This is a genomic window from Sphingomonas sp. PP-CC-3A-396 (assembly GCF_004343105.1).
GTDB lineage: Bacteria > Pseudomonadota > Alphaproteobacteria > Sphingomonadales > Sphingomonadaceae > Sphingomonas.
The window spans coordinates 54,857-112,029 of the sequence record NZ_SLYF01000003.1; the positions used below are offsets into that span (position 1 = coordinate 54,857).

53 protein-coding genes (2 of these 53 running past the window's edge) are annotated in these 57,173 nt (G+C 66.1%); 36 read left to right on the plus strand and 17 right to left on the minus strand.

Going from position 1 to position 57,173, the window contains the following annotated elements:
- The 4 genes from C8J40_RS06585 to C8J40_RS06600 form a co-directional block, all read left to right on the plus strand.
- A protein-coding gene (locus C8J40_RS06585) for a leucyl aminopeptidase (protein ID WP_132896329.1) crosses the window boundary here: on the plus strand, positions 1–1,141 show its 3' portion. The gene continues 335 nt to the left of window position 1, outside the view; only the last 1,141 of its 1,476 coding nucleotides appear in the window; its start codon lies beyond the left edge, outside the window; it ends in the stop codon at positions 1,139–1,141.
- A 139-nt stretch (positions 1,142–1,280) separates the two neighbouring features.
- Complete coding sequence (locus C8J40_RS06590) at positions 1,281–1,727, plus strand: DNA polymerase III subunit chi (protein ID WP_132896330.1); 447 nt, start codon at positions 1,281–1,283, stop codon at positions 1,725–1,727.
- 72 nt (positions 1,728–1,799) lie between these two features.
- On the plus strand, positions 1,800–2,222 hold the full coding sequence (gene ndk / locus C8J40_RS06595) for a nucleoside-diphosphate kinase (RefSeq protein WP_031393391.1): 423 nt from the start codon (positions 1,800–1,802) through the stop codon (positions 2,220–2,222).
- On the plus strand, positions 2,222–2,740 hold the full coding sequence (locus C8J40_RS06600; RefSeq protein ID WP_132896331.1) for a GNAT family N-acetyltransferase: 519 nt from the start codon (positions 2,222–2,224) through the stop codon (positions 2,738–2,740). The genes ndk and C8J40_RS06600 overlap by 1 nt, the downstream gene beginning before the upstream one ends.
- 96 nt (positions 2,741–2,836) lie before the next feature.
- Here the strand turns inward: C8J40_RS06600 and C8J40_RS06605 are convergent, their stop codons facing one another.
- The 4 genes from C8J40_RS06605 to purM are packed head-to-tail and all read right to left on the minus strand — an operon-like array spanning position 2,837 to position 5,484.
- Positions 2,837–3,445: a hypothetical protein gene (locus C8J40_RS06605; protein ID WP_121885098.1), complete on the minus strand. Its 609-nt coding sequence runs from the start codon at positions 3,443–3,445 to the stop codon at positions 2,837–2,839.
- Positions 3,442–3,807, minus strand: coding sequence for an MmcQ/YjbR family DNA-binding protein (locus C8J40_RS06610; protein WP_132896332.1), 366 nt, complete (start codon positions 3,805–3,807; stop codon positions 3,442–3,444). The genes C8J40_RS06605 and C8J40_RS06610 overlap by 4 nt, the downstream gene beginning before the upstream one ends.
- Entirely contained in the window at positions 3,804–4,376 is a 573-nt protein-coding gene (purN, locus tag C8J40_RS06615) for a phosphoribosylglycinamide formyltransferase (RefSeq protein WP_132896333.1), read from the minus strand. The genes C8J40_RS06610 and purN overlap by 4 nt, the downstream gene beginning before the upstream one ends.
- Positions 4,369–5,484: a phosphoribosylformylglycinamidine cyclo-ligase gene (purM, locus tag C8J40_RS06620; protein ID WP_132896334.1), complete on the minus strand. Its 1,116-nt coding sequence runs from the start codon at positions 5,482–5,484 to the stop codon at positions 4,369–4,371. The genes purN and purM overlap by 8 nt, the downstream gene beginning before the upstream one ends.
- Before the next feature lie 64 nt (positions 5,485–5,548).
- Between purM and C8J40_RS06625 the strand changes: the two genes are divergently transcribed.
- The 4 genes from C8J40_RS06625 to C8J40_RS06640 are packed head-to-tail and all read left to right on the plus strand — an operon-like array spanning position 5,549 to position 11,139.
- Positions 5,549–6,793, plus strand: a complete 1,245-nt coding sequence (locus C8J40_RS06625) for a heavy-metal-associated domain-containing protein (protein WP_132896335.1) — start codon at positions 5,549–5,551, stop codon at positions 6,791–6,793.
- 11 nt (positions 6,794–6,804) lie between these two features.
- Positions 6,805–7,449, plus strand: a complete 645-nt coding sequence (locus C8J40_RS06630) for a DnaA/Hda family protein (protein WP_132896336.1) — start codon at positions 6,805–6,807, stop codon at positions 7,447–7,449.
- 16 nt (positions 7,450–7,465) lie between these two features.
- Positions 7,466–9,631 (plus strand): RNA degradosome polyphosphate kinase, encoded by a 2,166-nt coding sequence (locus C8J40_RS06635; RefSeq protein ID WP_056481892.1) that lies wholly within the window; start codon positions 7,466–7,468, stop codon positions 9,629–9,631.
- On the plus strand, positions 9,628–11,139 hold the full coding sequence (locus tag C8J40_RS06640) for a Ppx/GppA family phosphatase (RefSeq protein WP_132896337.1): 1,512 nt from the start codon (positions 9,628–9,630) through the stop codon (positions 11,137–11,139). Before C8J40_RS06635 ends, C8J40_RS06640 begins: the two co-directional genes overlap by 4 nt.
- 32 nt (positions 11,140–11,171) lie before the next feature.
- On the opposite strand, the gene C8J40_RS06645 is transcribed toward C8J40_RS06640, so the two are convergent.
- Complete coding sequence (locus C8J40_RS06645) at positions 11,172–11,468, minus strand: I78 family peptidase inhibitor (RefSeq protein ID WP_132896338.1); 297 nt, start codon at positions 11,466–11,468, stop codon at positions 11,172–11,174.
- A complete protein-coding gene (gene rnd / locus C8J40_RS06650; protein ID WP_132896339.1) occupies positions 11,465–12,640 on the minus strand; it encodes a ribonuclease D in 1,176 nt (391 codons plus the stop codon). The genes C8J40_RS06645 and rnd overlap by 4 nt, the downstream gene beginning before the upstream one ends.
- A gap of 177 nt (positions 12,641–12,817) precedes the next feature.
- Here rnd and aspS point away from each other — a divergent pair, with 177 nt between their 5' ends.
- The 3 genes from aspS (at position 12,818) to C8J40_RS06665 (ending at position 17,027) form a co-directional block, all read left to right on the plus strand.
- Positions 12,818–14,641, plus strand: a complete 1,824-nt coding sequence (aspS, locus tag C8J40_RS06655; protein ID WP_132896340.1) for an aspartate--tRNA ligase — start codon at positions 12,818–12,820, stop codon at positions 14,639–14,641.
- A 212-nt stretch (positions 14,642–14,853) separates the two neighbouring features.
- Positions 14,854–16,254, plus strand: a complete 1,401-nt coding sequence (locus tag C8J40_RS06660; RefSeq protein ID WP_243693237.1) for an APC family permease — start codon at positions 14,854–14,856, stop codon at positions 16,252–16,254.
- Positions 16,251–17,027 (plus strand): polyphosphate kinase, encoded by a 777-nt coding sequence (locus C8J40_RS06665; RefSeq protein WP_132896341.1) that lies wholly within the window; start codon positions 16,251–16,253, stop codon positions 17,025–17,027. Before C8J40_RS06660 ends, C8J40_RS06665 begins: the two co-directional genes overlap by 4 nt.
- Here C8J40_RS06665 and C8J40_RS06670 read toward each other — a convergent pair.
- The gene (locus C8J40_RS06670; protein ID WP_132735238.1) at positions 17,013–17,654 is read right to left on the minus strand and encodes a carbonic anhydrase; all 642 of its coding nucleotides are present in this window, start codon (positions 17,652–17,654) and stop codon (positions 17,013–17,015) included. The genes C8J40_RS06665 and C8J40_RS06670 overlap by 15 nt on opposite strands.
- A 174-nt stretch (positions 17,655–17,828) precedes the next feature.
- Between C8J40_RS06670 and lipA the strand changes: the two genes are divergently transcribed.
- Together lipA and C8J40_RS06680 are read left to right on the plus strand one after the other, a co-directional pair.
- On the plus strand, positions 17,829–18,755 hold the full coding sequence (gene lipA / locus C8J40_RS06675) for a lipoyl synthase (protein ID WP_132896342.1): 927 nt from the start codon (positions 17,829–17,831) through the stop codon (positions 18,753–18,755).
- The gene (locus tag C8J40_RS06680; protein WP_132896343.1) at positions 18,755–19,228 is read left to right on the plus strand and encodes a type II toxin-antitoxin system RatA family toxin; all 474 of its coding nucleotides are present in this window, start codon (positions 18,755–18,757) and stop codon (positions 19,226–19,228) included. The genes lipA and C8J40_RS06680 overlap by 1 nt, the downstream gene beginning before the upstream one ends.
- Here C8J40_RS06680 and C8J40_RS06685 read toward each other — a convergent pair.
- The 3 genes from C8J40_RS06685 to C8J40_RS06695 are packed head-to-tail and all read right to left on the minus strand — an operon-like array spanning position 19,174 to position 21,361.
- Positions 19,174–19,689, minus strand: coding sequence for a CinA family protein (locus C8J40_RS06685; protein WP_132896344.1), 516 nt, complete (start codon positions 19,687–19,689; stop codon positions 19,174–19,176). The two genes, C8J40_RS06680 and C8J40_RS06685, sit on opposite strands and share 55 nt — an antisense overlap.
- Positions 19,689–20,213 carry a hypothetical protein gene (locus C8J40_RS06690; protein WP_132896345.1) on the minus strand — a complete coding sequence of 175 codons (525 nt, stop codon included), beginning with the start codon at positions 20,211–20,213 and terminating at the stop codon, positions 19,689–19,691. Before C8J40_RS06690 ends, C8J40_RS06685 begins: the two co-directional genes overlap by 1 nt.
- The gene (locus C8J40_RS06695; RefSeq protein WP_132896346.1) at positions 20,210–21,361 is read right to left on the minus strand and encodes a bifunctional 2-C-methyl-D-erythritol 4-phosphate cytidylyltransferase/2-C-methyl-D-erythritol 2,4-cyclodiphosphate synthase; all 1,152 of its coding nucleotides are present in this window, start codon (positions 21,359–21,361) and stop codon (positions 20,210–20,212) included. Before C8J40_RS06695 ends, C8J40_RS06690 begins: the two co-directional genes overlap by 4 nt.
- Positions 21,362–21,452: 91 nt before the next feature.
- Here C8J40_RS06695 and dusB point away from each other — a divergent pair, with 91 nt between their 5' ends.
- The 7 genes from dusB (at position 21,453) to hflX (ending at position 30,598) form a co-directional block, all read left to right on the plus strand.
- The gene (gene dusB / locus C8J40_RS06700) at positions 21,453–22,451 is read left to right on the plus strand and encodes a tRNA dihydrouridine synthase DusB (RefSeq protein WP_132896347.1); all 999 of its coding nucleotides are present in this window, start codon (positions 21,453–21,455) and stop codon (positions 22,449–22,451) included.
- Positions 22,432–23,502, plus strand: coding sequence for an ATP-binding protein (locus C8J40_RS06705; RefSeq protein WP_132896348.1), 1,071 nt, complete (start codon positions 22,432–22,434; stop codon positions 23,500–23,502). Before dusB ends, C8J40_RS06705 begins: the two co-directional genes overlap by 20 nt.
- The gene (gene ntrC / locus C8J40_RS06710; protein ID WP_132896349.1) at positions 23,499–24,950 is read left to right on the plus strand and encodes a nitrogen regulation protein NR(I); all 1,452 of its coding nucleotides are present in this window, start codon (positions 23,499–23,501) and stop codon (positions 24,948–24,950) included. Before C8J40_RS06705 ends, ntrC begins: the two co-directional genes overlap by 4 nt.
- Before the next feature lie 52 nt (positions 24,951–25,002).
- Positions 25,003–27,273, plus strand: coding sequence for an ATP-binding protein (locus C8J40_RS06715; protein ID WP_132896350.1), 2,271 nt, complete (start codon positions 25,003–25,005; stop codon positions 27,271–27,273).
- A gap of 4 nt (positions 27,274–27,277) precedes the next feature.
- On the plus strand, positions 27,278–28,654 hold the full coding sequence (locus C8J40_RS06720; RefSeq protein ID WP_132734059.1) for a sigma-54 dependent transcriptional regulator: 1,377 nt from the start codon (positions 27,278–27,280) through the stop codon (positions 28,652–28,654).
- 103 nt (positions 28,655–28,757) lie between these two features.
- Positions 28,758–29,309 carry an RNA chaperone Hfq gene (gene hfq, locus C8J40_RS06725; protein ID WP_132896351.1) on the plus strand — a complete coding sequence of 184 codons (552 nt, stop codon included), beginning with the start codon at positions 28,758–28,760 and terminating at the stop codon, positions 29,307–29,309.
- Positions 29,306–30,598, plus strand: coding sequence for a GTPase HflX (gene hflX / locus C8J40_RS06730; RefSeq protein WP_132896352.1), 1,293 nt, complete (start codon positions 29,306–29,308; stop codon positions 30,596–30,598). Before hfq ends, hflX begins: the two co-directional genes overlap by 4 nt.
- On the opposite strand, the gene mazG is transcribed toward hflX, so the two are convergent.
- On the minus strand, positions 30,579–31,313 hold the full coding sequence (gene mazG, locus C8J40_RS06735; RefSeq protein ID WP_132896628.1) for a nucleoside triphosphate pyrophosphohydrolase: 735 nt from the start codon (positions 31,311–31,313) through the stop codon (positions 30,579–30,581). The two genes, hflX and mazG, sit on opposite strands and share 20 nt — an antisense overlap.
- Positions 31,314–31,603: 290 nt before the next feature.
- On the opposite strand from mazG, the gene C8J40_RS06740 reads away from it, so the two are divergent.
- The 3 genes from C8J40_RS06740 to C8J40_RS06750 are packed head-to-tail and all read left to right on the plus strand — an operon-like array spanning position 31,604 to position 35,858.
- On the plus strand, positions 31,604–32,281 hold the full coding sequence (locus tag C8J40_RS06740; protein ID WP_132896353.1) for an ABC transporter ATP-binding protein: 678 nt from the start codon (positions 31,604–31,606) through the stop codon (positions 32,279–32,281).
- Positions 32,278–34,785, plus strand: a complete 2,508-nt coding sequence (locus C8J40_RS06745) for an FtsX-like permease family protein (protein ID WP_132896354.1) — start codon at positions 32,278–32,280, stop codon at positions 34,783–34,785. The genes C8J40_RS06740 and C8J40_RS06745 overlap by 4 nt, the downstream gene beginning before the upstream one ends.
- Positions 34,785–35,858 carry a carotenoid 1,2-hydratase gene (locus C8J40_RS06750; protein WP_132896355.1) on the plus strand — a complete coding sequence of 358 codons (1,074 nt, stop codon included), beginning with the start codon at positions 34,785–34,787 and terminating at the stop codon, positions 35,856–35,858. Before C8J40_RS06745 ends, C8J40_RS06750 begins: the two co-directional genes overlap by 1 nt.
- Here the strand turns inward: C8J40_RS06750 and C8J40_RS06755 are convergent.
- Positions 35,816–37,051, minus strand: coding sequence for an MFS transporter (locus C8J40_RS06755; RefSeq protein WP_132896356.1), 1,236 nt, complete (start codon positions 37,049–37,051; stop codon positions 35,816–35,818). The genes C8J40_RS06750 and C8J40_RS06755 overlap by 43 nt on opposite strands.
- 83 nt (positions 37,052–37,134) lie before the next feature.
- Here C8J40_RS06755 and C8J40_RS06760 point away from each other — a divergent pair, with 83 nt between their 5' ends.
- Positions 37,135–38,805, plus strand: coding sequence for a formate--tetrahydrofolate ligase (locus C8J40_RS06760; protein ID WP_132896357.1), 1,671 nt, complete (start codon positions 37,135–37,137; stop codon positions 38,803–38,805).
- A 118-nt stretch (positions 38,806–38,923) separates the two neighbouring features.
- Here the strand turns inward: C8J40_RS06760 and C8J40_RS06765 are convergent, their stop codons facing one another.
- The 3 genes from C8J40_RS06765 to thiS form a co-directional block, all read right to left on the minus strand.
- A complete protein-coding gene (locus C8J40_RS06765) occupies positions 38,924–39,577 on the minus strand; it encodes an HAD-IA family hydrolase (protein ID WP_132896358.1) in 654 nt (217 codons plus the stop codon).
- A 295-nt stretch (positions 39,578–39,872) separates the two neighbouring features.
- Entirely contained in the window at positions 39,873–40,055 is a 183-nt protein-coding gene (locus tag C8J40_RS06770; protein WP_056050734.1) for a CsbD family protein, read from the minus strand.
- Positions 40,056–40,179: 124 nt separating this feature from the next.
- Positions 40,180–41,172: a sulfur carrier protein ThiS gene (gene thiS / locus C8J40_RS06775; protein WP_132896359.1), complete on the minus strand. Its 993-nt coding sequence runs from the start codon at positions 41,170–41,172 to the stop codon at positions 40,180–40,182.
- Positions 41,173–41,313: 141 nt separating this feature from the next.
- Here thiS and aroQ point away from each other — a divergent pair, with 141 nt between their 5' ends.
- The 12 genes from aroQ (at position 41,314) to C8J40_RS06835 (ending at position 53,860) form a co-directional block, all read left to right on the plus strand.
- The gene (gene aroQ / locus C8J40_RS06780; RefSeq protein WP_207893365.1) at positions 41,314–41,766 is read left to right on the plus strand and encodes a type II 3-dehydroquinate dehydratase; all 453 of its coding nucleotides are present in this window, start codon (positions 41,314–41,316) and stop codon (positions 41,764–41,766) included.
- Between the two features lie 14 nt (positions 41,767–41,780).
- The gene (gene accB / locus C8J40_RS06785) at positions 41,781–42,281 is read left to right on the plus strand and encodes an acetyl-CoA carboxylase biotin carboxyl carrier protein (RefSeq protein WP_132896361.1); all 501 of its coding nucleotides are present in this window, start codon (positions 41,781–41,783) and stop codon (positions 42,279–42,281) included.
- Positions 42,281–43,633: an acetyl-CoA carboxylase biotin carboxylase subunit gene (gene accC / locus C8J40_RS06790; protein ID WP_132896362.1), complete on the plus strand. Its 1,353-nt coding sequence runs from the start codon at positions 42,281–42,283 to the stop codon at positions 43,631–43,633. Before accB ends, accC begins: the two co-directional genes overlap by 1 nt.
- Positions 43,634–43,781: 148 nt before the next feature.
- Entirely contained in the window at positions 43,782–44,117 is a 336-nt protein-coding gene (locus C8J40_RS06795; RefSeq protein ID WP_132896629.1) for an arsenate reductase family protein, read from the plus strand.
- 202 nt (positions 44,118–44,319) lie between these two features.
- Complete coding sequence (locus C8J40_RS06800; protein ID WP_055875939.1) at positions 44,320–44,658, plus strand: P-II family nitrogen regulator; 339 nt, start codon at positions 44,320–44,322, stop codon at positions 44,656–44,658.
- A gap of 143 nt (positions 44,659–44,801) precedes the next feature.
- Complete coding sequence (gene glnA, locus C8J40_RS06805; RefSeq protein ID WP_056062965.1) at positions 44,802–46,214, plus strand: type I glutamate--ammonia ligase; 1,413 nt, start codon at positions 44,802–44,804, stop codon at positions 46,212–46,214.
- Between the two features lie 296 nt (positions 46,215–46,510).
- Entirely contained in the window at positions 46,511–48,106 is a 1,596-nt protein-coding gene (locus C8J40_RS06810; protein ID WP_132896363.1) for an isocitrate lyase, read from the plus strand.
- A 184-nt stretch (positions 48,107–48,290) separates the two neighbouring features.
- On the plus strand, positions 48,291–49,259 hold the full coding sequence (locus C8J40_RS06815; RefSeq protein ID WP_132896630.1) for a cytochrome c oxidase subunit II: 969 nt from the start codon (positions 48,291–48,293) through the stop codon (positions 49,257–49,259).
- Entirely contained in the window at positions 49,256–51,802 is a 2,547-nt protein-coding gene (gene ctaD, locus C8J40_RS06820; RefSeq protein WP_132896364.1) for a cytochrome c oxidase subunit I, read from the plus strand. Before C8J40_RS06815 ends, ctaD begins: the two co-directional genes overlap by 4 nt.
- The gene (locus C8J40_RS06825) at positions 51,799–52,218 is read left to right on the plus strand and encodes a hypothetical protein (RefSeq protein ID WP_132896365.1); all 420 of its coding nucleotides are present in this window, start codon (positions 51,799–51,801) and stop codon (positions 52,216–52,218) included. The genes ctaD and C8J40_RS06825 overlap by 4 nt, the downstream gene beginning before the upstream one ends.
- Entirely contained in the window at positions 52,215–52,835 is a 621-nt protein-coding gene (locus tag C8J40_RS06830; protein WP_132896366.1) for a cytochrome c oxidase assembly protein, read from the plus strand. Before C8J40_RS06825 ends, C8J40_RS06830 begins: the two co-directional genes overlap by 4 nt.
- Entirely contained in the window at positions 52,832–53,860 is a 1,029-nt protein-coding gene (locus C8J40_RS06835; protein WP_132896367.1) for a c-type cytochrome, read from the plus strand. Before C8J40_RS06830 ends, C8J40_RS06835 begins: the two co-directional genes overlap by 4 nt.
- A gap of 4 nt (positions 53,861–53,864) precedes the next feature.
- Here the strand turns inward: C8J40_RS06835 and treY are convergent, their stop codons facing one another.
- Together treY and malQ are read right to left on the minus strand one after the other, a co-directional pair.
- Complete coding sequence (gene treY / locus C8J40_RS06840) at positions 53,865–56,291, minus strand: malto-oligosyltrehalose synthase (RefSeq protein ID WP_132896368.1); 2,427 nt, start codon at positions 56,289–56,291, stop codon at positions 53,865–53,867.
- Positions 56,288–57,173, minus strand: the final stretch of a protein-coding gene (gene malQ / locus C8J40_RS06845) for a 4-alpha-glucanotransferase (protein WP_132896369.1). 1,091 nt of this gene lie beyond the right edge of the window; 886 of the gene's 1,977 nt are visible here — the last part of the coding sequence; its start codon lies off the right edge, out of view; the stop codon is at positions 56,288–56,290. The genes treY and malQ overlap by 4 nt, the downstream gene beginning before the upstream one ends.

The window sequence follows — 57,173 nt, forward strand, 5'->3', positions numbered from 1 at the left end:
ACCGACGCCGAAGACCGCCGCACACTTCGCGGCTGCCGCCGCTCAGCGGGCATGGCGCTACGACACGTACCGTACCAAGCTCGCCGAGAAGTCTAAGCCGACGCTGACCGAGATCACTATCGTCGGTGCCCCCGAGGGCACCGACGCCGCCTGGGCCGAAGCGGCCGCAGTTACCGGCGGGCTCGACCTGACGCGCTGGCTGGTCACGTCGCCACCGAACGTCGTTTACCCCGAGAGCTTCGTCGAAAAGGTGACGAAGGACGTCGAGGGCCTCGGGCTCGAGATCACCGTGCTCGACGAAGCGCAGATGACCGAACTCGGCATGGGCTCGCTGCTCGGCGTCAGCCAGGGCTCGCGCCGTGAGGCACGCATCCTCGCGCTGAAGTGGAACGGGGCAGGGGCCGACGCGCCCACTCTCGCGTTCGTCGGCAAGGGCGTGACGTTCGATTCGGGCGGCATCTCGATCAAGCCCGGCGCGGGCATGGAAGACATGAAGTGGGACATGGGCGGCGCGGGTGCGGTCGCCGGGGCGATGAAGGCGCTGGCCAGCCGCAAGGCCAAGGCGAACGTCGTCGGCGTGATGGGCCTGGTCGAGAACATGCCCGACGGCGCGGCGCTGCGTCCGAGCGACGTCATCACCTCGATGTCGGGCCAGACGATCGAAGTGCTCAACACCGATGCCGAGGGTCGCCTTGTGCTGTGCGATTGCGTGACCTGGGTGCAGCAGGCGCACAAGCCGACCACGATCGTCGATCTCGCGACGCTCACGGGTGCAATGATCGTCGCACTGGGTACCGAGAATGGCGGCATCTTCGCCAACGACGACGCGCTGGCCGACCAGCTGATCGCGGCGGGCAAGACCACCGGCGACACGCTCTGGCGCTTCCCCCTGTCGCCCGCCTACGACAAGCTGATCGATTCGCCGATCGCCGACATGAAGAACGTCGGCCCCCGCGGCGCCGGCTCGATCACCGCGGCGCAGTTCATCAAGCGCTTCGTCGACGAAGGCGTGAAGTGGGCGCATCTCGACATCGCCGGCATGGTCTGGTCCGACAAGCCGGGGACCAACCACGACAAGGGCGCAACCGGCTACGGCGTCCGCCTGCTCGACCAGTTCGTAGCGGACAACTTCGAGGGCTAATTACGGATAGGGGGGGACTCGCACTCCCCCGTCATCCTGACGAAAGTCAGGACCCAGGATACCACGCGATGCGCTCAATAACTCTGGATCCTGACTTTCGTCAGGATGACGGCGCGGGTCGGGCAGGGGGATGGAAACTATGCAGGTTGATTTCTACCACCTAACCAGCCCCCTCGACCGCGTCCTCCCGCGGATCGCCGAGCGCGTCGTCCAAACCGGCGGCCGCCTCCTCATCGTAGCCGAACCTGAAGAACAACGCGTCGCGCTCGACCGCCTGCTCTGGTCCTTCGCTCCCGAAAGCTTCCTCCCCCACGCCCAGGCCGGCAGCAACGACGACACCGCCCAACCCATTCTAATCGCTCAAGATATCCAGGAAACCGCCCCCGCCAACGCTGCCCGCAACGTCGCGGTGGTAGACGGCCGTTGGCGTGACCTTATCCTAACCTTTGACCGCGCCTTCCACATCTTCGACGACGAAGCGATCCGCGAAGCGCGCCTCGCCTGGAAGGGACTCGCCGACCGCGACGACGTCGAACGCCGCTACTGGAAACAGAACGACTCCGGCCGCTGGGAACAAGCCGCATAGGTTGCTTTAGCCGCGTCCCCCGCCTAAGCGCCGCGCATCCGATTACCGTCAACACAGGAGCCCGTGACCATCATGGCCGCGAACCGTACCTTTTCGATCATCAAGCCCGACGCAACCCGCCGCAACCTGACCGGTGCGGTCACCAAGATGCTCGAGGAAGCCGGCCTGCGCGTCGTCGCTTCGAAGCGCATCCAGATGACCCGCGAGCAGGCCGAAGGCTTCTACGCGGTCCACAAGGAGCGTCCGTTCTTCGGCGAGCTCGTCTCGTTCATGATCTCCGGCCCGGTCGTCGTCCAGGTTCTCGAAGGCGAGAACGCGATGCAGCGCAACCGCGACATCATGGGCGCCACCAACCCCGCCAACGCAGAGCCCGGCACGATCCGCAAGGAACTCGCCGAGTCGATCGAAGCGAACTCGGTACACGGTTCGGATTCGGACGAGAACGCCGAGATCGAGATCGCCTATTTCTTCAAGCCCGAAGAAATCGTCGGCTGATGACCTGGCGGCTGCGACGGGCTGAGCCGGGCGATGCGCCCGCGCTATCGCTCGTCGCATCCGCCACGTTCCTCGACACCTATGCGACCGTGCTAACGGGGGCCGACATTGTCGCCCACTGCACGGCCAAGAACAGCATCGCCGCGTTCGAGACGTGGCTGAGCGATCCCGCCACGATCGTGACGCTCGCCGAATACGAGCCCGGCCACGCGCCGATTGGTTACACCGTGCTCACGGCGGCCGATTTCCCGACCGAACCCGGGCCCGCGGATATAGAACTCCGCCGCATCTATCTGCTGAAACAGGCGCAAGGCACGGGCCTGGGCGCCGCCCTGATGGCCCGCGCCCTGGAAGACGCCACCGCGGCCGGCCGGACCCGAGTCCTGCTAGGCGTCTGGGACCAGAACACCCGCGCCCGAGCCTTCTACGAACGCCAGGGTTTCAAGGTAATCGGCGCCCGCCAGTTCACGGTCGGCACCACCCTTCACGACGACCCGGTCTACGCACGAGCGTTGTGAGTCGGGCAAACGCACTCCCGCCTCCATGTTCTCCCGCGAAGGCGGGAGCCCAGTCTGGATCCCCGCCTTCGCGGGGAAACATGCGGTAGGGTGCTACTAAGCCGCCGGCTTCTCTTTCGCCCAGATCGCATCAAGCTTCGCCTGATCACCGCCGCGCTGGCGAACGCGCAAGCCCTCGAGCTTCAGTGACCGACCCATCAAGGGCAAGCCGGCTTCGGTCTTCCAGATCACTTCATAAATGCCGCTCGCCGAACGGGTCGTGTCGCCATCGAAATATTGGACGCTAACCAAAACTGGCAATCGGCCTGCTCGGTTGTCCGCGCCGCCATCGGTCAACTTCAGAAGCGGCTTAGAGAACCACGATTTGTCGATGACCGGCTCCGCCGGCGGCCGCTGCGGCGAGACGCCCAGCGCACGCGGGAAGGTGATCGTCACGTCCTGAAGGTCATGCCGCGCATCCTTCAGCAACAGCGTGTTGCCGCCATCCTGCACGATCGCCGACAGATCGATCTTCGTTCGCTCGCGCGCCGCACTCGACTGCGCCGCGAGCTTGTCCGCCTCGTTCGCACGATGATCCGACCAGTTGGTCCACAGCGTCAGCGCCGCGATCAGCACACCCGCAACCGCGACGACTTCGGCCAGCGTCACCCAACGCCGCCGCGTCGCCGCAGCCTCGCGCCGTTCGGTCGGAGTCTCGGTGCTCATCGCCCTCCAGCCTCCAGCAAACGGGCAGGGGCGGCGAGTTCCCAACTCCGCGCGATCCGGTCCTCGACCAGCGCCCAGTCCGGATCGCCGGCGACATTCATTCCGACCCAGCCGGTCGCACCGAGATAGGCCGGTCGCGAATACATTGCCGGGTCCGCCTCGATCAGCGTCGCCTGTTCATCGGTGCCGCTCGTCTTCACGCACACCATGGTCAGCCCATCGCCGTGATGATCCGCCCGGAACTGCACGAACTGCCTGTCGGCCACGAAAAAGGTCGGCTGGCCGTGCGACACCTTCTCCTCGGTCTCGGGCAAGGCAAGCGCCGCCGCACGAACGCGGTCGAGGGGGGACAGATCGGTCATCGCGTCACGAACTCCGCCAAAGTCTTCGGATACAAAGCATGTTCCGCCGCCAGCACGCGATCCGCAAGCGCGTCCGCATCGTCGCCGGCAAGGATCGGCACCTCGGCCTGCCCCAGCACCGCGCCGCCATCGAGTTCCTCGGTCACGACATGCACCGAACACCCGCCAACCACATCCCCCGCCGCGATCGCCCGCGCATGCGTGTCGAGCCCCTTGTACCTGGGCAGCAGCGACGGGTGGATGTTGACGATCCGGTCGCGCCACGCCGCGACGAACCCGTCCGACAGCAACCGCATATAGCCGGCGAGCGCAACGACCTCGACACCAGCCTCGCGCAACGCCGCATCGATCGCTGCCTCGTATGCCGGCTTGCCCAAACCCTTAGGCGAGAGCGCGAACGTTGCCACACCCTCGACCTGAGCCCAGTCGAGCCCGGCCGCGTCCGGCTTGTCGGAAGCGACCAGCGCGATCTCATACGGACACTCCGCCGCGCGCGACGCGCCGACCAGCGCCATCATGTTCGATCCGCGCCCGGAGATCAGCACGCCGACTCGCGTCTTGTCAGCCATGCGTCGCGGTCCAGTCCTCGCGTGCGCTCCACGTGCCGGCAGACCCACGGACCGTGCAGCCATGCGCCCCGGTCTCGATCCGCCCGATCGTGAACACCGTTTCGTCCGCCGCCTGAAGCGCCGCTGTCACCGCCTCGGCCTCATCCGCGCTCACGATCACGACCATGCCGATCCCGCAGTTGAACGTCCGCGCCATCTCCTCCGGCTCGATCGCGCCCTGAGCCTGCAGGAACGCCATCAACCGCGACTGCTCCCACGCATCCGCATCGACCACGGCATGCACGCCGTCGGGCAGCACGCGCGGGATGTTCTCGAGCAGGCCACCACCGGTGATATGCGCCAGCCCCTTGATCCGCCGCTCGCGCAGCAACGGCAGCAGGCTGGCGACGTAGATGCGAGTCGGCGCCATCAGATGATCGATCAGCAACTTGTCCTGATCGAACAACGCAGGGCGATCGAGCTTCCACCCGCGATCGGTGGCAAGCCGCCGGACCAGCGAAAACCCGTTCGAATGCACGCCCGAAGACGCCAGCCCGAGCATCACGTCGCCCGCCGCGATCTCTCGCCCGGTCAGCACGTTGGTCCGCTCGACCGCCCCAACGCAGAAGCCCGCCAGGTCGTAATCGCCGTCCGCATACATGCCCGGCATCTCGGCCGTCTCGCCCCCGATCAGGGCGCAGCCGGCGGTCTTGCACCCTTCCGCGATCGAGGCGACGACGCGCTCTGCAACGGCGGCATCAAGCTTCCCGCTCGCATAATAATCGAGGAAAAACAGCGGCTCGGCACCCTGCACGATCAAGTCGTTGACGCACATCGCTACGAGGTCGACGCCGACGCCCTCATGCCGGTCCCACTCGATCGCCAGCTTCAACTTGGTGCCGACGCCGTCGTTCGCCGCGACCAGCAACGGATCGACGAAACCCGCCGCCTTGAGGTCGAACATCCCGCCGAACCCGCCGAGATCGGCATCCGCCCCCGGCCTACGCGTCGAGCGCGCGAGCGGGGCGATCGCCCGCACCAGCGCGTTGCCCGCGGCGATCGAAACGCCCGCCTGAGCGTAGGTGTAAGGGCCCGAAGCGGGAGCGGCGGAGTCTGGCGTATCGGTCATGATCGGTGCTGCTAGCCACATCGCGCTTGGATTTCCACGTCTGCTTCGCCAAAAGGCCCGCTTGATGCGTATCCGTACCCTTCCCACCGCGCTTGCTGGCGCCGCTCTCCTGCTGAGCGGTGGAGCCGTGCTCGCGCAGATCGAAGGCGGCAGCCGAGGCGCAGCCCCGGTCGACAGCGGCAGCGCGTACGAGGTGAGTGGCGTCACGGTCGACGTCGCCGGCAAGACCGCCGACGCCGCGCGCTACGGCGGCTGGCGGCTCGCCCAGCGTAAGGCTTGGGTTCAATTGTCGAACCGGCTCGGTGGCGGTGGCGGTCTCGTCTCCGATGCCACGCTCGATTCGCTCGTCTCCGGCATCGTCGTCGAGAACGAACAGATCGGCCCGCAGCGCTACATCGCCAAGCTCGGCGTGCTGTTCGATCGCGGTCGCGCCGGCTCGATCCTCGGCATCTCGACCTACGCCGATCGCTCTCAACCGATGCTGACGATCCCGATCCAATATTCGGGCGGCGTCGGCCAGGCGTTCGAGCAGAGCACGCAGTGGCAGCAGGCCTGGGCGCGCTATCGCACTGGCAACAGCAGCATCGACTATGTCCGCCCGTCCGGCTCCGGCCCCGACGCGCTTCTGCTCAACGTCGGCCAGACGCAGCGCCCCGGGCGCGGCTGGTGGCGGACGATCCTCGACCAATATGGCGCGAGCGACGTGCTCACCCCGGTCGTGAAGCTTTATCGCCAATGGCCCGGCGGCCCGGTGATCGGCGTGTTCGAAGCGCGCCACGGTCCAGACAACGACCTGATCGGCAGCTTCACGCTGCGAGTCGGGACGCCCGACGGCATCGCGCAATTGCTCGACACCGGCGTGAAGCGGATCGACGACCTGTACCAGCAGGCCCGCCGCAACGGTTCGCTCCGCGTCGACTACAGCCTCTCGCCCCCACCGCCGCCCGAAGCCGCAACGATAGACGACCTGCCGACCGACGAGACTGCGGACGCCAATACCGCCGCGCTGACCGGCGGCGAGGGCATATCGGTCATCGTCCAGTTCGATACGCCTGCAGCCACGGCGGTATCCTCGACCGAAGCCGCACTCCGCGCGATCCCCGGCGTCCGCTCGGCGGCTACCACCAGCCTTGCGCTCGGCGGCGTCTCACTGATGCGCGTCGCGTACGACGGCGACCCCGCGGCGCTGAAGACCGCGCTCGAAGCCCGAGGCTATCAGGTATTCGGCTCCGGCCAGACGATCCGCATCCGCCGGGTCGCCCAACTTCTTCCGCCGGACTTGCCCGCGGACAATGCGACGACAGGGTGAGCGCGACCAAGATGACTCAAATTGCGCTGCCACTCGGGTGGCCGGCGGACCCTCGCGACGACGCCTTCCTGGTTACCCCCTCCAACTCGCGAGCCGTCCACACGCTGGAGCATACGGCCACCTGGCCCGTCATGACTGCCATTCTCACCGGCCCGCGCAAATCGGGCCGCAGCCTGCTCGCGCGGATTTTCGCGGCGAAGAGCGGCGGGACGATCATCGACGACGCCGAACGCGTGCCCGAAGCACAGCTGTTCCACGCCTGGAACCGCGCGCAGGAGGAGCACAGGCCGTTGCTGATGGTTGCCGACGCGGCGCCGCCCGAATGGAAGGTGAAGCTTCCCGACCTGCGTTCGCGCCTCGCCGTCAGCCCGATCGCGGCGATCGGCGCGCCCGACGACGAGCTCATGCGGCTGTTGCTGGCGCATTTGTTCGAGCGCCGCAGCCTCGATGCACGGCCCGATCTGATCGACTGGCTCGCGACCAGAATCGAGCGCAGTCATATTACCGTAACGCGAACCGTCGATGCGCTCGATCAGGAGGCGATGGAACGTCGCAAGCGCTTGTCGATTAATCTTGCACGAACCACACTCACCGAGGCCGGGCTGATCCTCCGGCCGCAACTCGCTCTCGACCTCCCGCTCTTCACGCCACCATAAGCCCCCAAGAGGCCCGATGAACCGTCCAGCCCATATCGTCCGCCAATCGGAAGACGACGACGATCCCATCGGCGCAGAGCCGAACGACCGGTTTTTCAACCGCGAGCTCTCCTGGCTGGCGTTTAACCGGCGCGTGCTGGAGGAGGCGTGCAACCCTGCGCATCCGTTGCTGGAGCGACTCCGCTTCCTGTCGATCTCGGGCTCGAATCTCGACGAGTTCTTCATGGTCCGCGTCGCCGGCTTGAAGGGGCAGCAGACGCAGGACGTCGATCGGCGCTCCGCAGACGGGCTGACCGCCGGCCAGCAGCTGACCGCGATCGTCCGCGAGGCCGACGAACTGATGGCGAGCCAACAGGCAGTATGGGGCGACCTGCGCGTGCTGCTCGACGAAGCCGGGCTGTTCGTCCTGCGCCGGGAAGCCGTTGAGGGCGAGGCCGACGAGTGGCTCGAAACGCATTTCCGCGATCAGATCTTCCCGATCCTGACCCCGCAGGCGCTTGACCCCGCGCACCCGTTCCCGTTCATCCCGAACCGCGGCCTGTCGGTGATCTTCGACCTTGTCCGCCGTTCGGACAACGAACCGGTCCGCGAACTGGTCATGCTTCCGCACACGATGACGCGCTTCGTCCGCCTACCCGGCGAGCCCGCGCGCTACATCTCGATCGAATCGATCCTGAAGCGGTTCGCGCCGGTCTTGTTCCCCGGCTACGAAGTCCTCGCCGCCGCCAGCTTCCGCGTCCTGCGCGACAGCGACATGGAGATCGAGGAGGAGGCCGAGGATCTCGTCCGCTACTTCGCCAACGCGATCAAGCGTCGCCGCCGCGGCCGCGTGATCCGTCTCGAACTCGAAACCGGTATCCCCGACGTCCTCGCCGCGGTCCTCAAGGACGAACTCGGCGGCGCCGACGCGATCATCACCGAGAGCGGCAATCTGCTCGGGATCGTCGACCTCGACGGGCTGGTCGATGAGGATCGTCCCGACTTGAAGTTCCCGCCGTTCACGCCGCGTTTCCCCGAGCGAATTCGCGAATTCGGCGGCGACTGCTTTGCGGCGATCAAGGCCAAGGACATCGTGGTCCACCACCCGTACGAGACGTTCGAAGTGGTGCTCGCCTTCCTGAAGCAGGCGGCGAACGACCCCGATGTCGTCGCGATCAAGCAGACGCTCTACCGCGCCGGCAAGCAGCCTGCGGTCATCAACGCACTGATCACCGCGGCCGAGGCGGGCAAGTCCGTCACCGCGGTCGTCGAACTGAAGGCACGATTCGACGAAGAGCAGAACATGGTCTGGGCCTCCGCGCTGGAGCGCGCGGGCGTGCAGGTCGTCTACGGCTTCATCGACTGGAAGACGCACGCCAAGGTCTCGCTCGTGGTCCGCCGCGAAGGCCAGGCGTTCCGCACCTACTGCCATTTCGGCACGGGCAATTATCACCCGGTCACCGCCAAGATCTACACCGACCTCAGCTTCTTCACCGCCGACGCCGCGGTCGGGCGCGATGCGGCGCAGATGTTCAACTACATCACCGGGTATGTCGAACCGACCGACATGGCGCGTGTCAGCCTAAGCCCGCGTGACCTCCGCCAGAACCTGATGAACCTGATCGACGTCGAGATCGCCAACGCGCGCGCCGGCAAGCCCGCGGGCGTCTGGGCGAAGATGAACTCGCTGGTCGACCCCGCGGTGATCGAGAAGCTGTACGAGGCGAGCGGGGCAGGGGTGGAGATCGACCTCATCATCCGCGGCATCTGCTGCCTGCGCCCCGGCGTGCCTGGGTTGTCCGAAACGATCCGCGTGAAGTCGGTGATCGGCCGGTTCCTCGAGCACAGCCGCATCTGGGCGTTCGGCAACGGCAAGGCGCTCCCCAACGATGGTGCCAAGCTGTTCATCTCGTCGGCCGACTGGATGCCGCGCAACTTCGATCGCCGCGTCGAATATATGCTGCCGATCCTCAACCCGACCGTCCACGACCAGATCCTCGATCAGGTCATGGTCGCGAACCTGATCGACAACGAACAGAGTTGGGAGCTAGGCCCCGACGGCGAATATAGCCGCGTCGATCCCGGCGACCGCCCGTTCAACCTGCATCGGTATTTCATGACGAATCCTTCGCTCTCCGGCCGCGGCGCCTCGCTCGCAACCAGCAATGCCGTGCCAACGCTGTCGCTCCGCCGAAAACGATGAGCGTTACCAGCGTCCTGTTTGGCAATTCGCCCCCCAAGGCGGAGACCGACGATCACCCGCGTACCGGAATCATCGATATCGGCTCGAACTCGATCCGTCTGGTGGTCTACCAGGGGCCGCCGCGGCTCCCCGCGATCCGTTTCAATGAGAAGGTGTTGGCGGGGCTCGGGCGTGGGCTCGCCGCTACCGGCGCGATCGAGAAGTCCGCGTTGAAGACCGCACGCGTCGCGCTGGCGCGGTTCGCGGCGGTGGCGAAGGAAATGGAATGCTCGACGCTCCGCACGGTCGCGACCGCTGCGGTACGCGATGCGAAGAACGGCGGCGAACTCATTGCCGCGGCTGAACAACTTGGCTTGACCGTCGAGACACTGTCGGGCGAGCAGGAAGCCAGCGCGGCCGGCTACGGTGTGCTGTCCGCTATCCCCGAAGCGGACGGCATCGTCGGCGATCTAGGCGGCGGCAGTCTCGAACTCGTCCGCGTCCGCCGCGGCAAGATCGAGGACCGCGTCTCGTTCCCGCTCGGCGTCCTCCGCATCGGCCCGATCCGGGCGAAGCGCGGCAAGGTGCTCGCCCGCTACGTGGCACGTCTGGTGCGCGAAGCCGGCTGGACCGCGAAGGGGCAGGGGCTTCCGCTGTATCTGGTCGGCGGATCGTGGCGGGCGCTGGCACGGCTCGACATGGAACTGTCGGACTATCCGCTGCCGATCATCCACCAATATTCGATGACAGCAGCGACGATCACCCGGCTGAGCCGGACGATCCCGCAACTGTCCAAGCCCCGCCTGAAGGCTATCCCAGGGCTGTCCTCGGGCCGCACGGCAACGCTCGCCGACGCCGCGGCGTTGCTGGGCGTACTGATGCGACAGCTCGGCAGCCGGACGACGATCGTATCCGCCTATGGCCTGCGCGAAGGCTTGCTCTACGAAGACCTGAAGCCCGCCGACCGCGCGCTCGATCCACTGATCGTCGCCGCACGCGAAGAGGGCCGCCTACTCGGTCGCTTCCCCGAACACGGCGATCTCCTCGACCGCTGGATCGCACCGCTGTTCACTACCGAGCCACCCGCAATGGCCCGTATTCGCCACACCGCATGCCTACTTGCGGACGTCGGCTGGCGCGCCAACCCCGAGTTCCGTGCCGAACGCGGCGTCGAGGTCGCGTTGCACGGCAACTGGGTCGCGATCGATGCGCCGGGTCGGGGGATGCTGGCGCAGGCGCTCTACACGAGCCTCGGCGGTGATCTGGCGGCGGCAGACCTTGTAGGGCGGCTGGCGACCCCGGCCGCGCTGAAGAGCGCTACGGCCTGGGGCATGGCGATGCGACTAGGCCAGAGGATGAGCGGCGGCCTAGCCGGGCCATTGAAGCGCTCGCAACTCGCGGACGATGGCGTATCGCTAACGTTGACACTGCGTCCGGACGATAGCGGCCTGTACGGCGAGGCGGTCGAGCGTCGCCATACCGCTCTGGCGACTGCGTTGGGCCGCAAACCCTCACTCGCTATTGCTTAGTTCCCCCCGCATGCCGGGGAGGAGCTAAGTCATCATGCGCATGTGAAGCGTTCGATCCGACCCTTCGCATCGACATAGACGTTCAGGCGATCGGCGCGGAAATCCATCGTCACGGCCGTGTTCGGCGCGATCCAGCGGAGCGTGCGCGCACCCGACCGCTTCTGCATGACGTCGGCCCGAGCATCGCTCGCCCGCTTGCCGACCAGATCGCCGAGCGAGTCTGCATTGCACGCCGCAGCCACCCGAGCAGCGGCAGGCGTCTCGCCACGCATCTCGACCGGCGTACACGCCGCCGAGGCGAGTAACGCCGCAACCAGAACGAACCTCATGCGGCATCCTCCGTACGCGTCATCTTCAGCTTTCCGCCGATCACCGCAAACGCCAGCCGCCCCTCGACCAAATCGAGCGCGTCGCGGCCGAACTGATCGAACCGCCAGCCTTCGAGCATCGGCAGCCCGGTCCGAACACCCGCCGCCAGAGCCTCGAGCTCGTCGGTGCGGGCGAGCAGTTTCGACGCGACATCAATGTCTCGAGAGCGGATCTTCAGCAGCAGCTTGAGCAGGTCCGCGACCAGCGAACCTTCCTTGCCTAGCCCCGGCTTGCGATCGTCACGTGGCGGCATTTCATCGTCGCCGAGCGGCTGCGAGCCCTCTATCGCCGCCATCAAGCGGCCACCGATGTCGTTGCCCGCCCAGGTCGCCGACAATCCACGCACCCGCGCCAAGTCCGCCTGCTTCTTGGGCGGATGCCCCGCCATATCGCCCAGCGTCTCGTCCTTGACGATCCGCCCGCGTGGCAAATCCTTTGCCTGCGCCTCAAGCTCACGCCAGCGAGCCAGCGCCTTAAGCCGCCCCAGCACGTCAGGCTTGCGCCCGGAAATCCGCACGCGTTTCCACGCCAGATCAGGATCGTTCGCATAATTCGCGGTATCGCCGAGCCGCTCCATCTCCTGATCCAGCCACACGCCACGCCCGGTCTTGCGCAACCGCTCCAGCATTTTCGGAAAAATCTTCGAAAGATGCGTGACGTCGCCGATCGCATATTCGATCTGCCGCGCGTCGAGCGGCCGGCGCGCCCAGTCGGTGAACCGCGCGCCCTTGTCGACCGCGATGCCGAGCCAGCTGTCGACCAGGTTCGAATAACCGATCTGCTCGCCTTGGCCGAGCGCCATCGCCGCGACCTGCGTGTCGAACAGCGGGAAGGGCGTCTTGCCGGTCAGGTTGTAGACGATCTCGATGTCCTGCCCGCCGGCGTGGACGACCTTCAGCACGTCGTGATTCTCGACGAGCAGGTCGAGCAGCGGCTTCAGGTCGATGCCGGGCGCCATCGGATCGATTGCGGCCGCCTCCTTGTCGTCGGCGATCTGGATCAGGCAGAGCTCCGGGTAATAGGTGCTCTCGCGCATGAATTCGGTGTCGACGCACACATAGTCGGCGTCGGCCATGCGCGCGCACAGATTGGCGAGCGTGGCACTGTCGGAGATAAGCGGGTGGATATGCATCGCTCGTCCATAGCGAGGCTCCCTCTCGTTGACAAAGGGGCGGGTTGACAAAGGCGGGTAGGGAAGGTGAAGCGCGAGCCATCCAATTCCCGTCATCCCAGCGAAAGCTGGGATCTCCCGTCGCAGGGCGCATCCTTGCCGCACGAGATGCTGGGACGACGTATGAGAGACAGAGACATGCACGCCTATCGCACCCACAACTGCGCCGCCCTCCGCCCCGAACAGGTCGGCGAAGAGGTTCGCGTCTCCGGGTGGGTCCACAAGAAGCGCGATCACGGCGACCTCGTCTTCATCGATCTGCGCGATCACTACGGTATCACGCAGATCGTCACTGACGTGTCGGGCCCGGTCTTCAAGGTCATCGAGGGTCTGAAGAGTGAAAGCGTCGTCACGATTACCGGCAAGGTGACCGCACGTGCGCCGGAAGCCGTCAACCCGAACCTGCCGACCGGCGGGATCGAGATCCGCGCGACCGCCGCGACGGTCCAGTCGATGGCCGGAGAACTGCCGATGCCGGTCGCGGGCGAGGCGGAGTATCCCGAGGATATCCGTCTCCGCTATCGCTATCTCGATCTGCGTCGCGAGCGTCTTCACGCGAACATCATGCTCCGCAGCCAGGTGATCACGTCACTCCGCAATCGGATGAATTCGCAAGGGTTCACCGAATTCCAGACGCCGATCCTGACCGCATCGTCGCCCGAAGGTGCGCGCGATTACCTAGTGCCGAGCCGCGTCCATCCGGGCAAGTTTTACGCGCTTCCGCAGGCGCCGCAGATGTTCAAGCAGCTGCTGATGGTCGCGGGCTTCGACCGCTATTTCCAGATCGCACCCTGCTTCCGCGACGAGGACGCGCGCGCCGACCGTTCGCCGGGCGAGTTCTACCAACTCGATTTCGAGATGAGCTTCGTCACGCAGGACGACGTGTTCAATGCGATCGAGCCCGTCCTGCACGGCGTGTTCGAGGAGTTCGCCGACTGGCAGGGCAAGGGTCGCCAGGTTTCCGCGCTCCCATTCAAGCGCATCCCCTACCGCGAATCGATGTTGAAGTACGGCAGCGACAAGCCCGACCTGCGCAACCCGATCCTGATCCACGACGTCGGTCATCACTTCGTCGATTCGGGCTTCGGCCTGTTCGCCGGCATCGTCGCTGGCGGTGACGTGGTCCGCGCGATCCCCGCGCCGAACACCGCCGACAAGTCGCGGAAATTCTTCACGGACATGAACGACTGGGCCCGCGCCGAGGGGCATGCCGGGCTGGGTTACATCACGCAGAAGAACGGTGAACTCGGCGGCCCGATCGCCAAGAACCACGGCGAGGAAGCCACCCGGAAGCTGATCGCGGAGATGGGCCTCGGCCCGAACGACGGCATCTTCTTCGCGGCTGGCAAGGAACTGCCCGCCTCGAAGCTCGCGGGCGCCGCCCGGGCGCGGATCGGCGCGGACCTCGGCCTGATCGACGAGAACCGCTTCGAGTTCTGCTGGATCGTCGACTTCCCGATGTTCGAATATGACGAGGACGCGAAGAAGGTCGATTTCAGCCACAACCCATTCTCGATGCCGCAGGGCGAGATGGACGCGCTGGATAACAAGGATCCGCTCGATATCCTCGCGTATCAGTACGATATCGTCTGCAACGGCGTCGAGCTGTCGTCGGGCGCGATCCGGAACCACCGTCCGGAGATCATGTACAAGGCGTTCGAGATCGCCGGCTACACGCAAGCCGACGTTGACACGAACTTCGCGGGCATGATCAACGCGTTCAAGGTCGGCGCGCCGCCGCATGGCGGCTCGGCGCCGGGGATCGACCGGATGGTGATGCTGCTCGCCGGCGAACCGAACATCCGCGAGGTCGTGCTGTTTCCGATGAACCAGAAGGCCGAGGACCTGATGATGGGTGCACCGAGCCCGGTCAGCGCCAAGCAGCTGAAGGAACTCAACATCCGCCTGACGGTGGATGGCCCTAAGGACGCCACGCAAGTGGTCGCGCCTAACGCAGGGTGACCTGACTGTCCCTCGCCCCTCCGGGGAGAGGGAAGGAGGCGCGCTTGCGCCGGGAGGGTGAGGGGCGGTTGGCGGATCCCAACTTCCCCTCACCCTCCCACCCGCATGCGCGGGCGGGCCCCTCCCTCTCCCCAAAGGGGCGGGGGAAAGACGACCTACGCTTCCTCAACCCCCTTAACCATGCAAATACCCCTAGACGATAAGGGGTTGGCATGCGCGACGATCAGATGACACCGGCGCCAAGCCTCGTCCGCAGCCTCGGCGTAATGGGCGTCCTGTTCCTCACCCTCTCCGTCGCGACCCCCGCATCGTCGGTGTTCGTCATCGTCCCGGGCATGCTCCAGGTCGCCGGCACCGGCGCAGTCTGGGCAACGCTGATCGCCGGTTTCGTCTGCGTCGCGACCGCGTTCGTCTACGCCGAGCTATCCTCCGCCTGGCCGGTCGCAGGTGGCGAGTATGTCGCGGTCGCGCATACGCTCGGGCCGATGGCGGGGTTCGTCATGCTCGGCGTCAACGTCTTCAACAACCTGATCTTCCCCCCGGTCGCAGGCCTGGGCGTCAGCGCGGTGCTCGGCACGCTGGTCCCCGGCCTGCCGCAGATCCCCATCGCTATCGCCGTGGTCGCAGGGTCGACACTGGTCGCGATCCTCCAGATCAAGGCGAACGCCTGGCTCACCGGGCTCTTCCTGTTGGTCGAAATGCTGGCGATCGTCGCGGTCGTCTGGCTCGGGTTCGCCGATACCGTCCGCCCGATCGGCGACCTGCTCTTTAACCCGGTGATGCCGCAAGGAGTCGCGCTCGTCCCAGCGTCCGCCGCCTCGATCGGCCTCGCCACCTCGATCGCGATCTTCGCGCTCAACGGTTACGGCGCGGCGGTCTACTTCGGTGAAGAGATGCTCGACGCCCCCCGGCTGATCGCGCGCGCGATCATGGCCTCGCTCGCGCTGACTCTGCTGTTCGAAGGCATCCCGATCGTAGCGGCCCTCGTCGGTGCACCAGACCTCCACGCCACGCTTACCGCCGACGACCCGTTCGGCCTCCTCGTCACCCTCCGCAGCGGCACCACGACGGCGAACTGGATCTCGATCGGCGTCGTCGTCGCGATCGTCAACGCGGTGATCGCCTGCATCCTCGCCTGTGCGCGCTTCTTCTACGGCACTGCGCGCGACGGAAGCTGGGGCCGCCCGCTCGACCGGTGGATGACGCAGGTCCACCCGAAGTTCGGCTCGCCCTGGGTCGGCACGCTGCTGGTGGGCGGGTTCGGCATCGTCGCGTGTTTCCTGCCGCTCCAGTTGCTGCTCGTGCTCAGCGGCACCGGCCTCGTCGCGATCTACGCAGGCATTTGCGTCGCGGCAATGGTCGGCAGGCGTACCGGCAAGACCGCCCACGCACCCTACCAGATGCCGTTCTACCCGCTCGCTCCCATCGTAACGCTGCTCGCGCTAGGCTATGTCTGCTGGACGAGCTGGTCCGATCTGGAGGAGGGGCGCCCCGGTCTGCTCATGACGGCTGCGCAGATCCTGCTGTCGATCGCCTATTATTGGTTCGTCCTGCGTCGTCGCGGCGCTTGGAACGTTCAGATCCCGACCCTTGCGACGGAGCGCGATGCATGACGATACACCTGGCCGACTACGAAGATGGCGACGAGTACGATGGCAAGTACAAGCACGACCTCGCTGCGCTGCAAAAGCGGCTTGAGCATATCCAGGTCGCTCACATCGTCGGCGGTACGCGCGCGATCGTCATGTTCGAGGGCTGGGATGCGGCAGGGAAGGGCGGCATCATCCAGCGCCTGTCCGCCGAATGGGACCCGCGCAACTACAAGGTCTGGCCGATCTCGGCGCCGACTGCGGACGAGAAGGCGCATCATTTCCTCTGGCGCTTCTGGAACCGCCTGCCCGCGAACGGCAACATCGCGGTGTTCGATCGCAGCTGGTACGGCCGCGTGCTGGTCGAGCGTGTCGAGGGGTTCGCCAGCGAGACCGAATGGCGCCACGGTTACGACGAGATCAACGCGTTCGAGGCACAGCAGGTCGAGAGCGGCACGACCCTCATCAAGCTGTTCATCCATACCACGCAAAAGGAGCAGGACCGGCGATTGAAGGCGCGTCTCGACGATCCGTGGAAGCACTGGAAGACCGGGCTCGATGATTTCCACAACCGGTCGCGCCGTGAAGACTATCTGGAGGCGATGGCCGAGATGTTCGCGCGCACCGACACCCCGACCGCGCCGTGGACCGTCATCGACGGCAACGACAAGAAGGCGGCCCGGATCGCAGCGCTGACGCTGATCGCGGACCGCCTCGAAGCCGGCGTATCGATGGTGCCGCCACCGCTCGACCCGAAGGTCAAGAAGGTGGCGGAGAAGGCGTTAGGCCTTCGCTGACTTGGCTTCTGTCGACTCTGCTTGGATGAACTCGTCATCCTCGTTGAGCAGCAGCATCTGGCCCTTGTCGATGCCGAAATAGGCACCGCGCAGGGCCAGTGTGCCAGCGGCTTCGGCCTCGGTCACGAACGGGAAGGTGCGAAGGTTGGCGATCGAGGTCCGGACGGATTCGAGTTCCATCTCGCGACCGGCCTCGGCGCCTTCACCGTACTTCGCGATGACCTTCTCGCGGGCACCGTCGAGCAGACTGACCCAGTCGGACACGAAGCCGCCTGCACCGTGATCGGCATCGGCAAACGCCTGCGTCAGCGCAGCCTTGCAGCCACCGCACTTCTCATGGCCCATCACGACGATCTCTTCGACCTTCAGCTGCGTAACCGCGAACTCGATCGCCGCGGAGACGCCGTGATAACCACCACCGGTCTCGAACGGCGGGACTAGGTTGGCGACGTTACGCACCACGAACACCTCGCCCGGCAGCGTATCGAAAATCTGCGCGGGCTCGACGCGGCTGTCCGAGCAGGCGATGATCATCACCTTGGGGCTCTGGCCGTCCTGCAGTTCCTTCCAGCGCTCGCGCTGCTCCTCCCAGGGGCCGTCCTTGAAGCGGTGATAGCCTTCGATCATTTCCGGAAAGTGAGTTGGCACGGTTAGCCTTCCATATCAGTTTGCGATGCAACATGAAAAACTTGTCATGTTGAAACTGGTTCCATGATTTTATCCGGTTCGTCCGATGGTTCCAACCCGCTGACATAGCCCGCCGCCATTGTCTCAGCGGCAGGGCGGGGCTATCTGGCGTGCATGAACGACATGACCCCGATGGCTGCGCCGGTCCGCGCGCGCAAGCCCGACTGGATCCGCGTCAAGGCGCCGACCTCCGCTGGCTTCGCAAAGACGCGCGAGTTGATGCGCTCGAAAAGCCTCACCACCGTATGCGAAGAGGCAGCGTGCCCGAACATCGGCGAATGCTGGTCGAAGAAGCATGCGACGGTCATGATCCTCGGCGACACGTGCACGCGGGCGTGCGCGTTCTGCAACGTGAAGACCGGCATGCCGCGCGCGGTCGATCGGATGGAGCCGCAGAACGTCGCCGATGCGGCGGCGCAGATGGGGCTCAACCACATCGTCATCACCTCGGTCGATCGTGACGATCTGCCCGATGGCGGCGCGTCGCAGTTCGTGAAGGTTATCCAGGCGATCCGTGCCTCGAACCCGACCACGACGATCGAGATCCTGACGCCCGACTTCCGCAACAAGGCGCAGGCCGCGATCGAGTCGATCGTCGAGGCGCGCCCCGACGTCTACAACCACAATCTCGAGACCGTCCCGCGGCTCTATCCGACGATTCGCCCGGGCGCGCGCTATTACGCGTCGCTGCGTCTGCTGGAGAGCGTCAAGAAGCACGATCCGTCGATCTTTACCAAGTCGGGCGTGATGCTTGGGCTCGGCGAGGAGCGTCTGGAGATCCATCAGGTGATGGACGACATGCGCTGTGCCGACATCGATTTCCTGACGATGGGGCAGTATCTCCAACCGACGCCCCGCCATGCCAAGGTCGCCGAGTTCGTGCCGCCCAAGGCGTTCGACGCCTATGCCTCGATCGCCCGCGCGAAGGGCTTCCTGCTGGTTGCATCGTCGCCGCTGACCCGGTCGAGCTATCACGCGGGTGACGACTTCGAGCGGTTGCGCGCTAACCGTGACGCCAAGCTGGGCGTCGTGCGCATCTGATGCCGAAGCATTCGGAAACGCGCCATTTGCCCTATACTCCTGAGCAGATGTTCGACCTGGTAGCCGATGTCGGCCGCTATGCCGAGTTCCTGCCCTGGGTCAGCGCGATGCGGGTGCGGTCGAACAGCGAGACCGAGACGCTCGCCGACATGATCGTCGGCTTCAAGGGCCTGCGCGAGACGTTCACGTCGCGCGTGCAGAAGGTCCGGCCGAGCGAACTCAACGTCGATTACGTCGATGGCCCGCTCAAGTATCTGCGCAACGAATGGCATTTCCGACCCGAGCCGCAGGGCTGCGCGGTCGACTTCACCGTCGACTTCGCGTTCAAGAACCGGATGTTCGAGATGATCGCAGGCCAAGTGTTCGGTGCCGCGTTGCGAAAGATGATCGGCGCGTTCGAAACGCGCGCCGCCGAACTCTATGGTGCGGATGCATCCGGCAGCAAGAGTTCGAGCGCCCACAACGCGGCCTGAAGCCGGATCCCGCCTCGGCCGAGATCGCCGAAGTCCTTGCGATCGGCATGGACGTCGGAAGGGTCGCCGCCCTTCTCCGCACGGCCGAACACGACCGTGCCGACCGGCTTCTTGAGCGAACCGCCACCGGGGCCCGCGACGCCGGTGATCGCGACCGCGATGTCGGCGCCGGACTGCTTGAGTGCAGCCTGCGCCATGCTCCACGCCACGGCGATAGAGACCGCGCCGAAAGTCTCGAGAACGTCCGAACTGATCTTCAGCACACCGAGCTTGGCTTCGTTCGAATAGGTGACGAAGCCGACTTCGAACACGTCGGACGATCCGGGAATCTCGGTCAATGCAGCCGCGACGAGGCCGCCGGTGCAGCTTTCGGCGACCGCAACACGGCGGCCGATCGCGCGGTTCTGCTCGACAACCTTACGTGCGGCATCGACCAGTTCGGCGGGAAGGATGGTATCCATCAGCGAGTCTCCACCGGGCACAGCAGCATAGCCACCGCGGCAATATCACCGCTGCGCGACTTCTGGGATTTCAGGTACCGCAACGTCTCGACGACGATGCCCGCCGTGTTGCGCGGTGGCAAGGGCTGGAGCAGTGTCACCATCCGGTCGATCGTCCCGCAATCACGCGTCGCGATCCGCCCGACGATCTGCGGCACCAGCAGCGTCGTCAGCAACGGCCGCGCGAAATCCGAATCGAGCATCGCATCGACTGCGGGATCGCTCAGCTTGACGATCGCGGCGCGCGCCGCGGGCCAGGCCCGGTCGGACTCGATCTGGTAGCGGTCGATCAGCGCGCTCGACTGCGACCGGATCAGGCTGGCGGCGGGAAGCTGTGCCGCGCAGACGCGACCGGTTTCACGCAGAATGTCGGGCATCGCGACGAGTGTGAGCGATTCGGCTTCGGGTCCAGTGATGCAGCGCGGTTGCGCCAGTGCAGGGCTGGCCAAGAGCGCGATCGCAGTGAGTGCGGCGGCGATCTTCACAGCGGCAACCCGGGTACGCGGACCGTCGCGACTGCCTGCGCTGCGATCCCTTCGCCGCGCCCCGTAAAGCCGAGCCGTTCGGTCGTCGTCGCCTTGACGCTGACCCGGTCCGGCGTGAGTCCCAACAGGTCCGCGATCCGCGCGGTCATCGCCGCGCGGTGCGGGCCGATCTTCGGCGCCTCGCACATGAGCGTCAGGTCGACGAAATCGATCCGGCCACGCTTGTCCGCGATCAGCTTGGCCGCGTGCTGGAGGAACTGCGCGGAGTCGGCGCCCTTCCACTGTGGGTCGCTTGGCGGGAAATGCGTGCCGATATCGCCTGCCGCGATCGTCCCGAGCAGCGCGTCGGTCAGCGCGTGGAGCGCGACGTCGGCGTCGCTATGCCCCGACAACCCCTTGTCGTGCGGGATCAGGACGCCGCCGAGCCAAAGTTCTTCGCCGACTTCGAGCCGGTGGACGTCGAAGCCCATCGCGGTGCGGGTTTCGTACGCGACACGCGCTTCGGCGGCCGCGAAATCTTCGGGATGGGTGACTTTATCGAGCATCGCCGAGCCCTGCACCAACGCGACGCCGACGCCAAGCCGTCGCACCATCTGCGCATCGTCAGTCGCCTCTTCGTCGGCAGGCCAGACAGCGTGGGCGGCGCGCAAGGTCTCCACCGCAAACGCCTGGGGAGTTTGCACCCGGTTGAGGTCCGCGCGGGGCACGATGTCACCCAGCAGGCCACTGCCGCGCGCGAGCGTATCGGTCACCGGGAGCACCGGAATCGCCGCGTCCCTAATCTTCAAGGCGGCGACGAGCGAATCGATAACCGCGGCAGGCAGGAAGGGGCGGGCGGCGTCGTGGATCAACACATGCGTTGCACCGCCGACTGCCGCGACCCCGTTCGCGACCGACTCGCGCCGGGTCGCACCACCAATGACGATCGTCGCATCGCGCCCCAATGCGTCGATCGCCATCGCCTGCTGCCCTTCGGCTACGACGACGATCGTCTCGGCAATCGAAGGATGCGCGGCGAACGCGGCGTGCGAATAGGCGATCATCGGTCGCCCACCGATCCGCGCATATTGCTTGGGAACCGATCCCCCGGCGCGCACACCGGTTCCGGCTGCGACGATGATCGCGACGATACGCTGTCCCTGTGTCATCCCCGCGACCTAGCGGTTCGCCCCCGCGCTCGCCAGTCTTGCGAGAAACGGCCAGACAGGGTAGGGCCGTGCCTCTTTTTCAGGCACATTCATGCGTAATCTATCCCCCATCCAGATCGGTCCCGTCCGGATCGAAAGCCCCGTCGTGCTCGCGCCGATGACCGGCGTCACCGACATGCCGTTCCGCACGCTCGTGCGACGCTATGGCTCTGGCCTCAACGTCACCGAGATGGTGGCGAGCCAGGCCGCGATCCGCGAGACCCGCCAGTCGCTCCAGAAGGCGGCGTGGGACCGGCTGGAAGAGCCGGTGTCGATGCAGCTGATCGGCTGCACCCCGTACGAGATGGGCGAGGCCGCCAAGCTCAGTCAGGATCGCGGCGCGGCGATCATCGACATCAACATGGGCTGCCCGGTGCGCAAAGTCGTCAACGGCGACGCGGGCTCGGCGCTGATGCGCGACACCAAGCTCGCCAGCGCGATCATCGAGGCGACGGTCAAGGCGGTCGACGTCCCCGTGACGTTGAAGATGCGGATGGGGTGGTGCCACGACAGCCTCAACGCCCCCGATCTCGCACGGATCGCCGAGGACCTCGGCATCAAGCTGATCACCGTCCATGGCCGCACACGCAACCAGATGTACAAGGGCAGCGCCGACTGGGGCTTCGTCCGCAAGGTCAAGGACGCGGTCAGCGTGCCGGTGATCGTCAACGGCGACATCTGCACCATCGAAGACGCCGAAGCCGCGATGGACCAGTCAGGCGCCGACGGCCTGATGATCGGTCGCGGCAGCTATGGCCGCCCATGGGTACTCGGTCAGGTAATGGAGTGGTTCGCCACCGGCCGCCGCATCGAAGACCCGTCGATCACCGAGCAATATGACGCGATCGCAGGGCATTACGAGGCGATGCTCGAACATTACGGGATCGAGACCGGCGTCAACATGGCGCGCAAGCACATCGGCTGGTACACCAAGGGGCTGCCCGGTTCGGCCGAGTTCCGCAACAAGGTGAACCAGGTGCCAGACCCCAAGCAAGTCAAGGCGATGCTCGCCGAGTTCTACGCGCCCTGGCGTGACCTTGCGGCGGCCTGACACCAGTTCACGCGGACGGCCGGGCTTTGCGGAGCTGTTCGCCGCGCTCCCGGTCGCGGTCGTCGTCGTCGATCCCGACCACCGTGTCGCGCACGCCAATGCGCTCGCCGAACAACTGCTGAACTTGTCCGAGCGGCTGATGATCGGCCAGCCGCTCGACGCGATCATCCCGCCGCCCGACGATCCGCGCAACCGCGATGGCCATGGTCTAGCCGTCTACGACACCGAGATAGCGACCGCGCGCGGCGTGAAGATCCGCGTCGACTTTGCCGAGACTCAGATCGCCGATTATCCTGGCTGGCGCGCCATCACGCTTCATTCCGCCGCAACCTCGCGGCGCCTCGGCCATTCCGCGGACCGCGCGGCCGGCGCGCGCGCGGCGGTCGGTGCGGCCGCAATGCTGGCGCACGAGATCAAGAACCCGCTGTCGGGCATCCGCGGTGCCGCCCAACTGCTCGGCGCCGGTGAATTGACCACGCTGATCGTCACCGAGGTCGACCGCATCGCCGCGCTGATCGACCGGATGCAGGATTTCAGCGACACGCGGCCGCTGCCACTCGCCAGCGAGAACATCTATCCGCTGCTCGGCCATGCCCGCCGGCTCGCGCTCGCCGGGTTCGCACGCGGCATCACGATCGAGGAACGCTTCGATCCCTCGCTTCCGCCAGCCCAGATCAACCGTGACGCGCTGCTCCAGATCATCATAAACCTGCTCAAGAACGCGCGCGAAGCCGTTCGAGACGAACGCGAACCCCGCATCGTCATGACGACCGCCTACCGTCACGGCATTACCGTCAGCGCGGGCCCGGGCAAACCGCGCCTGCCGCTGCCGATCGAGATCTGCGTGTTCGACAATGGGCCGGGCGCGCCCGCCGACATCGCCGATCACCTGTTCGATCCGTTCGTCTCCGGCCGTCGCGAAGGACAGGGGCTCGGTCTTGCGCTGGTCGACAAGCTCACACGCGACATGGGCGGCATCGTCCAATATGCCCGCGAAGGAAATCCCGAGATGACCGTCCTCCGCCTGTTGCTGCCAAGGGCCGCATCGTGAGCACCGTTCTGGTCGTCGACGACGATGCCGCGATCCGCACGGTCGTCGCGCAGGCACTCCGCCGTGCAGGGCATGACGTCACCGTCGCCGACAGTCTGGCGCAACTCGAACGCGCGCTCGCGGCCTCGCTACCCGACGTCCTCGTCACCGACGTCATCCTCCCGGATGGCGACGGCATCGACCACGTCCGCAGCGTTGCCGCGCGCTTCCCCCTTCTGCCGATCATCGTCCTCTCGGCCCAGAACACGCTGACCACCGCGGTCCGCGCGGCCGAAGTCGGCGCCTACGAATACCTCCCCAAGCCGTTCGACCTCGACGTCCTTACGCGTGCGGTCGCCGGTGCGCTTGCCCGTGGCGGCATGGTCAGCGAGGATGCGCTCCACGACGCGGATCGCGCGCTCCCGCTGATCGGGCGCTCGGCGGCGATGCAGGACGTCTATCGGATCATCGCCCGGGTCGTCTCGAACGACCTGACCGTGCTGATCTCGGGCGAATCGGGCACCGGCAAGGAACTCGTCGCGCGCGCGATCCACGATCTGGGGCCACGCAACGCCGCGCCGTTCGTAGCCATCAATATGGCCGCGATCCCGCGCGAACTGATCGAGGCCGAACTGTTCGGTCATGAGCGCGGTGCCTTCACCGGCGCGGCAACGCGCAATGCCGGGCGGTTCGAGCAGGCGTCGGGCGGCACGCTGTTCCTCGACGAGATCGGCGACATGCCGATGGAGGCGCAGACCCGCCTGTTGCGCGTGCTTCAGTCGGGCGAGTTCACCAGCGTGGGCGGGGCAAGGACGATCCGCGTCGACGTCCGTATCGTCGCCGCAACCAATCGCGATCTGGCATCGCAGGTCGCTAATGGCCAGTTCCGCGAAGACCTGTTCTACCGCCTCAACGTCGTGCCGATCGCGCTGCCGGCATTGCGCGAGCGGCGGCAGGACATCGCCTTGCTTGCGCGCCACTTCCTCGACCACGCGGCCCTGCAAGGCCTGCCACGCCGTCAACTCGGCGGCGACGCGCTGACCGAACTCGGCGCACATGATTGGCCGGGCAATGTCCGCGAACTCGAGAACCTGATGCGTCGTCTCGCCGTGCTGGCGCGTGACGAGGTGATCGACGCCGAGGCGATCCGGGCGATGATCGGCACCCAGGCGGCGTCGGGCGAAGCGGTCGAGATCGAGATTGGCCAGGCGGTGCGTGCGATGATCGACCGGATCGCGCGCGAAGACCCCGCATCGCTCGACGATGGCACGCTCTACGACCGCGTGATCGGCGAAGTCGAACGCCCGCTGATCGAGGCGATGCTCGCGCGCCACGGCCAGAATCAGCTTCGCGCGGCGCGCGCGCTCGGGATCAACCGCAACACGCTGCGCAAAAGGCTCGATACGCTCGGCATCCATATCGACAGCGGTGTCGATGCGCAGCGCGGTGACGAGGCGGAACGGCGCTGATCCTGTCATTATGTGGTTTCCTGGCAACGGTTGACGTTGTATCGGGGCAACGATGATCGCTTCCGCGACGCTACCGATGGATGATGACGGGCCCGCGCACCGGTTCGCGGTGACGCCTGCGGTCGAGGCGCTTGTGCTGGGCGTCGCGATCGCGATCGCCGTGGCCAGCTATTTCGTCATCACCGGCTCCGACGCACCGCAGCGTCTGTTGGCCCCGCCGCTCGTCGCGCTGCTGCTCGTCGCCAATCTCGTGCCGGGGATCGCCCTGCTCATGCTGCTGGGGCGGCGCGTGGCGATGCGGCGTGCGGCGCGTTCGCCAGTCGGTGGCGGCGGTCGTCTCCACGTTCGGCTCGTCGCATTGTTCTCGATCGTTGCGGCGGTGCCGATGCTGCTCGTGACGATCTTCGCGTCGCTGCTGTTCCAGTACGGCGTCCAGTTCTGGTATTCCGACCAGGCGCGCGGGATGCTCGAGAACGCGACCGGGCTTGCCCAGTCGTCCTACGCCCGCCAGCTCAACCGATGGCAGGAAGCCACCGTGACGATGGCGAGCGACATGTCCGCCTATCTCCGCGAACGCTCGCTGCAGAGCCCGGATTTTTCCGGTTGGTTCCTCCAACAGGTCTATTTTCGCAGCCTCTCGGAAGCGGCGTTGTTTAAGCTGTCTCCCCAGCAGGGGATCCAGACACTGGCGATCGTCAACCCGTACGAGATCGACTTTACGCGCCGTGTCACGCCCTCGGCGATCGCCGAACTGCGGTCGGGCAAAAGCGCGGTCGTGGCGGTGACGGGTGATCGTATCCAGACGATCACGATGCTGCCGGGATCTGACGAGCTTTTCCTCTATGCGGGCCGCGTCGAGGATACGAAATTACTGTCCGAACAGACCACGCGTGCGAACGATGTGCTGAAGAGTTATCGATCGCTTCTGGCCAGGGCGCGCAGCCTACAACTGCAGTTCAATGCGGCACTGCTGCTGATCTCGTTGTTGATCGTCGGGATTGCGGTGTGGATCGCGCTGGCGGTTGCGGATCGCCTCGTCCGGCCGGTCGGCGAGCTCGTCGACGCCGCGCGCCGGGTGGCAGGCGGCGACCTGACCGCACGCGTGCCCGATCCGCGCAGCCGCGACGAGGTCGGCACGCTCGCCAACGCGTTCAACCAGATGACCGGGCAGCTGGAGGCGCAGAACACCGAACTCGTCACCGCCAATGGCCAGCTCGAAAGCCGCCGCGCGCTGATCGAGGCGGTGATGGCGGGCGTTTCCGCGGGCGTCGTCGCGACCGGACGCGAGCGGACGATCACGATCGCCAATGATTCGGCGACGACGTTGCTTGGCACCGATGCCGGCGGGCTGGTCGGTCGGCGACTGGTCGATGTCGCACCCGAGCTCGACGCGATGCTCGACGGTGGCGACCGCGAGGCGATCGTCGAGGTCGGGCAGGGCGGCGACGTCCGCACGCTGGCGGTGCGGATTGCGCGGCCTGCGACGGGCCCGATCCTGACCTTCGACGACATCACGCAGCAATTGCTCGATCAGCGCCGTGCGGCCTGGTCCGACGTCGCGCGGCGGATCGCGCACGAGATCAAGAACCCGCTGACCCCGATCCAGCTTGCCGCCGAACGCCTGCAACGCCGCTACGGCACAAAGACCGAGATGCAGGACGGCACCTTCTCGCGGCTGACCGACACGATCATCCGTCAGGTCGGCGATCTCCGCCGGATGGTCGACGAGTTCTCGTCGTTCGCACGAATGCCCAAGCCCGTCTTCCGCGAGGAATCGCTGGTCGACGCCGCGCGGCAGGCGCTTTTCCTCCACGAGGTGGCGCACCCCGCAATCGGCTTCCATCTGGTCAACGATGATCCCGGCCTGGCGCTGGTCTGCGACCGTCGCCAGATCGGACAGGCGCTCACGAACCTCGTTAAGAACGCGGTCGAAGCCATTGAGGCAAAGGGTGAACCCGGCGGATCGGTCACCATGACGCTGAGCCAGGATCCGGGCCGCAGCGTGACCATCGCGCTGGCCGACACGGGCATCGGCCTGCCCGTCGATCGCGACCGGATCATGGAGCCCTATGTCACGACACGAGCGCGTGGCACCGGTCTCGGGCTTGCCATCGTCAAGAAGATCATTGAGGAACATTGTGGCACGATCGGGTTCTCCGATCGACCGGGTGGCGGTACACTCGTCACCATGATCTTCGATATCAGAGCGCTGACCGCGCTCGACCAAGGGGGCCTGTATCAAGGGGGGCTCGACGCAAGAGGGCCGCTACCCGAGGGGGCAGGGGATGGCCAACTCGCCACCATGACTCGCAACCGGACATGATTTGATGGCGCTCGATATTCTCGTCGTGGACGACGAACGTGACATTCGCGAACTGGTCGCCGGCGTCTTGGAGGACGAAGGCTATGCGACGCGCGATGCTGGCGACAGCGACAGCGCGCTAGAGGCGATTGCCGCGCGGCGACCATCGCTGGTGCTGCTCGACGTCTGGCTGCAAGGCTCGCGGCTCGACGGGCTAGAATTGCTCGACGAGATCAAGCGGCGCGATCCGTCGATCCCGGTGCTGGTGATCTCGGGCCACGGCAATCTCGACACCGCTGTCGCCGCCATCCGCCGTGGTGCCTCCGACTTCATCGAAAAGCCGTTCGAGGCCGAGCGCCTGTTGCTCATGGTCGCGCGCGCAACCGAGACAGAACGGCTTCGGCGCGAGGTCGCAACACTGCGAGCAACCGTCGGTCGCGAGACCGATCTGACCGGCAGTTCGGGATCGATCAACGGCGTCCGCGCCACGCTGAAGCGCGTCGCCGCGACCGGCAGCCGCGTGCTCATCATGGGCGGGGCAGGGGTCGGCAAGGAAGTCGCCGCCCGGCTGTTGCACGGCTGGAGCCTGCGCACCGACGCGCCGTTCATCGTCGTCAGCGCCGCACGGATGACCCCGGAGCGCGTCGACGAGGAGCTGTTCGGCGTCGAGGAAGCGGGTGATCTCGTTCGTCCCGGCCTGTTCGAGCAGGCACATGGCGGCACGTTGTTCCTCGACGAGATCGCCGACATGCCGATCACCACGCAGGCGAGGATACTGCGCGCGCTGACCGACCAGAGTTTCACACGCGTTGGTGGCACCCGGGTGGTCAAGGTCGACGTCCGTGTCGTCTCGGCGACCGCCCGCGACCTCGTCTTCGAGATCGCCGAGGGGCGGTTTCGCGAGGACCTGTACTACCGTCTCAACGTCGTTCCCGTGACGATCCCGCCGCTGTCCGATCGCCGCGAGGACATCCCCGCGCTGGTCCAGCATTTCATCGCGCATTACGCGTCCGAACGCCGCGTGCCGACGCCCGAGATCGCAGCCGACGCGATGGTCGCGCTGCAATCCTACGACTGGCCCGGTAACGTCCGCCAGCTGCGCAACGTCGTCGAGCGGACGATCATCCTCGCACCGGGCGACCGGATCGGCCGGATCGACATCGACCTGTTGCCCGCCGAAGTGCTCGGCGATCAGGGCGACATGGGGGCGGCGGGCGGCACCGCGATCATGGGATCGCCGCTGCGGGAAGCACGGGAGACGTTCGAACGCGAATATCTCCGCGTCCAGATCCGGCGCTTCTCGGGCAACATCTCGCGCACGGCGAGCTTCATCGGCATGGAGCGATCGGCGCTCCACCGCAAACTCAAGCTGCTCGGGATCACCGAAACACGCGACGAATAAGGCGCCGCAATTTCGCCGCCCTCTGGAACTATTGGGGTGGCGATCATAGATCATATCCGGTGCCCGGTAACCGGGCGCATCTCCGACGCTGGGAAACAGCGCCTTGCGGGCAAAGTCCCGCCAAAAACAAAGGGTTATCCCATTGGCCGATAAACCAGGCTCGCTTCAGGACCTCTTCCTGAACGCACTCCGGCGCTCCAAGACGCCGGTCACGATGTTCCTCGTCAAGGGTGTGAAGCTCCAGGGCATCGTCACATGGTTCGATAATTTTTCCGTGCTGCTCCGCCGCGATGGCCAGTCGCAGCTGATCTACAAGCATGCGATCTCGACGATCATGCCCGCCGGACCGATGGACGTGTCGGCGATCGTAGACGCGGTCGGAGAGAACCAGAAGAAGCATCCGTTGTTGCAGGACATTTTCCTCAACGCGGTGCGCAAGTCCGAAGACAGCGTGACGATGTTCCTGATCAACGGCGTCATGCTGCAGGGCCAGATCGCCGGCTTCGACCTGTTCTGCATGCTGCTCCAGCGTGAGGGCATGGCACAGCTCGTCTACAAGCACGCGGTCTCGACGATCCAGCCGGCGCGCCCGCTGAACCTCGGCGAGGAGCCCACCGATACGGATGACGAAGATGACGCGGACCATGACGATTGAGTAGCGGGTTCGAACGCGATCGGGACGAGTTCGCCCGTGGCACGCGTGCGATCGTTGTGTTGCCCGACCAAGGTGACGCATCGCGCGACGTTGATGCTCGCCTGGAGGAGACCGCTGGTCTCGCCGCGGCGATCGGCGTCGAAGTGGTCGAGCGAATCGCCTACCGCGTTCGCCAGCCCAAGCCGGCGACGTTGATCGGCAGCGGGCAGGTCGAACTGCTCGCGACGCAGGTGCGGATGGAAGAGGCGGGGCTCGTCGTGTTCGACGCGAGTCTCAGCCCGGTCCAGCAGCGCAATCTCGAAAAGGCGCTCGAGACCAAAGTCATCGATCGCACCGGGCTGATCCTCGAGATCTTCGGCGAGCGCGCGGCGACCGCCGAGGGGCGCTTGCAGGTCGAACTGGCGCATCTCGATTATCAGGCGGGCCGGCTGGTCCGCAGTTGGACCCACCTCGAACGCCAGCGCGGTGGCTTCGGCTTCCTCGGCGGTCCGGGCGAGACCCAGATCGAAGCGGATCGCCGCCTGATCCGCGACCGGATGGCCCGGTTGAAGCGCGAATTGGAGCAGGTCAGCCGCACCCGTGGGCTTCACCGCGAGCGGCGCCAGCGTGCGCCGTGGCCAGTGATCGCGCTGGTCGGCTATACCAATGCGGGTAAGTCGACGCTCTTCAACCGGCTCACCGGCGCCGACGTGATGGCAGAGGATCTGCTGTTCGCCACGCTCGACCCGACGTTGCGGCAGATCCAGTTGCCCGGCATCGACAAGGCGATTCTCTCCGACACGGTGGGGTTCGTCTCGGACCTGCCGACGCAACTGGTCGCCGCGTTCAAGGCGACGCTCGAGGAGGTGGTCTCCGCCGATCTGCTCGTCCATATTCGTGACATCGCGCATCCCGATACCGAGGCGCAGCGCACCGACGTCGAGACCGTGCTGGCCGAGATCGGCGTGGACGAGAACACGCCGCGGTTCGAGGTTTGGAACAAGCTCGACCTGCTCGATGCCGATACGCATGACGAGATCGCCGGCCAAGCCGCGCACCGCGACGACGTCGTCGCCATCTCGGCGCTGAGCGGGGAAGGGGTGGATGAGTTGATCCACCAGGTCGCCGCCAAGCTGACCGGTGCACATCGTCGCTACAGCATCACGCTCGATGCGACCGACGGGGCGGGGGCGGCATGGCTGCATGCGCACGGTGAGGTGCTTGGCAGCTTGGACGACGAACTCGAGACGACTTACGACGTGCGGCTGTCGGAAACCGACTACGACCGGTTCATCCGCCGCGACGCTTGACCGCCTGCCACAGGGCTTCCTTCTGATCGAGTGTCATGGCGGCGAAAGCATCGCCGCCATCGGCCTCGATCGCCCGGAACCGGGCCTCGAACTTCGCATTGCCGGCGCGTAAGGCCGCCTCCGGATCGACGCCCAGATGCCGCGCCCAGTTCGTAACCGCGAACAACAGGTCGCCGATCTCTTCTGCCACCGTATCTGAACCAGCCTCGCGAACCTCTTCGATTTCCTCGACGATCTTTGCGATAGGCCCCTCCACATCGGGCCAGTCGAACCCAATACGGGCGGCACGCTTCTGGAGTTTCTCGGCGCGCGACAAGGCGGGCAGGCCGATCGCGACTCCGGCCAAGGCGCTGGGATCGGACTTCTCCGCACGCTCAGCCGCCTTGATCGTTTCCCATCCCGGCGAGGTCGCGGCATCGCCGAAGATATGCGGATGGCGGCGCTCCATCTTGTCGCTAATCGCGGCGACGACATCGGCCAATGTGAACGCGCCCGATTCCTCGGCGATGCGGCTGTGGAACACGACCTGGAGCAACAGGTCGCCAAGTTCGTCCTTGAGATCGGCAGGATCGTCGCGCGCGATCGCATCGGCGACCTCATACGCTTCCTCGATCGTGTACGGCGCGATGGTCGACCAGGTCTGGACGCGGTCCCACGCGCAACCGTCGACCGGATCGCGCAACCGCGCCATGATGGACACCAACCGTTCGATCATCGAAATCATCTGCCTGTCATCAACCTATCGTATCGCCATAGCGCGCGACATCACCAAAGCGCGACGCTCATTGCGCTGCTGACAGGCAATTGGTGGCCGGGGATCACGAACGCTCTGTATCCGGTATCAATCTCACCATCTCTGCAAGATCGATAATATATATTATGTTAAATCAGTTATCGTATTTGGCGGGTGAAGCCCTTGCTCGTCCCGGCATATGCGTCGGAAAAGCAACCTAGCGCACTCTCGTGTCACTGTCGCAAGCTCGGCGCGCATGGCATGAGCGACGTATGATTGACGATAGCCTTCTGCGCGTTTCGGGTCTTGCAAAGTCGGTGCCCGGTGGTCGCGAGCTGTTCCGCAATCTCGACCTGGTCGCCCAGCGTGGCCAGTTGATCGCGATCGTCGGCGAGAGCGGCGTGGGAAAATCTACGCTGCTCAATATCCTCGCCGGTCTCGACCGCGCCGATGCCGGGCATGTCGTGGTCGAGGGCGTCGATCTCGGATCGCTCGATGAAGCCGCGTTGACCCGTCTCCGTGCGACGCGGGTCGGCTTCGTGTTCCAGGCGTTTCACGTCCTACCGTATCTGACGCTGCGTCATAACGTCGCTTTGCCGCTCGCGCTCGTGTCCGCCGATCGCAAGGCGCTCGCCGCGCGCGCCGACGATATGCTCGATCGCGTCGGTCTCGGCGCTCGCGGCGACGGCTATGCGCGCGATCTGTCGGGTGGCGAATTGCAGCGCGTAGCGATCGCTCGCGCCTTCGTGCATCGCCCCGCAATCATCCTCGCCGACGAGCCGACCGGCAATCTCGATCCCGATACCGCGGCAAGTGTTCTCGACCTGTTCTCAACGGCAGTCCGCGAGGACGGGGCCGCGGCGATCATCGTCACGCATTCCGAAGCCGCCGCGGCGATTGCGGACGTCGTCCTGACACTGACCGCGACGGGTCTGGAACGGCGGCCGTGAGCTTGGTGTCGGCGCGGCTTGCGCTAGGTTGGTTGATCGGCGGGGAATGGCGTGCGCACCCTGCCCGGCTTGCCCTCACCGCGGTTGCGATCGCGATTGGCGTGGCGCTCGGATTCGCGGTCCATCTGGTCAACGGGTCGGCGCTGACGTCGTTCGAAGGCGCGCTGCGGACCGTAAATGGCAGCGCGGACGTCCAGGTCAACGCGACCACACCGCTGGGCTTTGACGAGGCGCTGTACGCCAGGGTCTCGACTGCGTCCGGCGTCGCCGATGCAAGTCCGGTCGTCGTGCTACGCGCCACGGTCGGCAAGACGCGCTTCACGCTGCTGGGTCTCGACGTGATCCGCGCGGCACAGGTTACGCCGTCGCTGGTCGGCATCGCGCCCGCCGGGATCGACCGTCGCACCGATGCCGCGTTCGACGACCGGGCGCTGTTCCTCTCGTCGGCGGCGATGCGCGCGATCGGCACCAAGCCGGGCGACAGGCTGACCGTCGCCGCGAACGGCTGGGCCACGCCGTTGCGCATCGCCGGTGCCCTTCCCGGCGTCGCGGAAGGCCAGGCGATCGGCGTCGTCGACATCGCCACTGCCCAGTGGCGGTTCGGCAGGCTGGGCCGGCTGGACCGGATCGACGTCAAGCAGGCAGATGGGGCGTCGACAGCCGCGCTCGCCACGATCCTGCCGCGCGACGCGACGATCGGGACCAGCGCGAGCGATGCCTCGCGCAGCGACGCGCTGTCGCGTGCCTATCGCGTCAATCTCGACATGCTCGCGCTCGTCGCATTGCTGACTGGCGGCTTTCTGGTGTTCTCCGCGCAGTCGCTGTCGGTCGCGCGCCGGCTGCGGGCCTTTGCACTGATCCGCACGCTTGGCCTGCCACGCAACGGGATCGTCGCCACCGTCGCGCTCGAAGGTCTTGCGATCGGCGTGATCGGGTCGAGCCTTGGACTGCTGCTCGGTTATGCGCTCGCCTATGCCGCACTGACCCGGTTCGGTGGCGATCTCGGCGCGGGCTATTTCGCCGATGGCAGCGTCCGTCTAACCTTCGCCCCAGCCGCTGCGGTCGGGTTCTTTTCGCTCGGCCTGCTCGCAGCGGTCGCGGGCAGCGTCCTCCCGGCGCGCATCGCCGCCCGTGCCGCGCCTGCCGCCGCGCTGCGCAATGCGGGCGACGTGATCGATCCGCGCACGCCGGTACCCTGGATCCCTGCCGCGGTCCTGATCGCGGTCGGCGGCGTCGCGGCGCTGCTTCCGGCGATCGGCGGACTGCCACTGTTCGGGTTTGCGAGCATGGCGCTGATCCTTGCGGGCGGCATCGCCGGCATGCCCTGGCTCGCGCGGACGTTGCTGAGCCCCCTCGCCCGCCGCCCGGACCGCAACGTCGCAACGGGCCTCGCGATCCGTCATCTTCACGGCGCCCCCGGCCAGGCCGCCACCGCGCTGTGCGGGATCGTCGCCAGTACCGCGCTGATGATCGCGATGGCGGTAATGGTCACCAGCTTCCGCGGCGCGGTCGACGAATGGCTCGGCCAGATCCTGTCGGACGACCTGTATCTGCGGGTCGAGGGTGGCAACGGCTATGACCCCGCCGCGCAGGCGGTCCTCCGCGCGACGCCCGGCGTGGCCCGCATCGCGTTCAGCCGTCAGGTGCCGCTCACGCTTCGCGCCGATCGTCCGCCCGTGACTCTGATCGCCCGTCCGGTCGCTGACGGCGAGGATCCGACGCTGGTATTGCTCGACAAGGCCGAGCGTCTCCCCGCCGGCACGACACCGATCTGGCTCTCCGAACCTGCCGCCCGGCTTTATGGCTGGAAGGTCGGCGCACCCGTCACGTTGCCGCTCGCCGGTCGCTATGCGGTCGCCGGCATTTGGCGCGACTATGCCCGACAGCAGGGAGCAATCGTCATCCGCGACACCGACTATGCGAAGGTGACGGGCGACCTTACCCGCACCGAGGCGGCGATCACGCTTCGCCCCGCCGCCAACGCCCGCGAAGTCCAACGCGCGCTCGCCGCCCGCTCCCCTCGCGCGCTCGCCAGCCTGATCTCGATCGCCCAACCGGCGACATTGCGCCGCTACGCGCTCGAGCTGTTCGACCGCAGCTTCGCCGTCACCTATCTGCTCGAGGCAGTCGCGATCCTCGTCGGGCTGGCCGGGGTCGCAGCGACGATGTCCGCGCAGACCATCGCCCGTACGCGCGAGTTCGGCATGCTCCGCCACATCGGCGTCTCGAAACGCCAGATCATCGCGATGCTGGCGAGCGAAGGCGCGCTGCTCGGGCTGGTCGGCGGCATCGCCGGGATCGCGCTCGGCGGCATCATGGCGCAGGTGCTGGTTCACGTCATCAATCCGCAGTCGTTCAACTGGACGATGGCGACGCGGGTGCCCTGGGGCATTGTCGCCAGCGTCGCAGGCGCGCTGGTCATTGCCGCCGCGGGAACCGCCACGCTCGCCGGACGCCGCGCGATTGCCGCCGACGCGGTCCGCATGGTTAGGGAGGATTGGTGATGCGCCGCTCGGTCAAATACGTTCTCACCGTCGCCGCGCTCGCGCTGACCGCCGCGATGCCTGCCGCGACCGACTATCCCGTCGTCCGCCCCGGCGCGCGCTTCGTCTTCCCGCGCGAGCACGGCGCCCACCCCGCATTCCGTACCGAATGGTGGTACGTCACCGGCTTGCTCAAGACCCGCGAAGGCCGTGATCTCGGCTTCCAGATCACCTTCTTCCGCACCACACCCAAAACCGACGCCGCCAACCCCAGCCGGTTCGCGCCGAAGCAGATTCTGTTCGCGCATGCCGCCTTGTCGGACCCGAACATCGGCCACCTGCTCCATGGCGAACGTGCCGCGCGCGCCGGCTTCGGTCTTGCCCAAGCCCGGATCGGCGACACCGACGTGACCTTGCGCGACTGGCGGATCCGCCGCCTCCCCGACGGTCGCTTCGTCACCAATGTCGCGACGCCCGACTTCGCGCTCGCGCTGACCCTCACTCCACGCCAATCCCCGCTGCTCGAAGGCCAGGATGGCTACAGCCAGAAGGGCCCCCGCCCTGGGCAGGCGAGCTATTATTACTCGGTCCCTCACCTCGCCGTCACGGGGAGCCTCACCCACGACAGGAAGGCGCAGCCGGTCACCGGCCAGGCGTGGCTCGATCGCGAATGGTCGTCGGATTATCTCGGCGGCGGTGCGGTCGGCTGGGACTGGACGGGGCTGAACCTCGACGATGGCGGCGCGCTGATGGCGTTCCGGATCCGAGGGGCTGGCGGCAAACAGGTCTGGGCGGGCGGCTCGCTCCGTCGTGCAGACGGCCGCGTCATCCGATTCGCGCCCGGCGACGTGCGTTTCGATCCGCTCAGGCAGTGGCGCTCACCGCGCACCGGCGCGCTCTACCCCGTCACGCAACGGCTCAGCATCCGCCTGCCCGAAGGCGTCCGCCGGTTCGACCTGACCCCGCTGTTCGCCGATCAGGAACTCGACGCGCGCCGCAGCGGGATGCCGGTCTATTGGGAGGGCGCCGTCCGCACCGCCGGCGGCAGCGGCTATCTCGAGCTGACCGGATACGCGGATCCGCTCAGGATGTGATCGCCGCGCGGCTCGGTCAGGAACAGGGCGAACGCCGCCACCGCCAGCCCGCCGCCGACTGCCATCGTCGCGGTCCAGCCACCATGATACAGGCTGAACGACGCCAGCATCGATCCCGCCGCCCCGCCGAGGAACACGACGGTCATGTAGATCGCATTGATCCGCCCGCGCGCCTCGGGCGCGATCGAATAGATCACGCGCTGGCCGAGCACCTGGTTCAACTGCGTTGCGGCATCGAGCAACACCGCCGCGAGCGCCAGCACGATCAGCATGTGCGCCGCACCCGCCCAGCCCGCGACCAGGCAGGCGACGATCGCACTCCCCAGCGCGATCCCGGTCCCCATCCGGATATAGCCGCGGTCCCCCAGCCGCCCGGCGATCGGCGCGGTCAGCGCACCGCCCGCCCCAGCCAGCGCAAACAGCGCGATGCCGACCTGTCCCAGTCCAAACTGGCTCGCGAGGACCAGCGGCACCGCGGTCCAGAACAGGTTGAAGATCGCGAACATCGTCGCCTGATACGCCGTCCGCCGCTGGATCGCCGGCGTCCGCGCGAGCAGCCGGAAGCTCGACGCAAGGATCTGGCCATAGCCGAGACCCGGGCTCGGTCGCCGCTCGGGCAGCATCTTGGCCAGCAACAGCGCGAGTGCGACCATCGCCACCGCCGACACGGCAAAGATCGCGCGCCATCCGGCGACCGACGCGAGCCCGCTCGCCAGCGGCCGTGCCAGCATGATCCCGGTGATCAGCCCCGCCATGATGTTGCCGATCACCTGGCCGCGCTTGGCATCTGGGGCCAGATGCGCGGCGAGCGGCACCATGATCTGCGCACCGACCGAACAGAAGCCGGTAACGAACGAGAACAGCAGGAAACTCATCGCGCCGGTCGAGAACACCACGCCAATCAGGCCGACCGTCGTCCCGGCGACCATCATAAGGATCAGTCGGCGATTTTCCGCCAGATCGGCGAGCGACACGATCAGCAGCAGACCCGCGCCATAGCCGAGCTGCGTCAGCGTCACGATCAGCCCGGCGGTGCTGCCGTGAAGCCCTAGCGCCGGCGCGATCTCGCCGATCAACGCCTGTGCGTAATAGAGGTTGGCCACCATCATGCCGCACGCGATCGCAAACACGGTGGTCAAAGCGGGCGTCATTCCGGAGGAAGTCTCGGGCGTCTTGCTGTCGGTATCCGTCATTGCGGTCGCGTTTACGGAAATGCCGTCGCCCGCGCCAGCGTAGCATCTGGAAACCTGTCGCGACCCTCGCTAGGCCGATCCGCATGGATACCGATATCGCCATCGCCCGCAGCGTCGCGCTGCGCCCCATCGCCACCATCGCGGACGGCCTCGGCATCCCCGACGCGGCGATAGAGCCTTACGGCCGCTTCAAGGCAAAGATCGCGCTCGACTGGCTCGAAACGCGGAAGTCGGGCGCCAAGGGCCGGCTGATCCTCGTCACGGCGATCAACCCGACCCCGGCCGGCGAAGGCAAGACGACGACCTCAATCGGTCTCGCTGACGCGCTGCGCCACACCGGGCGCAAAGCGGTTCTCGCGCTCCGCGAACCCTCGCTCGGGCCGTGCTTCGGCACCAAGGGCGGCGCCACCGGTGGCGGCCGCGCGCAGGTCGCGCCGATGGAGGACATCAACCTCCACTTCACCGGCGATTTTCACGCCATCACCGCGGCGCACAACCTGCTCGCGGCGATGATCGACAACCACATCCACTGGGGCAACGCGCTCCAGATCGACGTCCGCCGCGTGGTCTGGCGCCGCGTCCTCGACATGAACGACCGCGCATTGCGCGACATCGTCCAGTCGATCGGCGGCGTCGCCAACGGCTATCCGCGCGAATCGGGCTTCGACATCACCGTCGCGTCCGAAGTGATGGCGATCCTGTGCCTCGCCGATGACCTCGCCGACATGGAACGCCGGCTCGGCGATATCGTCGTCGCCTATACCCGCGACCGCAAGCCGATCACCGCGCGCGACCTGAAGGCTGACGGCGCGATGGCGGTGCTGCTGGCCGAGGCGATCAAACCCAATCTCGTCCAGTCGCTGGAGGGGACCCCCGCGTTCCTCCACGGTGGCCCGTTCGCCAACATCGCGCATGGCTGCAACTCGGTGATCGCCACGCGCGCGGCATTGTCCTTGGGTGATTACGTCGTCACCGAAGCCGGCTTCGGCGCGGACCTGGGCGCAGAAAAGTTCTTCGACATCAAGTGCCGCCAGGCGGGTCTCGCCCCCGACGCGGTCGTGATCGTCGCGACTGCGCGCGCGCTGAAGATGAATGGCGGCGTCGCGAAGGCAGACTTGGCGCACGAGAATGTCGAGGCGGTCCGCAAGGGCGCGGTCAACCTCGTCCGCCACATCGAGAACATCCGCCAGTTCGGCGTCCCCGCGATCGTCGCGATCAACCATTTCTACACCGACAGCGACGCGGAGATCGCCGCGATCGTCGAGGCTGCAGCCCAGCACGGCTCCCGCGCGATCCTCTGTCGGCATTGGGCCGACGGCGGTGCGGGCGCAGTCGAACTGGCCGATGCGGTCGCCGAGATCTGCGAGACGCATGGCGGCGGGTTCGCGCCGATCTATGGCGACGAACTGTCGCTGTTCGACAAGATCGACACCGTCGCACGGCGCATTTATCGCGCGGAGCATGCGGTGGCTGAGCCGAGCGTACTGGCGCAACTCAAGCGCTGGGAGGATGCGGGCTACGGCCACTTGCCCGTGTGCCTTGCCAAGACCCAGTACAGCTTCTCGACCGACCCGGCGCTGCTGGGCGCCCCAACCGGCCACATTGTTCCGGTCCGCGAAGTCCGCCTCGCCGCGGGTGCGGGGTTCGTCGTCGCGATCTGCGGCGAGATCATGACGATGCCGGGCCTGCCGCGCGTGCCAGCGGCGGAGGCGATCCACCTGAACGCCGAAGGGCTGATCGAGGGGCTTTTCTAAGGCCCCAGATGATACCCTCACCTCCGTCATCCTGACGAAAGTCAGGATCCAGGGTAACCGTCGGTGCGCTTCGTGGCTCTGGATCCTGACTTTCGTCAGGATGACGGCGGGCGGGGCGTCAGTCTCGCGTGACGACCAGACCGTCCGGCCCGACCGCGACCGACAACCCTACATAATTGACCACCGTCGGATGCGGCGTCGCGACACCATGCGAGTGCGTGGCCGTAATGACGAGAACATCCGCCCCCGCCGCTTCACCCGCCGCGATCCCTGCGGCCGCATCCTCGAACACGAGGCAATCGCCCGCCGCAACGCCGAGCTGTTCGGCCGCGACGAGGAAGCAGTCCGGTGCGGGTTTGCCGTTGGGGATGTCGTCGGCTGCGATCATGGTGGCAGGCATCGGCAGGCCGGCAGCCTTCAACCGGACTTCGGCCAACGCCCGCGGTGCCGAGGTGACGATCGTCCAGCGCTCGGGCGGCAGGCTGGCCAGGAACGCAGCAGCCCCGGCGATCGGCTCGATATCGTCGACATCCTCCATCTCGGCGGCAGTGATCGCGGCGGCTTCGGCGACCGGGTCGACGCCGGGGAGTTTCAGGCGGCGAACGGTCTCAACCGATTGCACGCCGTGGATCGTCGGCACGAACGTCGCGGCGTCGAGGCCGTGGGCGATCGCCCATTTGGTCCAGGTGCGCTCGGCGGACGCGATCGAGGTGAGGATCGTGCCGTCCATGTCGAACAGGAAGGCGGCGTAGGTGCGAGTGGGGAGGGTCATGCGGGTGCTCGTGGGGGAGGTTGGCGGGTTGGGCAAGGCGGTTTGGTTCGGCTCTCTGCACCACCCGGCGAAGGCACCAACTTGGCAAAGGCACAACCCCGGCGAAGGCCGGGGCCCAATTGGCATGTCCGAGGTAACGGCGCGCCGCCCTTAATCAGAACCGTCCCCTAATTGGACCCCGGCCTTCGCCGGGGTGGTGGCAGTTCTGATGGCGGCAGCAGCCTCAATTGACTGCACAAAGAAAAGGCCGCCCCGGTTTCCCGAAGCGGCCTGTATTCTCACACCAAGCCGAAGCTTAGATGTCGTCGCCGAGTGCGCCCTTGACGCTGCCCTTGACGTTCTGCGCAGTGCCCTTGGCCTGCTGCGCTTCGCCTTCGGCTACCAGCTTCTCGTTGTCGGTCGCCTTGCCGACGGCTTCCTTGACGTTACCTGCAACCTTGTTGCCTGCTGCTGCGACCTTGTCGGTGAACTCGCCCATCAGAGCCTCCACTTGCTTTTGCGGACCCGCCAACCGGGCCGCTTGAACTTGCTAAGGTATAACGGCCGTCTTTACCGTGGGTTCCGTGACGTTTGCGTCATGACCCGGTTTGCGATCGGGCGGGTCAGATCAGCCCCGCCAGCGGACTCGACGGATCGGCATAGCGACGCTGCCCCATGCGCCCGGCGCGATAGGCGAGCCGCCCCGATTCGACCGCGGCCTTCATCGCCGCCGCCATCATCAGCGGGTCCTTCGCCTCGGCGATCGCGGTATTCATCAGCACGCCGTCGCAGCCAAGCTCCATTGCCACCGCGGCATCGGACGCGGTGCCGACGCCGGCGTCGACCAGCACGGGCACCCCCGCCCCCTCGACGATCAGCCGGATCGTCACACGGTTCTGGATACCGAGCCCCGAACCGATCGGCGCACCCAGCGGCATGATCGCGACCGCGCCGGCGTTCTCCAGCCGCTTGGTGGCGATCGGATCGTCGACGCAATAGACCATCGGCTTGAAGCCCTCGTTGGCGAGGATTTCGGTCGCGCGCAGCGTCTCCACCATGTCGGGATACAGCGTCTTCGCCTCGCCGAGCACTTCGAGCTTCACCAGTTCCCAGCCGCCCGCCTCGCGCGCCAGCCGCAGCGTGCGAATCGCCGATTCGGCATCGAAGCAGCCGGCGGTGTTGGGAAGGTAGGTGATCTTCTTGGGGTCGATGAAGTCGGTCAGCATCGGCGCGTTGCGGTCCGACACATTGACGCGGCGGACGGCGACCGTGACGATCTCCGCGCCCGACGCCTCGACCGCGGCGGCGTTCTGCGCGAAGTCCTTGTACTTGCCGGTGCCGACGATCAGCCGCGACTTGAACGTCTTGCCGGCGACGGTCCAGCTGTCTTCATGGTCGCCACCGCCCACGAAATGCACGATCTCAAGGTCGTCGCCGTCCTCGACCATCACGTCCGCCAAGGTCGAGCGCGGCACGACCTCCATGTTGCGCTCGACTGCGATCTTCTCGGGTACGAGCCCGAGTTCGGTCGCGAGTCCTGCAAGGCTCAGGCCAGCAGAAACGCGCTTGTGTTCGCCGTTCACGGTAATGGAGACGGTGCCGTCTGAGTGGGGCATGCAAAACTTTCCGTTCGTTTCGAGCGAAGTCGAGAAACCACCCGTCCGCTGCCGGTCTCATGTCTCGACTTCGCTCGACACGAACGGGTAAGGGTGGGACGACGCATATAGGGGGTCGTTTGCCGGCCCCGCAACCAGGAGCTGCCCTTGCCAGATACCGTCACTGCGACAGTGTTCGTCCTGAACGGCCCCAACCTCAACCTGCTGGGAACGCGCGAGCCGGAAATCTATGGCGACGAGACGCTCGACGATATCGCCGGGATGCTGGAAGACCGCGCCCGCGAGCTCGACCTGGAGATCGACATGCGCCAGTCGAATCACGAGGGCCACCTCGTCGACTGGATCCAGGAAGCGCAGGCGCGCGGTGCGAAGGCGGTGATCCTCAACGCCGGCGCGTTCACGCATACCTCGGTCGCGGTGCACGACGCGATCAAGGGCGTGAAGACGCCGGTGATCGAAGTGCATCTTTCCAATCCCCACACCCGTGAATCGTTCAGGCATGTGAGCCTGGTCGGGCAAGCGGCGAAGGGCACGATCGCGGGTTTCGGCGCGCTTTCGTATCTGCTCGCGCTTGAAGCCGTCGCACGGTTCTGACAGGAGGCCCCGCCATGAACGATACACCAGAAACCACCCCCTTTAGCAGCACAGGCGCAATGCAGGTCGACGTGACCCTGGTGCGCCAGCTCGCCGAACTGCTCGACACCACGCAGCTGACCGAGATCGAGGTCGAGGACGGCTCGCGCCGGATTCGCGTCGCGCGCAAAGCCGCACAGGCGGCACCGGTCGCGCATTACGCGCCGCCCGCCCCGGCCCCTGTCTCGGCACCGCTGTCGATCCCGCAGGCCGAGGTCGGCGCGTCCGCTCCGGCGATCAGCGCGAGCGCAGTGAAGTCGCCGATGGTGGGCACCGTCTATCTCGCCGCCAACCCCGAGGCGAAGCCGTTCTCGACCGTCGGCCAGAAGGTCAATGCGGGCGACACGCTGCTGATCATCGAGGCGATGAAGGTCATGAACACGATCGTCGCGCCTTCGGCCGGCACCGTGACCGCGATCCTGGTCGAGAACGGCCAGCCGGTCGAGTTCGACCAGCCCCTCGTCGTGGTCGAATAATGCCGCAAATCAAGAAGCTGCTCATTGCGAATCGCGGCGAGATCGCGCTGCGGATCCATCGTGCCTGCCACGAGATGGGTATCAAGACGGTCGCGGTGCACTCGACCGCCGACGCCGACGCGATGCACGTCCGGCTGGCGGACGAGGCGATCTGCATCGGACCGCCGTCCGCGACCGACAGCTATCTGAACATCCCGAACATCATCTCGGCGGCCGAAATCTCGGGCGCCGACGCGATCCATCCGGGCTACGGCTTCCTCAGCGAGAACGCGCAGTTCGCCGAGATCGTCGAGCTCCACAACATCCTGTTCGTCGGCCCCAAGCCCGAGCACATCCGGACGATGGGCGACAAGGTCCAGGCCAAGCGCACCGCGGGCGCACTCGGGCTGCCGCTCGTCCCCGGTTCGGACGGCGCGATCAGCGACATCGCCGAGGCCAAGGCGATCGCCGAGTCGATTGGCTATCCGGTGATCATCAAGGCGGCATCGGGCGGCGGTGGTCGCGGGATGAAGGTCGTCAACGATGCCGACGATCTCGAAACGCAGATGCAGCAGGCCGGCAGCGAGGCGAAGGCCGCGTTCGGCGACGCCACCGTTTACATGGAAAAATACCTCGGCAATCCGCGGCATATCGAATTCCAGATCTTCGGCGACGGCAACGGCAACGCGATTCACCTGGGCGAGCGCGACTGCTCGTTGCAGCGCCGCCACCAGAAGGTGCTGGAGGAAGCGCCCTCGCCGATCATCACCGCCGAAGAGCGCGAGCGGATGGGCGGGATCGTCGCCAAGGCGATGGCCGACATGGGCTATCGCGGCGCGGGGACGATCGAGTTCCTGTGGGAAGCGGGCGAATTCTACTTCATCGAGATGAACACCCGGCTCCAGGTCGAGCATCCGGTGACCGAGATGATCACCGGGCTGGACCTCGTGCGCGAGCAGATCCGGGTGGCCGAGGGTCATCCGTTGACGCTCCGTCAGGAAGACGTCCAGTTCCGCGGTCACGCGATCGAATGCCGCATCAACGCCGAGGACCCGCGCACGTTCGCGCCATCGCCGGGGCTGGTGAAGGTGTATCACGCGCCGGGCGGGATGCACGTCCGCGTCGATAGCGGGCTGTATGCCGGCTATCGCGTGCCGCCTTACTACGACTCGATGATCGCCAAGCTGATCGTTTACGGGACGACTCGGCAGGGTGCGCTGCGGCGACTGCGGCGTGCGCTCGAGGAGATGGTGATCGAGGGGGTGACGACGACGATCCCGCTGCACCGTGCGCTGCTCGACGATCCCGAGTTCCAGGAAGGCGCGTACACGATCAAGTGGCTGGAAGAGTGGCTCGCCAAGCAGGGGGCTTAACGGCCGCCCCACCCCCACCCGTCATCCCAGCAAAAGCTGGGATCTCCCGCTTGGTTTGCGGTGCGACCCGAACGGGGAGATCCCAGCTTTCGCTGGGATGACGGAGGTAGAGCGGGATGACGGGGTGCCAGATGATAACGGAGCATTCGTGAAGGCGACGATCTACCACAACCCGCGTTGCTCGAAGTCCCGCGAGGCGCTCGCGCTGCTGCAAGAGGTCGGTGCTGACGTCACGATCGTCGAATACCTCAAGAACCCACCCTCTCGCGCGGAACTCGTCCGTCTCTACGACCGCGCCGGCATGACGCCGCGCCAGGGGCTCCGCATGGCCGAGGACGGCGCCAAGGCAGTCAAGCATGGCGACGCCGAGGCGATCCTCGACGCGATGATGATCGATCCGCTGCTGATCGAACGCCCGCTGGTCGAGACCGACAAGGGCGTCCGGCTCGGCCGCCCTATCGCGCGGCTGCACGAGATCCTGTGATCGGCTCCCCTGCCCTTGGATTGCGCACGCACCGCCCAGGTGCCGCAATTTTGGGCAGTGAAATCAACGATATTCCGCGGTTGCCCAAGGGCGCTGCGGCTGGCACGCTTGGTGCAAGGCGCCCTTCAGGGCGTAAACTGGACCCGCAAGGGCGTACAGCTCACCCGAAAGGGCGAGGGTTTCAACAGTCGGGGGCGTACCTGTGAAAAAGATCGAAGCCATCATCAAGCCGTTCAAGCTGGATGAGGTGAAGGAAGCGCTGCACGAGATCGGCGTGAGCGGCATCACCGTGACCGAGGCCAAGGGCTTCGGCCGGCAGAAGGGCCACACCGAGCTGTACCGCGGCGCGGAATATGTCGTCGACTTCCTGCCGAAGGTGAAGCTCGAGGTCGTCGTCGAGGACGGGCTCGCGCAACGCGTCGTCGAGGCGATCGCCGCGGCCGCGCAGACCGGCCGGATCGGCGACGGCAAGATCTTCGTCATCCCGGTCGAGAGCGCGCTCCGCATCCGCACCGGCGAGCGCGACGACGACGCAATCTAGTTTTCTTTCACACATACGGCGTTGACGGCTGGTGACGACATCGTCATTTGACGCAGCGCAACATTGTGTGGAAATCTTAATCCATACCGCAATTAGATTCCCCGCATGAGGCGGCGGATATCTCAAAACGAAGGGCAAGCATCATGGCGAATTCGGCCTCCGACGTTCTCAATATGATCAAGGACCAGGAGATCGAGTGGGTCGATCTGCGGTTCACCGATCCCAAGGGCAAGTGGCAGCATCTGACGATGGTGGCGAGCCTGATCGGCGAAGACGAGCTGACCGACGGCCTGATGTTCGACGGCTCGTCGATCGAGGGCTGGAAGGCGATCAACGAGAGCGACATGACGCTCAAGCCGGATCTCGATGCGGTCTATGTCGATCCGTTCTCGGCGACGCCGATGATGATCCTGATCTGCGACATCAGCGATCCGTCGACCGGCGAGCTGTACGCGCGCGATCCGCGCTCGACCGCCAAGCGTGCCGAGGCGTATCTGCTGACCACCGGCGTCGGCGACACCGTGTATGTCGGCCCCGAAGCCGAATTCTTCATGTTCGACGACGTCCGCTTCGAGAACAGCTATTCGACGAGCTACTACAAGATCGACGACATCGAGTTGCCGGGCAATTCGGGGCGCGAATATGAAGGCGGCAACCTCGGCCACCGTCCGCGCGCCAAGGGCGGCTATTTCCCGGTCGCACCGGTCGATTCGGCCGTCGACATCCGCGGCGAGATGGTCTCGACGATGATCGAGATGGGCCTGCCCTGCGACAAGCATCACCACGAGGTTGCGGCCGCACAGCATGAGCTGGGCCTGACCTTCGGCACGCTGACGCAGACCGCAGATCGCATGCAGATCTACAAGTATGTCGTCCACCAGGTCGCGCATGCGTACGGCAAGACGGCGACGTTCATGCCGAAGCCGATCAAGGAGGACAACGGTTCGGGGATGCACACGCATTTCTCGATCTGGGAAGGCAAGACCCCGCTGTTCGCCGGCAACGGCTATGCGGGCCTGAGCGACATGTGCCTGTATTTCATCGGCGGCATCATCAAGCACGCCAAGGCGGTCAACGCGTTCACCAACCCGTCGACCAATAGCTACAAGCGCCTCGTCCCCGGCTACGAAGCACCGGTGCTGCTCGCCTACTCGGCGCGCAACCGCTCGGCATCGTGCCGCATTCCGTACGGCACCGGCCCCAAGGCGAAGCGCGTCGAAGTGCGTTTCCCGGACGCGCTGGCCAACCCGTATCTCGCTTATGCGGCGCTGATGATGGCCGGCATGGACGGCATCCTCAACAAGATCCATCCGGGCGAAGCGATGGACAAGAACCTGTACGACCTGCCGCCGGCAGAGCTCGCGCAGGTCCCGACCGTCGCGGGTTCGCTCCGCGAGGCGCTCGAATGCCTGCTCGCGGATCACGACTTCCTGCTGAAGGGCGACGTGTTCTCGAAGGATCAGATCGAGAGCTATGTCGAGATCAAGTACGCCGAGGTCGCCCGCTGGGAGATGACGCCGAGCCCGGTCGAGTATGATATGTATTACAGCGGATAAGGCGCGACTACGCTCGCGCCGATCCGCGCAGCGGATATCCGCTGTCGGCCGGCGTCGCGAAGCGCAACGACCGACGGCGTGGCTTCGCCACGTCGCTAAATAGAGAAAGGGCGCCCGGAGCAATCCAGGCGCCCTTTTTCATATCGCGCCCGCCAATCCTATCCTGTAATCTTCTTTACACAACGACATTGCGCGTCCGCCGCCAGTGACATCCACACCTCATCCCCAACCGCATTCCCAACAAAAACCCTGTCAACAACCCTACACGACGATCAACGCAGCAGCGAGGATCGCCCGTGACCTACCAGACGCACATCGCCCGGATCACCAACCTCATCGCCGACCAGAACGGCACCTGGGACGCGATATCACCCGAATCGGTCGCACGGATGCGGCTCCAGAACCGCTTCGCCACCGGGCTCGACATCGCCCGCTACACCGCCGCGATCATGCGCAAGGACATGGCCGCCTATGACGCCGACCCCGCCAGCTACACGCAGTCGCTAGGCTGCTGGCACGGGTTCATCGCGCAACAGAAGATGATCAGCATCAAGAAGCATTTTGGCACGACCGACCGCCGGTATCTCTACCTTTCGGGCTGGATGGTCGCGGCGATGCGCAGCGAGTTCGGCCCCCTGCCCGACCAGTCGATGCACGAAAAGACCAGCGTCCCCGCGCTGATCGAGGAACTCTACACCTTCCTCCGCCAGGCCGACGCGCGCGAACTCGGCATGATGTTCCGCGAAGTCGACGCGGCCCGCGCTGCCGGCAACGCGATCGAGGAACAGCGCCTGCTCAACGCGATCGAGAACCACCAGACGCATGTCGTGCCGATCATCGCCGACATCGACGCAGGTTTCGGCAATGCGGAAGCGACGTACCTGCTCGCGCGGAAAATGATCGAGGCGGGCGCCTGCGCGCTTCAGATCGAGAACCAGGTCAGCGACGAGAAGCAGTGCGGCCACCAGGACGGCAAGGTCACCGTGCCGCACGAGGACTTCTTGGCGAAGGTTCGCGCCTGCCGCTACGCGTTCCTCGAACTCGGCGTCGAGGACGGCATCATCGTCACCCGCACCGACTCGCTCGGTGCGGGCCTCACCAAGCAGATCGCGGTCAGCAAGGAGGCGGGCGACCTCGGCGACCAGTATAACTCCTACCTCGACTGCGAGGAGATCGACCCGGCGACCGCGCAGAACGGCGACGTCATCCTCAACCGCGACGGCAAGCTGCTCCGCCCGAAACGCCTGCCCTCCAACCTGTTCCAGTTCCGCGCCGGCACCGGCGAGGATCGCTGCGTCATGGATTGCATCGCGTCGCTACAAAACGGCGCCGACCTGCTCTGGATCGAAACGGAGAAGCCGCACATCGAGCAGATCGCCAGCATGGTCGACCGCATCCGCGAAGTCGTGCCGAACGCGAAGCTCGTCTACAACAACTCGCCGAGCTTCAACTGGACGTTGAACTTCCGCCAGCAGGTGTTCGACGCCTGGACCGAAGAGGGCAAGGATGTCTCCGCCTACGACCGCGCGCGCCTAATGAGTGTCGACTATGACGGCACCGCGCTCGGCGACGAAGCCGACGAACGCATCCGTACCTTCCAGGCGGATTCGGCCAAGCGCGCGGGCATTTTCCACCACCTCATCACGCTGCCGACCTACCACACCGCGGCACTCTCGACCGACAATCTCGCCAAGGAGTATTTCGGCGACGCCGGGATGCTCGGCTATGTGAAGGGCGTCCAGCGCAAGGAGATCCGCGAGGGGATCGCCTGCGTGAAGCACCAGAACATGTCCGGCTCCGACCTCGGCGACGACCACAAGGAGTATTTCGCGGGCGAGGCGGCGTTGAAGGCCGGCGGCGCGCACAACACGATGAACCAGTTCGCCGCCTGATCTGGACGCCGGAGCGCAGGCTCCGGCGTCGACTCCGGACGGAGTGAGCCCCGTTCAACGGCGCATACTGATCGAAGATAAGTGACAGCGGTTCATCCCTACATGAAATAATTGTCATTTTCGGGTTTACGCCGCCCCGCCCCCACCGCTAGGGGACGCCCTTCCAAAGGGTGGCAAGGTGATGATGCGGAAGGCTATTTTTCTTTCCGTGGGCGCGTGCCTGCCATTGTTGGCAGCGTGCAACCGACACCAGTCGACGCTCGCGCCGTTCGGCGAGGAAGCGGACAAGGTCCTCTCGATCACCATCGTTCTGGTCATCGGCGCGATCATCCTCGCGGGTGGGCTCGCGTTGCTGATGCGTCACGCGATGCGCGCACCCGAGGGGCGGCTGACGCACAAGGGCGGGATGAAGCTGGTGCTGTGGCTCGGGGGCATAGGGCCTTCGATCCTGCTACTGGGCCTGCTGCTCTACGCCCTCCCCGCGATGCGCCCACGTGAAGTTGCGAACAACGATCTGCGGATCGGCGTCGAGGGCGAGCAATTCTGGTGGCGCGTCCGCTATGCGCCGCCCGGCGGATCGGTAGTCGAGGCCGCGAACGAACTGCGCCTGCCCGTCGGACGCACCGTCGAACTGTCGCTCCGTAGCCCCGACGTCATCCACAGCTTCTGGGTGCCCGGCCTCGCTGGTAAGATGGACATGATCCCCGGCCGCACCAACCGCCTCGTCGTCCGCGCGACCAAGGCGGGTACGTACCGCGGCGTCTGCGCGGAGTTCTGCGGGCTCGGCCACGCGCTGATGGCGTTCGACGTGATCGCGATGGAGCCGGCCGCGTTCGAACGCTGGCTCGCTGAGCAGGCCAGGCCCGCCACCGTCACCGCATCGCCCGGCGCGCGCCTGTTCGCAAGCTACGGCTGTAGCGGGTGCCACAGCGTCCGCGGCGTCGGCCCGGTCGCGAAGATCGGCCCCGACCTGACGCACTTCGGGTCGCGCCCGACGCTCGCCGCGGGGGTGCTGCCGATGACGCACGCCAACATCGCCGGCTTCGTGCGCGATCCGGGCAAGACCAAGCCCGGCGTGCGGATGCCCGCCTTCCCGCAGATGTCGGCCGCCGAAGCCGACCAGATCGCCAGCTACCTTCAGGGGCTCAAATGACCGCCGAGAGCACCCCCTATGTCGCGCCCGACCAGAACGATCCCGCGGTCCGCAAAGGTCAGGAGGATCGCCTTCGCGAGGTATGGAAGCCGCCATCGGGCTGGTTCTTCCGCTGGACCGACGTCAACAACAACCGGATCGGTGTCTGGTACACGCTGACCGCGTTCGGCTTCATGCTGTTCGCGGGCGTGCTGGCGCTGATCATGCGCACGCAGCTGGCGGTGCCGAACAATGACCTGGTGACGGCGAACACGTTCAATCAGCTGTTCACGCTGCATGGCTCGATGATGATGTTCCTGTTCGCGGTGCCGATGTTCGAGGCGGTGTCGATCATCCTGTTGCCGCAGCTGCTCGGCGCACGCGACCTGCCGTTTCCGCGGCTGTCGTCGTTCGGATACTGGAGCTTCCTGATTGGCGGCGTGTTCGTGTCGGGCTCGATCTTCTTCGACGCGGCGCCCGATGGCGGCTGGTTCATGTATCCGCCGCTGACGACGCGGACCGACCTGAGCGGGCTCGGCGCGGACATCTGGATGCTGGGGCTGAGCTTCATCGAGGTGTCGTCGGTCGCCGCCGCGGTCGAGCTGATCGTCGGCGTCCTGAAATGCCGCCCGCCCGGCATGCGCCTCAACCTGATGCCGCTCTACGCCTGGTACATCCTGGTCGTCGCGGTGATGATCCTGTTCGCGTTCCCGCCGCTGATCGCCGGCGACGTGCTGTTCGAGATGGAGCGGCTGCTCAACTGGCCGTTCTTCAACGCGGAGAAGGGTGGCGATCCGCTGTTGTGGCAGCACCTTTTTTGGATCTTCGGACATCCGGAAGTTTACATCGTCTTCCTCCCCTCGATCGCGCTGTTCGCGATGCTGATCCCGACCTTCGCGCAACGCCATCTGCTCGGCTATCCGTGGATCGTGCTGGCCGCGGTCGGGACGGCGTTCCTGAGCTTCGGGCTGTGGGTACACCACATGTTCACGACCGGCCTGCCGAAGATCAGCCTCGCGTTCTTCGCGGCCGCGTCGGAAGCGGTGGCGATCCCGACCGGCGTGCAGATCTTCGTGTTCATCGCGACGCTTTGGGCGGGCAACGTCAAGAAATCGACGCCGTTGCTGTACGCGAGCGGAAGCCTCGCCGTGTTCGTGATCGGCGGGCTGACCGGCGTGATGGTCGCGGTCGCCCCGTTCGACTGGCAGGCGCACGACACGTATTTCATCGTCGCGCATCTCCATTACGTGCTGATCGGCGGCACGCTGCTGCCGCTGTTCGCCGGGCTCTATTATTACTGGCCGCTGATCACCGGCAAGAAGCTCAGCGACAGGCTCGGGCGGATCGCGTTCTGGATCATGTTCGTGGGCATGAACCTGACGTTTTTCCCAATGCATCTGTCGGGCCTGCTCGGCATGCCGCGGCGCGTGTTCACCTATCCCGAGGAGCTAGGGATTGGCGGGCTGAACCTTGCCTCGACGATCGGGTCGTACATGTTCGCGCTCGGCGTGGTGATCGTCTGCATCGACCTCGCACTGTCGCCGCGCCGTCCGAAGGCGCCGCGCAATCCCTGGAACGCCGGCACGCTGGAGTGGCTTGCGCATCCGGACGACGAGGACTGGGGTATCCGCTCGGTGCCGCTGATCGAGAGCCGCTATCCGATCTGGGACCAGAAGAACTTCGTCCAGAAGGTCGACGAGGGCCGGTTCTTCCTGCCCGATGCGGAGGAGATGCGGCGCGAGTCGATCGTCACCTCGGCGCTCGACGCGCGCCCGGTGCAGGTGATCCGGCTGGGTACGCCGAGCGTAAAGCCGATGATGACCGCGGTCGCGCTCGCGGGCGTGTTCATCCTGACGACCTACCATCTCTATATCTGGTCGGCGGTCAGCGGCGTCGCGACGCTTGCGTGCGTGCTGTGGTGGCTATGGACCGGCACCGCGGAGATCCCTGAAAAGCCGACCAAGCATATCGGCCACGGCATCGAGGTGCCGCTCTACACGTCGGGGCCATCGGCACCGGGCTGGTGGGCGATGTTCATCACGATGATGGCGGACGCGACGGCGTTCTCGGGGCTTGTGTTCGGCTATTTCTTCTTCTGGACGATCCACAACGATTTTCCGCCGAGCGGGGTCGGGCTGAACGGGCCGGGCGTGTTCTGGCCGATGGTCGCGTTGGCGCTGACGCTCGCCGGCTGGGCCGCCACCGTCGGCGCGCGCGAAGTGCATCGCCGCGGCAAGGTCGGTGCGGGTCGCGCGCTGCTCGTCGTCGGCATCGTCGCGACGCTGGCGAGCCTGTTCGCCGGGCTCGCCGGGCCGTGGTATTCGGGGCTCGACCCCGAACTCCATGTCTATCCCGCGATCGTCTGGACGCTGGCGATCTGGACCGCGGTGCATGCCGCGATCGGGGTCATCATGCAGGGCTATACGTTGGCGCGCAGCCTCGCGGGGAAGATGACGCCGGTCTATGACGCGGATCTGCGTAACATCACCGTGTACCACCATTTCCTCGCTCTGACGGGCATCGTGACGTTCTGCACGATCGGCCTGTTCCCGGGGGTCGCATGACGAAGCCCGACTCCGACCGCCAGCTCGAGTCCAACCGCAAGCATTGGGCGCGTGACCTCAAGGTCACGCTGTGGACGTTGATCATCCCGCCGACGATCTGGGCGGTGCATTTCCTGTTCTGCTATCTGTGGGTCGCGGTGACGTGCGCGAAATCGTCGGCGCCAGGGACGGCGTTGAATGGCTTCCCGCTGGCGACGCTGATCGCGACGATCGCGGCACTGCTCGGCATCGTCGCAGCGGGCTATATCGCGCGGGTCCAGTCGGAGACACCTGGTGATCCGCCCCCCCACGAACAGGGCACGGCGATCGACCGCCTCCGCTTCCTGGCGCTGTCGACGCGGTTGCTGGCGGGGCTGAGCTTCGTTGCGGTGATCTTCACGGCGCTCCCGGTCATCATCTTCGGCGATTGCCGATGAGACGCGCGAGCCTCGCGCTGGGCGTCGTGCTCGTCCCGCTCGGCTGGGCGTTTGCGGCCGCACCGCTCGGGATGGTCGGCCACATGGCGGGTCACATGATAGCGGTCGCCGTCGCCGCGCCGTTCCTCGCATACGGTATTGCAGGCAGCCGCTTCGATCCCGCCGAGCGTTGGCCCGTGGTCGTGACCCCACTCGCGATGTCGCTCGTCGAACTCGTCGTCGTATGGCTCTGGCACCTTCCCGCGCTGAGGCTCCGCGTCGACATGCAGCCCCTCGCGCTGCTCATCGAACAAGCGAGCTTCCTCATCGCCGGCGTCCTTCTCTGGAGCGCAGTCCTCGGGACCCGCATTGGCGGCGCCACCGACCGCCGCGCGTCGGGTGTTGCCGCATTACTGCTGACGTCGATGCACATGACCTTGCTCGGCGCATTGATCGGTCTCGCCCCACGCCCCCTCTACGCGATGATGACCATGCACCCGGCAACCCACGGCCTCGACGTACTCGAAGACCAGCAACTCGGCGGCGTCGTCATGCTGATGGTCGGCGCGGCGAGTTATTTCATCGGCGGGCTCGCGATGCTCGGCGGACTGTTGAAGACACGGAGCGCGACCGCATGACGATCCGGATCACCTGGGCGCGCGCTGCCGCGACCATCGTTGGGCTCGCGCTGGCGGGGCTGTTGTTCGCCTGGTCGGGGGTGTTCAACATCGCCGCCTCGTCGGGCCATTGGAAGATCACCGACTGGTTCCTCCACTGGACGATGCGCAACTCGGTTCGCACCTACGCCGCGGTCACCGCCCCCGACGATCCCAAGGCGAACGAGGGGCTCGTCAGCGCCGCCGGCCTGTTCAACGCAAGCTGCGCCTCGTGCCACGGCGCCCCCGGCGTCCGCCCGCTCCCGGTGATGCAGGCCGCGACGCCCCCTGCCCCAGACCTGTCGATCAACGCGCGCGAGTGGACCGACAAGCAGATCTTCTGGATCCTCAAGCACGGCGTCAAATACACCGGCATGCCCGGCTGGGCCGCGAAGGACCGCGACGACGAAGTCCGCCGCATGGTCGCGTTCGTCCGCCTGCTCCCCGAAATGACGCCCGCGACCTATCGCTCGCTGACCGAAGTGTCTGGCGTTGCAGATGCGAAGATCGCGACCTGCGCCGGCTGCCACGGCGCGGACGGGCGAGGTCGCAACCAGCCCGACATGCCCGTACTCGGCGGCCAGAGTTCGGCGTATCTCCGTGCAGCACTGGAGGCCTATGCGACCGGTAAGCGCCAAAGCGCGGTCATGGCGAACGCCGCCGCGACGCTGACGCCCGCCGAGATGACGCGATTGGCGGATCACTTCGCAGCGATGAAGGGTATCGGCAGCGTCACGCCGTCGGGCTCGACCGAGGCCGCGAAAATCAACCGCGAAGGCCTGCCGAAGGTCCAGCTCCCCGCCTGTGCGAGCTGCCACGCCCCCGGCAAGCCCTACCCCGTCCTCGCCGGCCAGCGTGCCAGCTACATCGCGCAACGCCTCCGTAACTGGCGCGGCGACGAGACGGTGGTCGACGCGCGGAAGTCGCAATCGACGATGCCGGTCATCGCCCGCCGCATCCCGGAGGACATGATCGACCCGCTCGCCCACTATCTCGCAGGCCGCTGATCGCTCAGCCTTTTGCGGGAAGCATCTCGATCGACACGGAACGCGCGCCGAGCAGATCGGCGAGCGCTTCGCCGGATGCGAGCGCGGTGTCGCCCCACCAGTCGCGGGCGTCGATCCGGTCGAGATAGCGCTCGGCACAGCGTAGCGGGATCACACAACGAATAACTGCGTCCGCACCGATCCGACGAAACGCAATGGCCCGGTCGGCACGGATACCGCTTAACGCGATGGGCTCGTAACTTCCCTCAGAGAACAATCTCGGATGCGTCCGTCGCAGCCCGAGAAGCTGCCGGATCAGCGCCATCTTTGCTGGCGTTTCACCGTCCAGCGATGCCTGAAGCTGCGCGTAATCTACCGAGCGGCGGTTGTCGGGATCGACCAGGCTCAGGTCGGCGATCTCCGTGCCCTGATACAGATCGGGGACGCCGGGAACGGTGTAGCGCAGCGCGACCTGCGCAAGGCCGTTCGCCGCCGCCGCGGGCGCGATCCGCGCGACAAACGCGGCCATGTCGTCGAGGAAAGCCTGCGACCGCTCGGGATCGAGCAGCGCGCGTGCCAGCCCGTGACAGCGGCCCCCGTAAGCCTCGTCCGGCGCCTCCCAGGACGAGCGCAGCTTGGCCTCGCGCAACGCCTTTTCCTGCCACGCAACGATCCGCACGGCAAAGTCCGACAATCCTTCTGTATCCGATGCAGTCAGGCGCTCGGGCCAAGCGCCAAACAGCGTCTGGAGCAGCATATACGCGTCGGCGGGATCGACCCCGTCGGCAAACGGCGCGGCGAGTTCGCGCCATCGTTCCACGTGCGCTGGCCAAAGATCGGGCAGTTCGCTCAACACCGCGAGCCGTGCGCGGACGTCTTCGCCGCGCTTGTGGTCATGCGTGGCGGTCGCAAGCATCGCCGCCGGCCAATCGCGGGCGCGCTCGACCATGGCCGCGTGGAACTCGTCGATATCAAGCGACATGCGAGCGGCGTCGAACCCGACGTCGTTGCGCGAGAGCAGGCGGCCGTAGCGATAGAAGGCGGTGTCCTCGACCGCCTTGGCCGCGATCGGCGCGGAGAGTTGCTGGAATTTCCGCACCGCCTCGGCGGCGAGCTTGTCATCCCCAGGTCCCTCGCCTGCCAGCCATGCGAGGATCCGCTCGACCACTGCGTCCTCGCCCGGCGGCACGAACTGCGCGACGCGCTGGCGGACCGTATCGCGGATCGCAGCATCCGCTGCCGGGGCGGCAGCGCCCGTCCCATAGGTCCGATAGACGGGAAAGACCCACAGCAGGCGCTCGATCGCGCGGTCGAGCATACCGAGTGTCAGTCCGTCGCAGTCAGCCGTGGACCGGGCGAGCGCGACAAATGCGTCGACGCAGCGGCGGCGCTGGCCATCGAACTGCCACGCTAGCAACTCCTGCCGCGCGCGCAGTTCCTCGGGCGCGAAGTCAGCGGACCGACCGCTGATGTCCGCCCAGAGTTCTGCGAGCGGTTCGGCACCGGCGGGCGCGTGGAGCAAGGCCGTGACCTGCTCCATAAAATCGTAGCCGCTTGTGCCATCGACGCCCCAGTCGGTCGCGAGCGGTTCGCCGTCGGCAAGAATCTTCTCAATGACGATGTAGGCGGGGCCGGGTGGCACATCGGCAGGACGCTCGATCGCATCGAACCTCGCACGGAGCTGACGGCAATAGCCCGCGGGGTCGGTCAGCCCGTCGACGTGATCGACGCGGACGCCGTCGATCAGGCCCTCGGCGTACAGGCGGAAATACAGTGCGTGCGTCGCCTCGAACACGATGGGGTCTTCGGCGCGGAGGCCGGCGAGGTCGTTGATCGTGAAGAACCGTCGCCAGTTGAGTTCGTCATTCGCGACGCGCCAGGAGGCGAGACGGTAATGCTGGCGATCGACCAGCGCAGCGATATCGTCGGTCGCTGCGGTGGGCTGATCTTCGTCGCGGATCGGCAGGCGGTGTTCGCCGTACGCTTCGAGGACATAGCGGCCGTCGACCTGCTCGACCTTGAGCGCGCCGCTGGCCAGCGTTTCGGCGAGCGGATCGCCGAGGATCGGGAGCACGAGCTTCTCACGCCAGTCGATGTCGAAGTAGCGGGCGAATTCGCTGGTTTCACCGTGTGCTAGAACATCATTCCACCACGCATTCTCACCACCGGCAACGCCCATGTGGTTGGGCACGATGTCGATAGTGACGCCCATACCGCGCGACCGGAGCGCTGTGACAAGGCGGCGAAAGGCCTCTTCGCCGCCGAGTTCGGGATTGATCCGGGTCGGATCGACGACGTCATAGCCATGCGTCGAACCACTGCGGGCGGTAGTGACTGGCGAGGCGTAGAGGTGGCTGATCCCGAGCGCGTCGAGATACGGCACCAGCGCTTCCGCGTCGGCGAAGGTGAAGTCCTTGTGGAACTGGAAGCGATAGGTTGCGCGGGGGGTCATGATGGTCTCGCGGCGTTGAGCGTGGCGATGCGGGTGGCGACGTCGGGACGTTGCAGGAGCGTCTCGGTCGTGTCGGGCATGCGACGGCGCCAATTGGGATGTTCGTCGATCGTGCCGGGGAGGTTCGGTTGCTCGATCAGCCCAGCGAGGTCCTCGATGGGGATGATCGCGAGTGCGCAAGGCGTGCTGGCGACATGCGAGATAGCGGCGTCGACCACCGCCGCGGTATGTTCAAGCGCGGGTTGATCGATGCCCGTGTCGAACGCGGACCAGAGCGCGGTCCGATCCTCGGCGCGGGCTCCCCGGTCTGCTTCTTCGTCGACCGCGTCGGATTTGCGACCGAGGTCCCACGTCCAGTCGATGTCGCGCCCGCTCCACCAGCCTGCGATCGTCGCCAGATCGTGCGTGCCGGTCATCGCCACCGCCTCGGGAGACCATTTCGCCGGGGGCACGAAGCCGTCCGCATCGCGCTCGAACCAGAGCACGCGCATCCCGAGCATCGCGCGCGCGTCCATCGCCTCGCGGAAGCCGTCGGGAACAGTGCCGAGGTCTTCGCCGATAACGATCGCTTTCGCCCGCTGCGATTCCATGGCGATGATCCGCATCATGTCACCGAACGGCATGTCCAGATACGCGCCCTCTGCGGCTGAGGCGCCTTCGGGGACGATCCAGAGGCGGCGAAGGCCGAACGCGTGGTCAATCCGAATGCCGCCGGCGTGTGTGAGCGCTGAGCGGATCGTAGCAATGAACGGGGCAAAGGCGGTATCCCGCAGCGCTTGCGGATCGAACCCGGTGATGCCCCAGCTTTGCCCATCCGGCCCGAGCGGATCGGGCGGTGCGCCGATCGACAGGCCGGTCAGCAGGTCGCCGCGGCGACTCCAG

Coding starts and splice junctions, on each gene's coding strand:
- C8J40_RS06625 (WP_132896335.1), top strand. CDS start 5,549: ATGCGTATCCGTACCCTTCCCACCGCGCTTGCTGGCGCCGCTCTCCTG.
- C8J40_RS06665 (WP_132896341.1), top strand. CDS start 16,251: ATGACGATACACCTGGCCGACTACGAAGATGGCGACGAGTACGATGGC.
- C8J40_RS06815 (WP_132896630.1), top strand. CDS start 48,291: ATGCGGAAGGCTATTTTTCTTTCCGTGGGCGCGTGCCTGCCATTGTTG.
- C8J40_RS06680 (WP_132896343.1), top strand. CDS start 18,755: ATGCCGAAGCATTCGGAAACGCGCCATTTGCCCTATACTCCTGAGCAG.
- C8J40_RS06715 (WP_132896350.1), top strand. CDS start 25,003: ATGATCGCTTCCGCGACGCTACCGATGGATGATGACGGGCCCGCGCAC.
- C8J40_RS06610 (WP_132896332.1), bottom strand. CDS start 3,807: ATGACCGATCTGTCCCCCCTCGACCGCGTTCGTGCGGCGGCGCTTGCC.
- C8J40_RS06590 (WP_132896330.1), top strand. CDS start 1,281: ATGCAGGTTGATTTCTACCACCTAACCAGCCCCCTCGACCGCGTCCTC.
- ndk (WP_031393391.1), top strand. CDS start 1,800: ATGGCCGCGAACCGTACCTTTTCGATCATCAAGCCCGACGCAACCCGC.
- C8J40_RS06635 (WP_056481892.1), top strand. CDS start 7,466: ATGAACCGTCCAGCCCATATCGTCCGCCAATCGGAAGACGACGACGAT.
- accB (WP_132896361.1), top strand. CDS start 41,781: ATGAACGATACACCAGAAACCACCCCCTTTAGCAGCACAGGCGCAATG.
- C8J40_RS06670 (WP_132735238.1), bottom strand. CDS start 17,654: ATGATCGAAGGCTATCACCGCTTCAAGGACGGCCCCTGGGAGGAGCAG.
- C8J40_RS06645 (WP_132896338.1), bottom strand. CDS start 11,468: ATGAGGTTCGTTCTGGTTGCGGCGTTACTCGCCTCGGCGGCGTGTACG.
- C8J40_RS06755 (WP_132896356.1), bottom strand. CDS start 37,051: ATGACGGATACCGACAGCAAGACGCCCGAGACTTCCTCCGGAATGACG.
- C8J40_RS06750 (WP_132896355.1), top strand. CDS start 34,785: ATGCGCCGCTCGGTCAAATACGTTCTCACCGTCGCCGCGCTCGCGCTG.
- purN (WP_132896333.1), bottom strand. CDS start 4,376: ATGGCTGACAAGACGCGAGTCGGCGTGCTGATCTCCGGGCGCGGATCG.
- C8J40_RS06760 (WP_132896357.1), top strand. CDS start 37,135: ATGGATACCGATATCGCCATCGCCCGCAGCGTCGCGCTGCGCCCCATC.
- thiS (WP_132896359.1), bottom strand. CDS start 41,172: ATGCCCCACTCAGACGGCACCGTCTCCATTACCGTGAACGGCGAACAC.
- C8J40_RS06835 (WP_132896367.1), top strand. CDS start 52,832: ATGACGATCCGGATCACCTGGGCGCGCGCTGCCGCGACCATCGTTGGG.
- rnd (WP_132896339.1), bottom strand. CDS start 12,640: ATGCATATCCACCCGCTTATCTCCGACAGTGCCACGCTCGCCAATCTG.
- accC (WP_132896362.1), top strand. CDS start 42,281: ATGCCGCAAATCAAGAAGCTGCTCATTGCGAATCGCGGCGAGATCGCG.
- C8J40_RS06600 (WP_132896331.1), top strand. CDS start 2,222: ATGACCTGGCGGCTGCGACGGGCTGAGCCGGGCGATGCGCCCGCGCTA.
- glnA (WP_056062965.1), top strand. CDS start 44,802: ATGGCGAATTCGGCCTCCGACGTTCTCAATATGATCAAGGACCAGGAG.
- dusB (WP_132896347.1), top strand. CDS start 21,453: ATGCGTAATCTATCCCCCATCCAGATCGGTCCCGTCCGGATCGAAAGC.
- C8J40_RS06830 (WP_132896366.1), top strand. CDS start 52,215: ATGAGACGCGCGAGCCTCGCGCTGGGCGTCGTGCTCGTCCCGCTCGGC.
- mazG (WP_132896628.1), bottom strand. CDS start 31,313: ATGATCGAACGGTTGGTGTCCATCATGGCGCGGTTGCGCGATCCGGTC.
- C8J40_RS06695 (WP_132896346.1), bottom strand. CDS start 21,361: ATGACACAGGGACAGCGTATCGTCGCGATCATCGTCGCAGCCGGAACC.
- C8J40_RS06740 (WP_132896353.1), top strand. CDS start 31,604: ATGATTGACGATAGCCTTCTGCGCGTTTCGGGTCTTGCAAAGTCGGTG.
- C8J40_RS06605 (WP_121885098.1), bottom strand. CDS start 3,445: ATGAGCACCGAGACTCCGACCGAACGGCGCGAGGCTGCGGCGACGCGG.
- aspS (WP_132896340.1), top strand. CDS start 12,818: ATGCACGCCTATCGCACCCACAACTGCGCCGCCCTCCGCCCCGAACAG.
- C8J40_RS06660 (WP_243693237.1), top strand. CDS start 14,854: ATGCGCGACGATCAGATGACACCGGCGCCAAGCCTCGTCCGCAGCCTC.
- C8J40_RS06630 (WP_132896336.1), top strand. CDS start 6,805: ATGACTCAAATTGCGCTGCCACTCGGGTGGCCGGCGGACCCTCGCGAC.
- C8J40_RS06825 (WP_132896365.1), top strand. CDS start 51,799: ATGACGAAGCCCGACTCCGACCGCCAGCTCGAGTCCAACCGCAAGCAT.
- ctaD (WP_132896364.1), top strand. CDS start 49,256: ATGACCGCCGAGAGCACCCCCTATGTCGCGCCCGACCAGAACGATCCC.
- treY (WP_132896368.1), bottom strand. CDS start 56,291: ATGACCCCCCGCGCAACCTATCGCTTCCAGTTCCACAAGGACTTCACC.
- C8J40_RS06720 (WP_132734059.1), top strand. CDS start 27,278: ATGGCGCTCGATATTCTCGTCGTGGACGACGAACGTGACATTCGCGAA.
- purM (WP_132896334.1), bottom strand. CDS start 5,484: ATGACCGATACGCCAGACTCCGCCGCTCCCGCTTCGGGCCCTTACACC.
- C8J40_RS06685 (WP_132896344.1), bottom strand. CDS start 19,689: ATGGATACCATCCTTCCCGCCGAACTGGTCGATGCCGCACGTAAGGTT.
- lipA (WP_132896342.1), top strand. CDS start 17,829: ATGAACGACATGACCCCGATGGCTGCGCCGGTCCGCGCGCGCAAGCCC.
- C8J40_RS06765 (WP_132896358.1), bottom strand. CDS start 39,577: ATGACCCTCCCCACTCGCACCTACGCCGCCTTCCTGTTCGACATGGAC.
- C8J40_RS06770 (WP_056050734.1), bottom strand. CDS start 40,055: ATGGGCGAGTTCACCGACAAGGTCGCAGCAGCAGGCAACAAGGTTGCA.
- C8J40_RS06640 (WP_132896337.1), top strand. CDS start 9,628: ATGAGCGTTACCAGCGTCCTGTTTGGCAATTCGCCCCCCAAGGCGGAG.